Source organism: Kribbella sandramycini (genome assembly GCF_013131805.1).
In the GTDB taxonomy this organism is placed as follows: Bacteria; Actinomycetota; Actinomycetes; order Propionibacteriales; family Kribbellaceae; genus Kribbella; species Kribbella sandramycini.
Window position 1 is genome coordinate 676,990 of the sequence record NZ_JABJRC010000003.1, and the last position, 57,537, is coordinate 734,526.

The window sequence follows — 57,537 nt, forward strand, 5'->3', positions numbered from 1 at the left end:
TCTGTACGGCGCCACCCAGTGGCGGACGGTCGGCACCGACACGGTCCGGCAGAGCGGCCGCTTCACCCTCACCGCGCAGCCGGCGTACAGGGGCAACATCCCGTACCGGGTCTCGTTCCCGGCTTGCTACAACTACAAGGCCGGCGTCAGCAAGACCTTCACGATCAAGGGGACCTGATTCCGGTCTAGTGGAGCCGCCAGGAGGCTTCAAGCTGTGGGTATGACGAATCGACGCGTACTCGCCGCTCTCCTGGCGGCTCCGCTGGTGGTGACGACGCTCGGGGTGGCGCCGCAGGCGCAGGCCGAGCCGAAGATCGCGATCACCGATCTGAAGGTGAGCCGGTCGAGTCTGGCCGTCTCGTCGCTGAACACGGTGCCCGTGACGGTGACGCTGGACAGCACCTCGACGTCCGATGGGACGTACTTCGTGCAGTTCAAGCGGGTGGCCGGGTCGGGGCCGGAGGACGAGTTGTTCTCGATGCCGCTGCAGAAGGTCAAGCCGGGCACCTGGTCGGGGGTGCTGAACGTGCCGTCGACCGTGAACGGGACGATCAAGGCGACCGCGGTGGTGGCCGGTGAGTGGCAGCACGGCGTCGACCTGTGGGATCCGACGCCGGTGGACGGGCCGACGATCGCGGTGACCGGGGTGCACATCCCGAAGGTCGTGTCGACGGTGATTCCGAAGCTGCCGCCGTACAACACGCCGTACTCGATCAAGTGGCAGGTCCTCGACTCGCAGACCGGCAAGCCGTACGGCACCAAGCTGAAGGTGATGCCGCGTGAGGACAACCAGTGCGTCGAGGGCGACGTCACGCGCACCGTCCTGACCGACACGAACGGCGTCCTGACCAAGAAGTACCCGGCCGGCGACCAGGTGCTCTGCTTCCTCCTCCCGGGCAAGCCGGCGCCGATCCTGCGGTACGGCGTCCGCGTCGACCACCCGGCCGTCATCACGGCCACCCCGTCCCGGACGAGCGCCCCGGTCGGAACAGTTGTCCCGGTCAACGGTTCGATCGTCGGCTCGCCCGTGGGCTGCGGGGTGAACCTCCAGCGCTTGTACGGTGCCTCCCAGTGGCGCACGGTCGGGAGCAGCACGGTCCGCGCGAGCGGCCGCTTCACCCTGAATGCGCAGCCGGCCTACAAGGGCGTCATCCCGTACCGGGCCCAGTTCCTCGCCTGCAACCACTTCGTCGACGGCGTCAGCAAGACCTTCACGATCAAGGGAATCTGAGTGAAAACAGTCCGCGCAGTTCTCGCCCTGTCCCTGGCCGGTACGGCGTTCGGCGTCGCACCGGCCGCCCATGCCGCCGACCCGGCGCAGTCGGTCTCCGACGTCCGTCTGAGCCGGAGCAGCGTGTCCGTGTCGTCGCTGAACACGGTGCCGATCACCATCGAGGTCGACGGGAAGTTCCCCGGCTGGGGCGCGAACGAGACCTTGCACGTGGACCTCGAACGGGCCGGCGGCAAGGGCCGGCTCGACTACCTGTACTCGGCCGAGCTGACCCGGTACGAGGGAACGGTTGCTGACGGCAAGTACCGGGGCGTGCTGCACGTCCCGTCGACCGCCAACGGCACTTTCCAGGTCGACAGCGTCATCACCAGCGGCACGCTCATCACCGGCGAGGGTGAAGGCGTGAAGGTCGTGAACGGACGGAAGATCGACGTCACCGGGACGAACCAGCCGCGGATCACCGCGAAGGCGCTGAACGAGCCCAGCCCGGTCAGCAAGCCGTACACGATCCGCTGGTCGGTGATCAACGACCAGACCGGCAAGCCCTACGGCAGCAAGATCAAGGTCGGCCTGAACCAGGACACCGGCTGCGGCTGGAACGGCGGTGCGACGCTGCTGACCGACACCGCCGGCTACATCACCCGCACGTATCCCGCGGCGAACACCATCCCGCTCACCTGCCTGGTTGTCCCCGGCAACCCGATGCCGATCGCCAAGGGCTGGGCCGACGTCAAGCGGATCCCCGGTGTCTCGGCGACCCCGGCCCGGACCAGCGCCCCGGTCGGCACGAAGATCGCCGTCAAGGGTGCGGTCACCGGCGGGACCTACCAGTGCAAGGTGCACCTGCAGCGGCTGTACGGCGCCACCCAGTGGCGCTCGGTCGGCAACACGGCCCTCGACTACCAGAAGGGCAGCTACACGCTCACCGCGCAACCGGCGTACAAGGGCAACATTCCCTACCGCGTCCTGTTCCCGGCCTGTAACAGCCTGGTGACCGCCACCAGCAAGCAGTTCGTCATCCGCGGAACCTGAGCTTGACGGTTGGGGTGCGTGGGCTAGCCTGACTTAGGTAGGCCTAACTTCCGGTTGAGAGGACCTGTGGTCACGTGACCAGCCCCGCACCCCGCCGTAACCGTGTTTGCAAGCGGGCCGTGGTCCGTCGTACCGAACGGATCACTCCGCACATGATCAGGGTGGTGTTCGAAGCCGACGGCTTCGTCGACAACGGCACCACCGACCACTACGTGAAGCTGATGTTCACCAAGCCCGGCGTCCAGTACGCCGAGCCGCTCGACATGGGCGCGGTCCGGGACACGCACCCGCCCGAGGAGTGGCCGACGATGCGGACCTACACGGTGCGCAACTTCGACGAGGCGGCGAACGAGCTCACCATCGACTTCGTCCACCACGGTGACGAGGGCGTCGCCGGGCCGTGGGCCGCGGCGGCCCAGCCGGGTGACGAGCTCTGGTACTTCGGCCCCGGTGGCGCCTACGCGCCGGAGGCGAGCGCTGCGTGGCACCTGCTCGTCGGCGACGAGAGCGCCCTGCCGGCGATCGGCGCCGCGGTCGAGCAGTTGCCGCCGGGCGCCCGCGCGACCGTGCTGGTCGAGGTCGAGGACGAGACCGAGGAGCAGAAGCTCGTCGGCGCCGGCGAAGTCGAGCTGACCTGGTTCCACCGGGCCGGCAGCGCGCAGAGCCGCGGTGACGCGCTGGTCGCGGCCGTCGAGGCGCTGGAGTTCCCCGAGGGAGACGTCCAGGCGTTCGTACACGGCGAGGCCGGCTTCGTCTTCCGGATCCGCAAGCACCTGTTCACCGAGCGCGGTCTCCCCCGCGACCGTGTCTCGCTGTCCGGCTACTGGCGCCTCGGCAAGAACGAGGACGGCTGGCAGGCCGAGAAGGCCGAGACCGCGGCCAAAGAGGCCGCCGCGAAGAACTAACGCGTACGGCGCCGGTCCAGCAACTGCAGCAGGATCGGCGCCTCGTTGGTCGGCAGCACCCAGTCCTCGCCAGCGGCCTGCAGGATCAGCGCGGGCCCAGCCGTCCCGACCACGGTCAGCGCGATCGGGAACTTCAGCCTTTCCGCGCCGCTGAGATCGACCTCGAACGTCCCGGTCAGCGCGCTCAGCGGATACGTCCGGGACTGATCCGGCGTCCGCGGCATCGGGTGCCCCTGGATGGTCACGGAGTCCGCGCCGAGCAGCACCAGGCCCGCCGGCGCGCCGCGCAGCCGAAAAACCAGCTCGTACGCCGAATCGGCCAGCTCCTCCGAGTACGGGACGAGCAGCGTGTGGTTGGCCCGCCGGGCCAGCAGCAGACCGGCCAGCAACCCGAGGATCAGGAACGGCAGCGCCAGGATGGCCGGCCACCAGACGCCGATCACCAGCGGGTAGAGCGACCCGATCAACCCGGCCAGCCCGCCGAACAGCCCGCCGATCGCCGCCCACCAGCGCGGGTGGAACCGATGCCGCCCTCGCAGGACGACGCCCGCGGCCAGCATCCCGAGCGGGACGACCGCCCCGGCCCAGGCCGCCGTCGGTCCGTTCAGGCCGACCCAGGCGACGATCCCGAGCAGGAGCACCGGGAAGCCCAGATAGGTCACCGCGACGATCCGCTGCACGCGCCGGTCCCGGCGCTCCATCTCGCTCACGGGAAAACCCAAGCACATGACCGCCTCAGCACCTACTGTGCCGAGCGTGATCGTGATTCCCGCTGAGTTGATCGACGCCCACGAAGACGACGAACCCGAGTGGCTGGCCGCCCTGCCCGCACTCGTCGACGACTACACCGCCCGCTGGGAGCTGACCCGCACGGGCGCCGTCCTGAACGGCGCCGCCTCGCTGATCGTCCCCGTCGTCCGCACCGACGGCACGGCGGCGATGCTCAAACTCCAGCCGACCAACGACGAGAACTTCCACGAGGCCCTCGCCCTGCGGACCTGGCAGCCGGACGACGTCGTCGGCGTCCTCGAGGACGACCCCGACACCACCACGATCCTGCTGGAGCGGCTGCACCCGCGGATGCTCAGCGATCTCCCCGACCACGTCGAGGCGACCAAGATCCTGGCCGAGCTGCTGGGCCGGCTGTCCGCCGTCCCTGCGCCCGCCGAGCTGCGCCGGCTGTCGGATCTCGCGGCCGAGCTGGTCGAGGATGCTCCGGGCCTGATCCCGGACCTTGCAGACCCGGCCGAGCAGAAGCTGATCCAGCGGTTCGCCGACCAGGTCCGGGAGCTGATCCCGGAGGCCGGTGACCGGCTCCTGCACTGGGATCTGCACTACGACAACGTGATGGCCGCCGACCGGCAGCCGTGGATCGTCATCGACCCCAAACCGCTGGCCGGCGACCCGGCGTTCGAGCTGTTCCCGGCGCTGAACAACCGCTGGGCCGACCTGCGCGGCACCGGCGACCTGCACCAGGCGATCCGGGACCGCTTCGACCTGATGCTCGACGTGACCGGTATCCCGCGCGACCGGGCCCTGGCCTGGACGGCGGGCCGCATCCTGCAGAACGTCCTCTGGGATCTGGAGGACGAGGAGAGCGAGATCGACCCCGTCCAGCGCGAGATCGCCGCCGCCCTCCGCCTGGGGTGAGCAACCGCCGAACCGGGCATAACAGTCATGATTGACGAGACAGACACCTCACCCGACACTGGGGCCTGCTCGTTGGATACAGTCGCGGTTCCGATGATTCCGCCTGGCGGGGGATGCGAGGGTTAGTCCGTGACCGCTCAACTCGAGTATCCCGACGTCCAGGACAGTGACGCGCTGCTGTCGATCCAAGGGCTGTGGAAGGTGTTCGGCCCGAAGGCGCAGCGGGTGCCGCGGCGGCCGGAGCTGGCCGCGCTGGACCGGTCGGCGCTCCACGCCAAGACCGGGTGTACGGCGGCCGTCCGCGATCTGAGCTTCGACGTGGCGCCCGGTGAGGTGTTCGTCGTGATGGGCCTGTCCGGCTCCGGGAAGTCGACGCTCGTGCGCTGCCTGACCCGGCTGATCGAGCCGACCGCGGGCAGCCTGATCTTCGAGGGCGAAGATCTGGTGACCGCCGACGAGAAGCGGCTCCGGGCGCTCCGCCGGAGCAAGTTCTCGATGGTCTTCCAGCACTTCGGCCTGCTCCCGCACCGCAAGGTGATCGACAACGTCTCCTACGGCCTGGAGGTGCGCGGCGAGAGCAAGCCGGACCGTCGCCGCCGCGCCCAGGAGGTGATCGACCTGGTCGGCCTGCGCGGGAACGAGCAGCTCTACCCCGAGCAGCTGTCCGGCGGGATGCAGCAGCGGGTCGGCCTGGCCCGCGCGCTCGCCAACGACCCGGACGTCCTGCTCTTCGACGAGCCGTTCTCCGCGCTCGACCCGCTGATCCGCCGCGAGATGCAGAACGAGGTCGGCCGGCTGCACCGCGAGGTCGGCAAGACGATGGTCTTCATCACCCACGACCTGACCGAGGCGCTCAAACTCGGTGACCGGATCCTGCTGATGCGCGACGGCGCCGCCGTCCAGCTCGGCACCGGCGACGAGCTGGTCGGAGCGCCCGCGGACGACTACGTCCGGGACTTCGTCCGCGACGTGCCGCGCGCCGATGTCCTCACCCTGCGCTGGATCGCCCGCGACCCGCGGCCGGACGAGGTGCTCGACGGCCCCGAGCTCGGCCCGGACGTCCTGGTTCGCGAGGCGACGCGGCTCGTGCTCGAGTCCGATCGTCCGGTCAAGGTGGTCGAGGGCGGGCAGTTGCTTGGTGTGATCGGCGACGAGGAGATCCTCGCGGTCGTCGCTGATCCGGCCGACTCGCATTGGTCGGCGCGTCCGTCCGACCGTCCGGCAACCTGATGGCGGCGATCACCAGCGACGTGCAGGTGGAGGTACGTCGGCCGCGGCGCAGCGTGGTCATCGGCGTCCTGCTGGTGGCCTGGGTGGCTGCCTACTTCCTGCTCAGCGGTATCCACACGCTGCCGCTCGGCGGTCAGGAGACGACCGGCTTCCACCGCTGGCTGACCGAGCATCGGGACGCGGTCGGCGCGGGCAACCTCGTCTTCGACGCGATCCGGGCTGCTGTCGACAACATCGTCGTCCTGCTTCAGAACGTGCTCTCCCAGCCGTCGTACGGCCGTCCGGTCCCGGTGATCGGCTGGCTCGGGGTGGTCGCCGCGTCGGCGTACCTCGCCTGGGCCTTCGGCAACTGGAAGGTCGCGCTGCTGACCGCGGCAGGCCTCGGCTTCGTCGGGCTGCAGGGGCTGTGGCAGGAGAGCATGGACACGCTCGCCCTGACCATCGCGGCCGTGCTGCTCTCGCTGCTGGTCGCGATCCCGCTCGGGATCTGGGCCGGGCTGTCGAACCGCGCGTTCAAGGTCGCGACCCTGGTCCTCGACCTGATGCAGACGCTGCCGACGTTCGTCTACCTCGCGCCGCTGACGCTGTTCTTCGCGATCGGCCCGGCCGCGGCGACGATCGCGACGTTGATCTACGCCGCGCCGCCCGCCGTCCGGCTGACCGCGCACGCGATCCGCAACGTGCCGCCGGAGAGTGTCGAGGCGTCCCGCTCACTCGGCTCGACCCGCGGTCAGACGCTGACCAAGGTGCTGCTGCCGATGTCGCGCAGTACGGTCGTGGTCGGGATCAACCAGACGATCATGGCCGCGCTCTCGATGGTCACGGTCGCCGCGCTGATCGACGCGCCGGGCCTCGGCCAGACCGTGTTGAAGGCGCTGCAGACGCTGGACGTCGGCGTCGCGTTCAACGCCGGGCTGGCGATCGTGGTGATCGCGATCGTGCTCGACCGGGTCACCACCGCGGCCGGTGACCGGCCCTGGCGGACGGCGAGTGTCCGGCGGAAGATCCTGCTCGGCGCGGGCGGCGTCGGCGTCCTGGTCGCGATCTGGTTCTCGCGGACCTACGTGTGGGCGGCCGAGTTCCCGACCGACGTCAACCTCGGCGCGCGGATCGCCGTCCTGGCCGCCGACGTGACCACCTGGGTCCAGGACGTCTTCGGCGGTCTTACGTACGGCGTCCGCGACGCGGTCACGCTCGGCGTGCTGAACCCGCTCGAGGCGTTGCTGACCGGGTCGCCCTGGTGGCTGGTCGGTGCGGTCGTGGTCGCGATCGCCGCCGTCCTCGGCCGCTGGAAGGCCGCCGTACCGGCAGTCGTCTGCATCGGCCTCCTGGTCGGCACCGGCGTCTGGCAGGACAGCATGATCACGCTGGCCTCGACGCTGCTCGCCACCATCGTGGTCGTCGCCGTCGGGCTCACGCTCGGCGTCTGGGCCGGGCGCAACCGCCGGGTCGACCTCGTCATCCGCCCGATCCTGGACGCCGGCCAGACGATGCCGCCGTTCGTCTACCTGGTCCCGTTCCTCGCGCTGTTCGGCACCAGCCGGTTCACCGCGATCGCGGCCGCCGTCGTGTACGCCGTCCCGGTCACCGTCAAAATCGTTGCGGACGGCATCAAGGCGGTCCCGGTCGCGACCGTCGAGGCGGCCACCTCGGTCGGCTCCAGCAGCTGGCAGGTGATCAGCAAGGTGCAGCTCCCGGTTGCCCGCCGGGCGATCACGCTGGCCGTCAACCAGGGCCTGATCTACGTGCTCGCGATGGTCGTCGTCGGCGGCCTGGTCGGCGCCGGCGCGCTCGGGTACGACGTCGCCGCCGGCTTCGCGCAGAGCGAGCTGTACGGCAAGGGCCTGGCGGCCGGTGCGGCGATCGTGCTGCTCGGCGTCCTGCTCGACCGCATCACCCAAGCGGCAGCCCCGAAGCCGCACGGAAAAGGAGAGAAGCAGTGAAGAAACTCCGGTACGCCGGTGTCTTGACCGCCACGGTGTTGGTTCTGGCCGGTTGTGGCGGCGCGAAGGTCGGTGAGGAGCAGAAGCCGGCCGCCGGTGGGAAGGAGTGCGGCAGCTTCAACCTGACCGTCAGCCCCTGGGTGGGCTACGAGGCGAACGCCGCCGTGGTCGCCTACGTCGCCACCAAGGATCTCGGCTGCAAGGTGGTGAAGAAGAACCTCAAGGAGGAGATCGCCTGGCAGGGGTTCGGCACCGGCGAGGTCGATGTGAACCTGGAGAACTGGGGTCACGAGGACCTGAAGAAGAAGTACATCGAGACCGACAAGGTCGCGGTCGAGGCCGGCTCCACCGGGGTCAAAGGCGTGATCGGCTGGTACGTGCCGCCGTGGATGGCGGCCAAGTACCCCGACATCACCGACTCGAAGAACTTGAACAAGTACGCCGACCTGTTCAAGACCTCCGAATCCGGCGGCAAGGGTCAGCTGCTCGACGGCGACCCGTCGTACGTGACCAACGACGAGGCGCTGGTGAAGAACCTGAACCTCAACTACAAGGTCGTCCAGAGCGGTAGCGAGACGGCGCTGATCCAGGCCTTCCGGGATGCCGAGAAGGACAAGAAGCCGCTGCTCGCGTACTTCTACGAGCCGCAGTGGTTCTTCAACGAGGTGAAACTGGTCAAGGTCAACCTGCCTACCTACACGGCCGGTTGTGACGCGGACCCGGCGAAGATCGCCTGCGACTACCCGCCGTACGACCTGGACAAGATCATCTCCAAGAAGTTCGCCGACTCGGGTAGCCCGGCGGTCGACCTGGTGAAGAAATTCCAGTGGACCAACGAGGACCAGAACGCGGTCGCGCGGATGATCGCCGTCGACAAGATGACCCCGGACGCGGCGGCCGAGAAGTGGGTCACCGACAACCGCGCCAAGGTCGACGCCTGGCTCGCGAAGTAGTCCCTAGAAGATCCCGGGGCCCGGGGTCAGGACGCCCGCCGGGTCGTACTTGCGCTTGAGTGTGCGCAGGTGCGGCCAGCGGTCGCCGTAATGCTGCTGCCAGTCGGCCCGGGTGAACGGGACCGACTCGATCGGGTAGCGGGTCGCGCCGAGCGCCCGCGCCCGGTCGAACAGGCGGCGGTTCCGCTTCAGCATCTCGGCCGCGAACTCCGGCTTCGCATCCTTCGCACCCGCGGTCATCAGCGTGAACAGGTAGACCCAGTCGCTCCCGTCGGACGCCGGGAGTCGCAGCGAGGGCCGCGTCAGCTTGGCCCGGCGATGTGCGTAGAGGAGCACGAAGCCGCCGTCCCCGACGTCCTTCGGGGTCAGCTTGGTGACGACCTCGGTGACGAACTGCTCGACCGAGCTCTCGGGTAGCCAGAGCGTCAGCCAGGGCTTCATCAGGTTGTCCCAGTCCAAGGCGGCGCGGAGTTGCTCGACGGCGACGTCGATCCGGGTCACATGCGGCAGGAAGTCGGCTTGGCTGACCGTGGCCTCGGACGCCGGCTTGGTCAGCCCGCGAAGCAGCTGCGTGTCGACCGGCGGTTCGGCCACCGAGTGGAACGTGAACGCGTTCAAGTGGCTCACCTCGCCGCGCTCCCCCGGCCGCCACCAGTCGCCGTAGATCTCGCTGATCTCGGCGCGCTTGATCAGGGTCTTGAAGTCTTTGAAGAAGTCCTTCGAGCTGCGGTAAGCGAGCTCGTGCCCGCGAACCTTGGCCGGCGCCGGGCCGAGCCGGACGGTCGCCTGGGTGATGATCCCGAACTGGCCGACCCCGGCCAGGACGGCTTCGAACAGCTCCCGGTCCTTGGACTTGGAGCAGCGCTTCAGCTCACCGGAGCCGGTGACGACCTCGAGCTCGAGCACGCTGTCGACCTGCCCGCCGGACTGGATCGCCGGCGGGATCCCGCCGAGGGACAGCGTGCCGCCGAAGGTGAGGCCGAGGAAGCCGGTCAGGGCCGGCGGCGTCAGCCCCTTGGCGTGGGCGGCGTTGGTCAGCTGGAGCCAGTCGGCCCCGGCGTCCACGACCGCGCGGTCGGCGTCGATCCGGTGGATCTTGCGCAGGGCCCGCATCTCGATGATCAGGCCGCCGGACAGCCCCTGGCCGTCGGTGGTGTTGGCCAGCCCGCGCGCGGCCACCCGGACCCGATTCCGGACGCAGTACTTGACCATGGCCTGGATGTCCCGGACCGAGCCGGGGACGAGCACCGCCTGCGGCACCCTCTGCACGTACCGGCCCGCGTCCTTCGACACGCCCTCCCGGCTCGGGGTGTCCAGCAGCACCTGTCCGTCCAGCGGTGGCAACGGGTCGACATTGTCGCCCGCGGTGGTCGCCCAGGAGCGGCGGACCGGGTCGAATCCGGTCACCAGGATCCCGAGTCCGAGGGCTCCGAGCAGGGCACGGCGAGTACTCATCCACTCTCCTTCGACAGGTTGAAGTCAGGTTGAGCTTGTTCAAGGGGGCCGTGGGCAATTATCACGGGCTTGCGGAGCAACGCCGACGACACGCCGGATTTCCGGCGAAACACGGTAGCGTCGGGTTCATGATCATCGTGACAGCTGCACTGAAGGGCGGGGTCGGGAAGACAACCACGTCGGTGTACTTGGCCGCGCTGGCATCTTCCAACCGTCGCACAGCCACTCTCGTCGACGCGGATCCACAAGGCAGCGCCGCCGACTGGATCGATGCCTCGGACGACGCGAACCTGGCCCGGATCGAGATCGCCGAGGCGCCGACCGAGCGGCTGCTGACCAAGGCGCTGGACAAGGTGCCGCCCGAGGGGATCGGTATCGTCGACATGCCGCCGTCCCACGAGCGGCTGCTCAACAAAGCCCTCGAACGGGCCCGGATCGTGGTCATCCCGACCCGCGTCGGCGGCGTCGAGACCCCGCGCGTCAAGGCCGTCCTCGAGCTGGTCCCCGAGGACGTCCCGGCCGGGGTCGTGATCTGCTCCGCGCGGACGTACACCCGCGCCTACCAGGACCTGATGGAGCAGTACGCGAAGGAGGGCATCCCGGTCTGGGGGTCCATCCCGGAGCGCGTCTCCATCACCGCCGGCCCCGACGGCCCGCTCGCCGGTGACGGCCTGGAGGCCTACAAAAAGGTCTGGCGCAAGATCCTCGCCGCCGCCCGCACCTGACGCCCCCGCCCCCACCTGCCGCCGCCGTCCCCACCTGACGCCGCCGTCCGGACGATCCCGTTTGCCTAGCCCGCCCACCAACGGCCTGGGCTGGCCAGGCAAACGGTGGGTGGGCCAACTGCAGGCCGCTGGCCCACCCCCACGGGCGTGGGCCGACCCACCCACCCACCCGTTTGCTAGGCCGGCCCACCCGTTTGCTGGGCCGGCCCGGGAGTTGGTGGGTGGGCCAGTTGGAGGCGGTTGGCCTACCCACACTTTCCTGGGTCAGCCCAGCAAATGGCGGGTGTGGGGTCAACGTTGCAACGGGGGCTCGCCGCGGACGTATGTGCGGATGACGGTGGCCGCCGCGCCGCGGGCCCAGTCGTCGAAGGTGTGCGAGCGGAGCATCAGGCGGCAGTCGCCGGCGGCGCCGAAGGCATGCGCGGCGAAGGCCTGCCGCATCCGCTCCTCGTAGAGGTCGTACTCCGCCACGCCCTCGCCGGCGATCACGACCAGCTCGGGGCCGACCAGGTTGACCATCGCGGCCAGCGCGGAGCCGATCACCTCACCGGCCCGGTCGAAGGCCGCGCGGGCGTGCTCGTCACCGTCGTGCGCGAGCTCGATCGCGTCGGCCAGATCCAGATTCGGGCGGCCGGTGGTCTCCCGGGCCCGGGCCAGGATCGCGTCCGACGACGCCACGGTCTCGACGCAGCCCCGGCGTCCGCAGGTGCAGACCAGGTCACCAGGAGCCAGCGGCAGGTGGCCGAGCTCGCCGGAGACGCCGTACGCGCCGGAGACGACCTCGCCGTTGATGTAGAGCCCGCAGCCGATCCCGGAGCCGATGGTGACCACGGCGAACGAGTCGGCATCGACGCCGACGCCGAACCAGTGCTCGGCGACGGTCAGCGCGCGGACGTCGTTCGTGACCACGATCGGCACCTTGAGTCGCTTGCCGAGCAGTTCGGCCACGGCCACCTCGCGCCAGCCCATGAACGGCGAGTCCCGGACGACGCCGTGCCGCTCGTCGACATCACCCGACACCGCGACGCCGATGCCGACCAGCGGCCCGGCGGTCCTCAGGGTCGCGATCAGCTCCTTCGCCAGGCCGGCGAGCTGCTCGATCACCGCATCGGGAGCCGTGTCGTCGAGGGGCCGATGACAGACGTTGAGGATGCCGGCGGTGAAATCCGTCGTCACGCCGATCAGCGCGGTCGGCGTCACCTTGAGGCCGATCACCGACACGCTCTGCGGGACGACGGTCAGCGGGCTGACCGGACGCCCGATCCCGGTCTGATCGGCGCCGAGCGGCGCGGCCGCCTGATCGGTGACGAACCCGGCCTCGATCAGCGGCGCGACGGCCTTGGTGACGGCGGCCTGGGACAGGCCCGTCCGCCGGGCGATCTCCACTCGCGGGATCGGGCCTTGGGTCAGGATCCGGGTCAGCACCTCGACCCCAGCCGGCGTGGCAAGGGGAAGTTGGCGACTCGGACGCTGCGGCACGAGAACAACCTACCGGCGTCTAGCCCTTGAGGTCGGTTCTTTCCAACGTTGGCGAGGTCAGCGCCCAGCGAATGGTCCGGGTAAGCGCTTCACCGGCGCCACGGACCATAGTTTGTTCTGTCAAAGGCAGGTAGGGCAGGCGCAGCGGCCACCGGGTCCACCACGGCAGCAGCCCGACCGCGGCCGCCGTCAGGACGCCATACGCCGGGCGCGCGGCCCACGGGACCGGCGGGTGGACGAGGATGAAGCGCGCGGCCTGCCGGGCCTCGGTCGTGCCGCGCAGCTCGGGTTGGTAGTCGGACAGCGTCTGCTGCAGCTCGGCGACTGTGGTCGGCGGGTCGATGACTCCGAGCTTTCCGGCGACCAGGGCGGCTTCGGCGACGTACTGGTCGCTCTCGGCCGCGGTGAGCGGGTTGGCGCCGTACCGCTGGTGTGCGGTCAGGAAGCTGTCCACCTCGGCGACGTGCACCCACTTGAGGAGATGCGGGTCGCTGGCGCGGTACTTCACTCCGCTCGGGCTGGTCCCGCGGATGCGCTCGTGGACCGACCGGACCCGCTCGATGGCCTCCTCAGCGGCTGGGACCGCGCCGTACGTGGTGATGGCGAGGAAGTAGCTGGTCCGCTGCAGGCGGCCCCACGGGTCGCCGCGGTAGCCGGAGTGAGCGGAGACGGCGGCCATGGCCAGCGGATGCAGTGATTGCAGTAGCAGTGCGCGCAGACCGCCGGCGAACATCGACGCATCGCCGTGGACGCGTCGGATCGGGCTGTCCGGCGCGAACCAGCGCGGACCGGGTGTGTTGTGCACCCGGTCCCGTTCAGCGAATGGGTCCGGTCCGGCGATCTTCGTCAGGATCATCCGTGCCAGCTGGTCCCTCATACGACCAGTGTGCCCAGTTGGGCCTAATGCACATCCACGAAGATCGGATTGGTGTAGAGCCATGGGTCGCCGTCGTTCGGCACGTGCTGGATCGGCCCGGCCGGATCGATGTGCCGGCCCAGATAGCCCACTCCATGCCGACGGCCATCACTCCCGCGGACGCGGACGTAGTGCGACCGCTCAGCCCGGCCCAGCGGGATGGTCAGCTCGTACGTCCCGCTCTTCCGCTGTACGTCGACCTGCTCGACCACTCTGGTGTCGGGCGCCTTCCAGCTGTCCCGATTGGCCACCGCCCCGGTCACTGTGCCGCGAATGACGTCCACATGCGCCAGCCGCGGGAGGAATCCGTGGAAGTTCGGTCGGGTCGCACTGCTCACCTTGACCCGCAGCTCGAGCCGCTCGTGACGGCGCACCCGCAGCCGGCCGCCCAGCGTGACACCGCGCTGCCGGGAGCCCGCAGGGGCGAGCCGGACGTCGATACCGTCGACCAGTTGGCCATGGTCGACCCAGACCCGACCGGCGCGTAGCGCGGCCATCACGTCGAGATAGCCGTACTTGGTGACGCCGACGTGCGTCCGGCTGAACTGCCCGGGCCAGAAGTCGCTACCGGCCTGTGGGGTGTCGGTGTTGGTCGGCGAGGGCTTCCAGCCGAGGCTGTCGAAGTTCTGGCCGGGTGGGAAGACGCCGTCCGTCCAGGTGTCCCAGATGGTCCGGTGGTTATCGCTGTTGGTCGTGATCGAGAACAGCCGGCCCTCAGCCAGCATGCTGTCCCACAGACCGCCGACGGTCGCAGTGGCCCAGTCGAAACCGCCGTACGTGCGGTAGGCGTCAGCGGGGTAGCCGGCCCAGCTGCCCGTGCCAGGGTTGTTCACGTACTCACCGCGCTGGGCGTTCTTCACACCGCGGTAGGCGACCCAGTCCGGCGAGGCGTCGCCCTGGGAGCCCGGTGCGCCTTCCATGCCGATACAGACGCCGGTGTCGCGCCAGCCGCGCAGTTCGTGCGGTGCGTCGATGCCGAGCCGCAGCGGGTGGTTGGCGAGGACCAGGACGTCGTCGACGAAGCCGCTGCGCTTCTGCGCGGCCAGCCACTGCAGACCCTTGATCGCGTGCTGCTCGTTCTCCGGGGTGTCCGCGGAGCGGTTCGTCAGCTTGCCGTCGTACTCGCGCTCGAACTGCTGCAGCAGCGACACGTTGTTCGGGCCGGGCGCGACCAGGAGCGTGCCGTGCTCGGCAGCCGGGATGTACCACTCCAAGCCCTGGAAGATCAGCATCCGCGGGTTCTCGGCCCGGGCCTTCACGACCTCGGCGTTCTCGGCCGCGGCGCCCTTGTCGGCGTGCCCGAAGTTGCTGTGCTCGGTGAACGCCATCCAGTCCAGGCCGAACTGCGCGCCGCGCTGAGCCAGCTGACTGAAGTCGTACTTCGCGTCGTGGCTGTAGCGGCTGTGCACATGGTGATCGCCGACCAGGTAGACGAGCTCGGGATCACTCCCGCCGCTGGACGTCGTACTGGTCGCCGCGGCGGCCTCGGTCGCACCGGCCGCGCTGACCGCGAACCCCGCGCCGAGCAGACCCGCGCCGCGGATCAGGTTTCGCCGGGACACCCCCTGCGGATCGAGGGCCGTTTCGCCGACCTCAGGATCCGCCCACTCCGGTAGCTGCATGGGCGCCACCCTGCAGGTCCGGACAAACGCCCGTCAAGGCTGGAGGTGGCCCTCAGGTGAACGATCGGCGTACTCGTCCTCGAGGAGGGAGTACAACACCGAATCCCGCCAGGCGCCGTTGGTGAAGACGTGATCCCGCAGATGCCCCTCATAGCTGAAGCCGAGCCGCTTCACCACGGCGATCGAGGCCTCGTTCTCCGGGCCGATGGCGGCGGTCACCCGGTGCAGGCCGAGGGTTCCGAAGGAGAAATCGAGGAGCAGTTGGGTGGCCTCGGTGGCGTACCCGTGCTTCCAGTGCTCGGCGCCGATCGCGCAGGCGAGTTTGCCGTTGCGGTGGACGCCGGGCGCGATCCGGACCAACCCGATCACACGGTCGTCGTCCCGGCGGGCGACGGCGAGCATGTAGTCGGGGCGGTCCGCCCGGGCCGAGCGTTCGATGATGCCGTTCAGCGTCTCGATCGCCTTGGCCCGGTCGTAGCTGTCGAATGCCATCCAGACGGTGACCCGGTCGTCACCGCAGATCGCGAAGTAGTCGTCGAGATCGTCCGCGCGGAACTCGCGCAACACGATCCGCTCGCTGCTGATCGGCTCCATGGGGCGATTGTGGGCGGGAGCCGGGTCAGCGGGCGAGGGTCTGTACTGGTGTCCGGGTGAAGGTCTCGATCTCTTCCTGCAGCTCGCGGGCGTCGCCGGCGTGCCCGGAGGCGCGTAGCGCGTTGTGGACCCGGCGGGCCGAGTGCACAACGCCGTTGATCCGGCGCTCGGTCGGCAGGTCGAGGACCGGCGCGATCGCGTCGGCCGCGCCATCCAGCTCACCGGAGGCGATCCGGCTGATCGCCATCGCGGCCTGGCTGCCGGCGGCGTCGCCGAAGGCCCACTCCGGGTGGTTCTGGTCGTTGTAGGCGTCGACGGCCTGGCGCGAGTACCGCTCGGCCTGCTCGGCCTCACCCGGCAACCAGGCGAGCGCGTCGGCCGCGTAGTACAGCTGGCGGTTGCGGCCGAAGGTGCACAGGCCGCCCATCTCGTCGAGATCGTCGTGGCGAACCGTGTTCCAGGCCTCCTCGGCGCGCTCCAGCGCGGCGCGGGTCGCCTCCGGGTTGCCGAGCGCGGCCCAGGCCCGGGCCTCGCTGACCGGGAGCCAGACGCTGGTCGTGCTGTTCGCCTGCTCGGCGTACCCGGCGCCGAGCTGCGCGTAGCGGACCGAGTCGTGCGGGTTGCCGGCCCAGTAGGAGACCAGCGACTGCAGGCCCCGGACCCAGGCGCGCAGACCGTGGTGGTCGGCGTTGTCGGCGCAGAGGAACGCCGTCCGCGCCTGGGTGAGCGCGGCATGCGGGTTACCGAGGTCGTGCGAGGCCTTGGCGAGCAGCCCGCCGGTCACCCCGCCGAGGAAGTAGAGCTGCCGCAGGTGCTCCGGGCGCTGCCGGCTCTCCAGCAGGGCGAAGACCAGGTCCTGGGTCTCGACCAGCTGGCCGAGGATCTCCGGGAGCGGGCGCTGAGGGTACGCCTTCGCGACGTGGCGAACGTCGTCGTACACCTGTTCCATGGCCTCGCTTCCGAGACCGGACTGGGCCGCAAGGGCAAACGCCCTCGCTCGGCTGGCAGCCATGTCGAGAACCTCCATCTCAGTACCTGTCGTGATCCGTCCACTCGCGGCAGGGGCCGGCACCACCTGCTGGCCCCCCGTGAACTGCGGGGCCGGCTGCTCGGGGACGTACGGCGCGAGGAGCTCCTCGACCGGCTTTCCGAACATGCGTTGCAGGGTGCGCCGGGTCTGTGGAGTGGTGCCTGCCCGCTCGCCCGATGCGAGCCGCCGCAGGTGCCGCTCGGTGATGGTTCCACCCAGCTCGACGAACTCGGCGACGATCTCGGAGTAGGTCTGGTTCCGGCGCTGGATCAAATGCGCCAGGACCGTCTTAGGCGCCAACCTCGCCGCCATCGTTCCTCCCGTTCACGTCAGAACAGACGTTGTCTCGACTCATGCCCCACGACAAGGTGCTGTCCCCCAGATGTCCGCCAGAGGTCCTCGAGAGGTCCGGCAAAGGTCCTCTTCAGGTCCTAGAGCGGTCACGTTGGGCTCGTGCACCATTACTGCCATGACAACCAGTAAGTCCAACTGGTTGCAAGGGCTCAGAGTTACGGGGTGAGTGGCAGTGACCATCGCGGAAATGACGTCGAGACAGCACCGAAGGCGAGTTCGGGTCTGGTTCGGCGAGCACGTGATCGCTCAGTACGTCGCGGAGGCGCCCCTGGCGGCCCGCTACGAGCAGGCGATGCGGCGCCGTTTCGCCGGTCTGAAAGTCACCAACGACCTGCTCGGCCCGCTCGACAGCACCGACTGAAACACCCGTATTCCTCCGGGTCCTCCTCAGACCCGGTTCGCTGCACCCTGGGGGCTCCTCACGCTCAGGGTTCGGCTTTCTGAAAGGTCCGGGGCACTCCTCAGCACCGGACAAAACCACAGGTGTGGTCCGGGGCACTCCTCAGCCCCGGACCACACCGCCCAACAGACCCGGCTGGGCCTGGCGGTTGAGTCCCTGTATCGCCGCCGCCCAGCCGTTCCAACCACCACCTCCTGGCCGACACCTCGGGCCAGGGCCGGGGCCGAGTGTCCTGGGCGGTAGGACACCACCGGTGGTTCCTGACACCTCACCAGGAACCACCCCCTGAGGTGGTCGGCTCCGCAGGGTGACCGCCGCGCCTGGGCGGTCACCCAGCGGAGCCACTCTCATGTCCGGGCGACATAGACCGCGAACGGCGCCTCCGGCTGGACGCCGAGCACGCCGGCGATCCACCCCTCCGCCGTGATCTCACCGGCGGACGCCATTCCGAGCCGTTCCATCACCGCCCGGGAGGCCTGGTTGTGACGCTCGGTGAAAGCGATCACCGAGCGTGCGCCCAGCGTCTCGAACGCAAACTCCAGCCCTGCCCGACCGAGCTCGGTCGCCAGTCCGCGCCCCCGCGCCGACTCGACCAGCGCCCAACCGAGTTCCAGCCGGTCGACGCCCCACTCGGGTCCCGCCAGCGCCTCGACGGCCGTGGTCACGGTCGAGCCCGCCGGCAACCGCGAGAGCCCGCCCCGCCCGGCGAGCAGCCCGGTGGACCGCTCGTACGCGATCCACTTGCTCACGCCGTCACGTTCCCAGGCCACACCCATCTCGGCCGCGCGCTCCTCGGCGACCTCTGTTGACCAAACGCCGCCGTACCACTGCGCCACCCACGGATCGGCGAACAGGCGGACGAGGTCCGGTCCATGTCCGGTCAGGACCGGACCAGGTCCGGTGACCGGCTCCAGCCGGAGCCGTTCGGTCATCCGGGTCCGAACAGCGTGCGCCACGACGTCCCGCAGCCGCCGATCCCCGTCCGTCCGCCCCTCCATCAGCAGTTCGAGCTCACCCGGCCCCACCCACGCCGACCGATCATGTTTCCCGACCTCCAACCGCGGCCGCTCCAGATCGCCGTCCACAGTCACCAGGTAGTCGACCTCACGCCGAACCCGCCCCTCGTGCTCCCACTCCCAATCCGCAACCGTCGCCAAGATCTCCCCCACGGTCCACCCCGTCTCCTCCTCCACCTCCCGCCGCAACGCCTCCTCCGGCGTCTCCCCACTCTCGAGATGCCCACCCACCACATCCCACCACCCAGGAAACAACCGCCGCCCCAACGACCGCCGATGCACATAAACCCGCCCGTTCCGGTCTTGGATCAGGGCTCCGACACAGTCCACAGCACGCATGTGACGCAACTTAGCCCGGCCGGCTGGCAGAGTGCGCGCATGCGGAACAGACCATTTGTTGCCGGGCTTGCGGCGGCGCAGGGGCGGTGGGGGATGGCGGCGGCCGTCGCGTGCGTGGTCACGTTGTTGGTCGCGGCGGTCGGCGGGCGTTGGTTCGTCAAGGACGTGGTCGGCTGGGTCGGTGGGCAGGTTGGGCACGACGAGTTGACGTTGCGGTTGTTGGGGTGGGCCTGGGTCGGGGTGCCGATGCTGGTGATCTCGGCGCTGCTCTGGTTCGGTGAGCGCGTGCCGCTGCCCGTACGCAAGGTCGTCGGGGCGACGGCGCTGGCGATCGGGGCGTCGTCGGCGATGCTGAGGACCGGTCACCGGGGCCCCTCGGAGGAGCAGATCTTCGGGGAGGTGTGGGCCGACGCGCAGCCGCTCAGCTACGGGTGGGGCGCAGCGGCCGGCACCGTCTTGGCGATGTTCGGCGTCATGCTGGTCGTGTACCTGATAGCGGGCAAGGTCGCGGGCAGTCCGCTACCGCCGCGGCCCCGGGCTCTGATCGGCAAGGCGTTGTGGCCGGTGTGGATCGTGCTTGTCGGGCTGGGGATCTGGCTGGCGGTGGCTGGGCGGATGCCGAGTTAGGCGGGCGGCTTCAGGCGGTTCGGCATGAAGAGGACGGCGACGACCAGGAGGACGGCGGCGCCGGCCGCGCCGACGAAGACGTCGTGGACGGCCGGGGCGAGCACGGTGGCGGGGAGTTTCTCCAGGTCGGCGTGGGCGCCGCCGAGGCGGGCGGCGATCTCGCCGTTCGCGACCGCGCCGAAGGCGGCGACGCCGACGGCGCTGCCGACCGAGCGGGAGAACATGTTGGCGCCGGTGACGACGCCGCGGTGCTGCCAGTCGACCGAGGACTGCGCGGCGACGACGGCCGGGGCCGACGAGAAGCCGAGGCCGACGCCGATCACGAAACAGGCGGCCGCGAGGTGCCAGACGCTGCTGTGCAGGCCGACCGTCCAGAGCACGGCGGAGCCGAGGACGACGAAGGCCGCGCCGATCAGCATCGTCGCGCGGAACCCGAGCCGCAGGTAGATCCGCCCGGACAGGGACGCCGAGATCGGCCACCCGATCGTCATCGCGGCCAGCGCGAACCCGGCGACCAGCGCCGTCGTCCCGAGCACACCCTGGGCGAAGACCGGAACGTACGTCGACAGCCCCATCATCAGCAGCCCGATCAGGAATGCCGTCGCGTTCGCCGCGTTCAGCACCCGCCGGCTGAGCACCCACGGCGGCAAGATGGGCTCCGCGGCCCGGCGCTCAACGAAGGCGAACGCGATGATCAACAGCACCGCCACGGTCAGGATGCCGATACTCGTCGGCGAGTCCCAGGCCCACATCACGCCGCCCTCGAGCAGACCGAGCAGCAGCAGCGAGCCGCCGACCGCGAGCAGGACGGCGCCGGCGTAGTCGATCCGGTGCTTGGTCTGCTCGATCGCCTGCTCCTGGAACCGCCGCCGCAACACGATCGCCGCGGCCACCCCGAGCGGGACGTTCACGAAGAAGATCCAGCGCCAGGAGATGTAGTCGGAGAAGACGCCGCCCAGCGTCGGGCCGACGAACGACGAGATCCCCCAGACGCTGGCCAGGTAGCCCTGCACCTTGGCCCGCTCGGCGACCGTGTAGATATCGCCGATGATCGTCATCCCGATCGGCTGGATCGCCCCGGCGCCGAGCCCCTGGATCAGCCGGAACGCGATCAGCGACGGCATACTCCAGGCGAACCCGCAGAGCACCGAGCCGACCACGAACAGCGTGACGCCGAACAGGATCATCGGCTTCCGGCCGCGCAGATCGGCCAGCTTGCCGTAGATCGGCACCGAGACGGCCTGCGCCAACAGGTAGATCGAGAACAACCAGGGGAACTGGGTGAAGCCGCCGAGATCCTCGACCACCGACGGGACGGCGGTAGCCAGGATCGTCGCGTCCAGCGCGACCAGGCTGGTGCTCAGCATCACCGCGAGCAGGATCGGACCGCGCTCCGACCGGAGCCCGACGCCGGTGGGGTCGATCCGCTCAGTAGTCATGACAAAGGCCAACTTACGTCGTCGTTGAACAATTCCGGCAGGACCGATCCACGAGCCGGAACGGCCCGGACCGATACGCTCCGGGGCGTGAGGATCCCCGATGGGCTGCTGCGCGCCGTCGTGCTCGTGGTGACGGTCTCGCTGACCCTGGTGTTGTTGCCGATCGCCATCAACGTCGGGACCGGCGGGACGGCGCCCGTCTTCCTCGCGCCGTACGTCGGCTGGACGTGGCCCGTGATCGGGGTGCTCTGGCTGATCGCGATCGGCGCCGGGCTGAGCGAGGTGCGCAGCCATCGGCGTCCGGTCATCTCCAGCCGCTCGGCCGACCAGCCGCGGAACCGGCCGAACGCGCTCACCCGCGTCGACGCCTACCTGAACCAGCGGGTCGCCGCCTCGCTGGCCGCGCGGACGCGGGTGGCGCTCGCGCTGGACCGGCGTCCCGAAGAGGTCGTCCGCCCGTACGACCTGACCGTGCAGCCGATCGACAGCGCGCCACGCGAGCTGCCCGACGACGCCGACATCGCTGCGGTCTTCGACTCGCTGCAGGAGGCGATGCTGATCCTCGGCGCGCCCGGCGCCGGGAAGACCACGCTGCTGACCAGGCTGGCCCGCACACTGACCGCCAGGGCGCAGGGCGACGAGAGCCAGCCGATCCCGGTTCTGCTCGACCTGAGCGGTTGGGGCGGGACGGTGTCCCGCCATCCCGACGACCACCCGCGCGACAGCCCGATGCTGGCCGGCTTCGTGCACTGGCTGCTGGCCGAGCTGGACGCGCGCTACGGCATTCCGCCCGCGGTCGGCCGGATCTGGCTGCTGCGCGGTGATCTGGCGCTGCTGTTCGACGGGCTCGACGAGATCGACGCCAACCACCGGGAGAAGTTCGCCGGGGTGCTCCACGACCTGCGGGTCAACTATCGGGTCGTCCAGCTCGCAGTGACCTGCCGGACGCACGACTACGACCAGCTGGCCAACAAACTGACGCTGAACGGCGCCGTCCACATCAGGCCGCTCAGCAGGCAACAGGTGCTCGACTACTTCGCCGCAGTCGGTCCGGAGCTGGACGGTGCCCGCGCAGCGATCGAACAGGACGAGGAGCTCTGGGACCTCGTCACCTCACCGCTGATGCTTAACGTGCTGTTGCTCGCCTACCAGGACAGAGCGCCCGAGGACCTGGCCGGTACCGACGTCCGACGCGATCTGTTCGACACGTTCATCGTCGAGGTGCTGGCGCGGCGTCGTCCGAACAGTCGCCAGTACGACGCCCGCACGGTGGTGCGCGCATTGCGGACGCTCGCCAGTCGGACTGCGGGGCGACGGGGCTCGCAGGTCGTGGTGCCGCGCTGGCCGAACACCGATGGCCGGGATGGGCTGCTCCAGCCGGACGTCGTCTACCTACTACATGCGGTCTGCTTACCCGCGCTGCTCAGTGGACTAGTCGCTGGTGCGACCGTGGTGCTGGCGGCGACGTACGGCGTACTGACTGGGCTGGCCGTTGCGGTGCCGGCTGTGCTGGTGGCCTGTCGCTGGCCGTTTGCTGGTGGTGTGATGGCTCGCCTCGACTGGAGGCAGTTGCTGGCGCTCGTCCTCTGCGCGGTCGCTGGTACGGCGGCCAGCGTCGTGCTGTTCACGGCGGCGATGGGTCTGATCGAGATCCTCCCGAACGCGGTCGGTTTGGCGACCGGGGTGGAGATTGGTCTGCTGGTCGGGTGGTGCATCCGGGTGCTGACCCGGCTGCCGACGTTCTGGCAGGCCGTCGCGGGTACTGGGTCGCGCTGGCGGCTGGCACCATGGGCGGGGGCTGGGGGCGTGGCTGGTCTGCTGCTCGCCGTACTGCTCGGTGCCGACTTCGCAGCGACGACGCCGGTCGTCGTACCGGGATTGCTGCTCGGCTTCTTCGCCATGAGTGTCATGCGGCGGACGTCGCTGCGCGCTGGGCCGGTGTACCGCGTGCTGTACGACGTACTGCTCTGTTGGACCGGATACCTCCCGTGGCGGCGCGGTGCGTTTCTGCGGTACGCCGCCGATCGGTTCGTGCTCGCTCGGACCGCGCCCGGCGAGTACGCGTTCATCCACCTGTTGGTGCGGGACTACCTGGCCGAGAGCGACCCGGAGGATCTGGCCGCGAAGATCACCCGCCGACAGGTCCGCTGAGCAGCTCGCGGTCGAGGATGCGGCTCCACTGGCGGACGATGCCGCGCCGGCGCGCGCTGTCGTCGGAGAGCAGCCCAGCGAGGCCCAGACCGCGCGCCATGTCCAGGACGCCCTGGACTGTCTCGCGAACGCCCGGCGTCCGCTCCGAAACATCCAGTACATCGAGGAGCGCGCGGTGCGCCTGTCGACCGACATGCGCCTCCAGCCGGACGATCTGCTCGCGCAAACCGTCTTCCGTCGACGCAGCGACCCACAGATGCAGTGCGGCCCGGAAGAGCGGCCCGGTGTAGACCTCCGCGAGCATGCCGACGATCGCCTCCGTACGACCCGGTCCACTCGGCAGCCGCCCAGCCTGGGCACGGATCTCGGCCAGCCGCACCTCCGTCATGTACTCGACGGCGGCCGCGAACAGATCGGCCCGGGTCGGGAAGTGGTGCTGCGCAGCCCCCCGCGACACCCCGGCCCGCGCCGCGACCACAGCAACCGTGGTCGCGGCGTACCCGACCTCGGCCAGCGACTCGACCGCGGCTTCGAGCAGCCGCTGCCGAGTCGCCCGGCTCCGGTCCTGTTGCGGCTCCCGCAGCAGCGCATCACTCACGGGCGGCCTCGCGAGCTCGCAACTCACGCCGCAGGATCTTCCCGGACGCCGCCTTCGGCACCGCCTCGATGAACTCCACCTGCCGCACCTTCTTGTACGGCGCCACCCGCTCCGCCACGTAGTCCAGGACGTCGGACTCCGTCAGCCCCGACCCCGGCGTCGGCACCACGAACGCCTTCGGCACCTCGTTACCCTCCTCCTGCACCCCGATCACCGCCGCATCCGCGATCCGCGGGTCGGTCAGCAACACGGCCTCCAGCTCCGCCGGCGGCACCTGGTAGCCGTGGTACTTGATCAGCTCCTTGACCCGATCCACGACGTACAGGTACCCGCGCTCGTCGACCCGCCCGAGATCCCCGGTGTGCAACCAGCCCTCGGCATCGACGGTCGCGTCGGTCTCCGCCGGGCGGCCGAGATAACCCTTCATCACCTGCGGCCCGCGGATCCACACCTCGCCGACCTCGCCTGCCGACACATCGTTGCCATCGGCACCAACTATCCGCTGCTCGGTCGACGGGAACAACAACCCGACCGCTCCGGCCGGCGGGTTCGACTCGTCCTGCGGGACGGCGTGCGTCCCCGGCGACAGCTCCGTCATCCCGTAGCACTGCAACACCGACGTCAGCCCGAGCCGCTTCGCGCACGCCTCGGCCAGCTCCGCATCCAGCGGCGCCGCGGCCGACGTCAGATACTTCAGCGCCGACAGATCGACCCCGTCCACCGCCGGGTGTTTCGCCAGCGCCAGCACGATCGGCGGCGCGACGAACGCCCGCGTGATCTTCTGCTCGTCGAGCACGGTCAGGAACTGCTGCAACTCGAACTTCGGCAGTACGACGACCGTCGCACCGAACCGGAACGGCAGGTTCATCAGCACCGACTGCCCGTAGATGTGGAAGAACGGCAGGATCGCGATGATCCGCTCGCCGTCGCCCATCGCGAACGTCGCCTCCGCCTGCGCGAGATTGGTCGCGATGTTCCGGTGTGTCAGCATCACGCCCTTGGCCGCGCCCGTCGTCCCACTGGAGTACGGCAGGACGGCGACATCGGACGCCGGATCGATCGCCACCTCCGGCTCGGGCCCGGTCGACGCGACCAGCTCCATGACCGACCGATAGCCCTCGGCCTGATCACAGACGAAGATCTCGGTCACCTCGGTGCCCTCGATCGCCGCCGTCGCGACCGGCAGGAACAGCGAGATCGTCACCAGCAGCTTGGCCTTGGAGTCGAGTAGCTGCTTGTGCAGCTCGTCCGCGGTGTAGAGCGCATTCACCGTCGTCACGGTCGCGCCTGCGCGGGTGGCGCCGTAGAAGACGACCGGGTAGAGGATCGTGTTCGGGCTGTAGAGCGCGATCACGTCACCCTTGCCGATACCGAGCTCGGCCAGCCCGGCCGCGACCCGCCGCGTCATCCCGTCCAGTTGCGCGTAGCTGACCTCGCGCCCGCTGACGCCGTCCACGAGCGCGGGCCGGTCGCCGTACTCCTGGGCGCGCCCGAGCACGGCCTCGTGCAGCGGCAGATCGAGGATCTCGACGGGCGGAAACTGGCTGGTGATGATCATCGGGGCGGCCTTTCAGTAGGACTTGGGCAGACCAAGGCTGTGCTGGGCGACGAAGTTCAGGATCATCTCCCGGCTGACCGGGGCGATCCGGATCGCGCGGGCGGCCACCGAGAGCGCGGCGACGCCGTACTCCTTGGTCATCCCGTTCCCGCCGAGCGACTGGACGGCCTGGTCGGTGGCGCGGACGGCGACCTCGCCGGCGGCGTACTTGGCCATGTTCGCGGCCTCGCCCGCCCCGAGATCGTCACCGGCGTCGTACAGCGCGGCCGCCTTCTGCATCATCAACCGGGCCAGCTCGAGCTCGATCTTGACCTGGGCCAGCGGGTGCGCGATGCCTTGGTGGGCGCCGATCGGCGTCTTCCAGACCTGGCGTTCCTTGACGTAGGCGAGCGCCTTGCCGAGCGCATGCCGGGCGATGCCGAGCGCGAACGCCGACGCCATGATCCGCTCCGGGTTCAGCCCCGCGAAGAGCTGCATCAGCGCGGCGTCCTCGGCGCCGACCAGCGCCTCGCGCGGCAGCTGGACGTCGTCCAGGAACAGCGTGAACTGCTTGTCGGGGCTGATCAGATCCATCTCGATCTGCTGGAATTCGACCCCGGCCGCGTCGGTCGGGACGACGAACAGCGCGGGCTTGAGCTTGCCGGTCCGCGCGTCTTCGGTGCGACCGACGACCAGCACCGCCTGCGCGACATCCAGCCCGGAGATGTAGACCTTCCGCCCGGTCAGCGACCAGCCGTCGTCGGTACGCCGGGCGGTCGTGGTGATGTTGTGGGAGTTCGACCCGGCATCCGGCTCGGTGATCGCGAACGCCATCGTCGTCGACCCGTCCGCCAGCCCCGGCAGCCAGCGCTGCTTCTGGTCGTCCGTCCCGAAGCGGGTGATCACGGTGCCGACGATCGACGACGAGACGACCATCATCAACAGCGGGCACCCGGCCGCGCCGAGCTCCTCCAGGACGATCGACAGATCGCCCATCCCGCCGCCGCCCCCGCCGTACTCCTCCGGCAGGTTGACGCCGAGGTACCCGAGTTTGCCGGCCTCGAGCCACAGCTCGGTGGTGTTCCCACCGCTCCGCGCCTGCTCGTCGAACCACGCGTACCCGTACTTCTTCCCCAGCTCACCGACCGCGCGCCGCAGCGCCTGACGCTCTTCGGACTCGACGAAACTCATACATCCTCCCCAACGACCGCCAGTACGGCGCCGACCTCGACCTGTTGACCCGCCTCGACATGTAGCGCCCCGACCACCCCGTCGGCCGGCGCCGCGATCACGTGCTCCATCTTCATCGCCTCCACCCACAGCAGCGGCTGCCCTTGTTTCACGACCTCACCCACCGCGACTCCGACCCGGATCACCGTCCCCGGCATCGGCGCCACCAACGACCCCGCCGCCACCCGCGTCGCCGGATCGACGAACCGCGGCACCGGCGTCAAGCTGATCGGCCCGACACAGACGAGCCCGTCGTACGCCGCCACCTCGAAGACCCGCCGGACGCCGTCCACCTCCAACACCACGCGTGTCGGCGAACTCGCCAGCAGCCGGATGTCGCCGTCCACCACCAGCCCGTCCCGCGTCAGCCGGTACTCGACGTCGTACGTGGTCTCGCCCACGCGGTAGCTCTTTCGCTGCGGTTGCGACGCCAGATTCCGCCACCCGCTGGGCAACCCGGTTCGCCGTCCAGCCGCATCAGCCAGCGCCGCAGCCAACGCCGCCAACCGCACAGCACGCTCATCGGCCGGCTCGCCCACCCCATGGGTGTCGAAGAACGCCGTGTCGGTTTCACCTGCCAGGAACGCCGGATGCCGCAACACCCAAGCCAGCAACTCCCGGTTCGTCCTTACGCCGTGAATCGCCGCGCGGTCCAGCACCCCAGCCAACCGCCGGGCGACCGTCGAGCGGTCGGTGCCGTACGCAATCACCTTCGCCAACATCGCGTCGTAGTAAGGCGAAACGACCGACCCGTCCGCAACCCCCGAGTCCACCCGCACACTCGAATCGACTTCAAAGCGGTGCAACACACCTGTTTGCGGTTGCCAGTCGTGCTGCGGGTCCTCGGCGTACAACCGGACCTCGATCGCATGACCGACCGTGGGCGGCGGCTCAGGTGGCAGCCGATCCCCGGCGGCGACGGCGAACTGCAGCTCGACGAGATCCAGCCCGGTCGTCTCCTCGGTGACCGGATGCTCGACCTGCAGCCGCGTGTTCATCTCCAGGAAGTAGAACTCGCCCGACTCGTCGGCCAGGAACTCGACCGTCCCCGCGCCCACGTAGTTGATCGCCGCAGCCGCCTTACGAGCCGCGTCGAACAACAACGGCCGCATCGCCGGAATCCGTTCCACCAACGGCGAGGGAGCTTCTTCGACCACCTTCTGATGCCGCCGCTGGATCGAGCACTCCCGCTCGCCGACAGCCCAGATCGTCCCGTGCTGATCAGCCATGATCTGCACCTCGATGTGCCGGCCGGCCGCCAGATACCGCTCGCAGAACACCGTCCCGTCCCCGAACGCCGACAGCGCCTCGGCCGACGCAGCCTCGATCTCCCCGGCCAGATCCTCCAGCCGCGACACCACCCGCATCCCGCGCCCACCGCCACCCGCCGACGCCTTCACCAACACCGGCAGATCAGCAGCCGACACCTCCGCCGGCGTCAACTCGGCGAGCACCGGCACCCCGGCCGCCGCCATCAGCTTCTTCGACTCGATCTTCGACCCCATCGACGAGATCGCATCCACCGGCGGCCCGACCCACGTCAACCCCGCATCCAGCACCGCCTGCGCAAACGCCGCATTCTCCGACAAGAACCCATACCCCGGATGGACGGCGTCCGCCCCCGCCCGCAACGCAGCCTCGACAATCGGCTCAGCCCGCAGATATGTCTCACCAGGCGCGTTCCCGGGCAGATGCACCGCCGCATCAGCCTCATCCACGAACGGCGCCGCCGCATCGGCCGTCGAGTACACAGCGACCGTCGACAACCCGAGCGACCGAGCCGTCCGGAAAACCCGACGAGCGATCTCGCCGCGATTGGCTACCAACACCGAAGAGATCATGGGGCTCACATCCGAAAGACGCCGAAGGACGAGGTGCCTTCGACCGGGGCGGAGTGGATGGCGGACAGGCAGATGCCGAGGACGGTGCGGGTGTCGCGGGGGTCGATGACGCCGTCGTCGTAGAGGCGGCCGGAGAGGAAGGTCGGCAGCGACTCTGCCTCGATCTGACCCTCGACGTAGGCGCGCATCTTGGCGTCGCCGTCCTCGTCGTACGGCATGCCCTTCGCGGACGCGGCGGCGCGGGCGACGATCGAGAGGACACCGGCCAGCTGCTGCGGCCCCATGACGGCGGATTTCGCCGAGGGCCAGGCGAAGAGGAAGCGCGGGTCGAAGGCGCGTCCGCACATGCCGTAGTGGCCGGCGCCGTAGGAGGCGCCCATCAGGATCGACACGTGCGGGACCTTGGAGTTGGCCACCGCGTTGATCATCTGCGCGCCGTGCTTGATGATCCCGCCCTGCTCGTACTCCTGGCCGACCATGTAGCCGGTCGTGTTGTGCAGGAAGATCAGCGGGGTGTTCGAGCGGTTCGCGAGCTGGATGAACTGCGCCGCCTTCTGCGACTCCTCGCTGAACAACACCCCGCGCGCGTTGGCGAGGATCCCGACCGGATACCCGTGTACCGACGCCCATCCGGTCGCCAGCGACGAGCCGTACAGCGGTTTGAACTCGTCGAAGACCGAGCCGTCCACCACGCGCTCGATGACGTCCCGCGGGTCGAACGGAACCTTCAGATCACCCGGCACGATGTCCAGCAGCTCGTCGGCGTCGTACCGAGGTTCCGCGTACGCCGAAGCGGGCGCGGGCCCGGCCTTGCGCCAGTTCAGCCGGGAGACGATCTGCCGGCCGAGCCGGATCGCGTCCTGCTCGTCGACGGCGAAGTAGTCCGCGAGACCGGATTTCCGGGCGTGCATCGCCGCGCCGCCGAGCGACTCGTCGTCGGCGTCCTCGCCGGTGGCCATCTTGACCAGCGGCGGCCCGGCCAGGAATACCTTCGCGCCGCCGTCGACCATCACCACGTAGTCGCTCATCCCGGGGATGTAGGCGCCGCCCGCGGTCGAGTTGCCGAAGACCAGCGCGATCGTCGGGATCCCCTCGGCCGACAGCCGGGTCAGGTTGCGGAACATCGCCCCGCCGGGGATGAAGATCTCCTTCTGCGTCGGCAGATCCGCGCCGCCGGATTCGACCAGGCTGATCACCGGCAGCCGGTTCGCCCGGGCGATCTCGTCCGACCGGAGCGCCTTCCGCAGCGTCCACGGGTTGCTCGCGCCGCCCTTGACGGTCGGGTCGTTCGCCGTGATCAGGCACTCGACGCCCTCGACGACGCCGATCCCGGTCACCAGACTCGCGCCGACGGTGAAATCCGAACCCCAGCCGGCCAGCGGCGACAGCTCCAGGAACGCCGAATCCGGGTCGATCAGCAGCTCGATCCGCTCCCGCGCCAAGAGTTTGCCACGCTGGTGGTGGCGCGCGACGTACTTCTCCCCACCCCCGGCCAGCGCCTTGGCATATTCGGTGTCGAGAACGGCGAGCTTCTCCAGCATCGCCTCGCGGTTACTCATCATCCGGTGTACCCCAGTCGTTTCGCGGCCAGGCTGGTCAGGATCTCGGTGGTGCCGCCGCCGATCGCGAGGATCTTCTGGTCGCGGTACTGGCGCTCGACCTCGGCCTCGCGCATGTACCCGATCCCGCCGTGCAGCTGGAGCGCCTGATCGCACACCCACTGCCCGGCCTCGACGGCGGTGTTCTTCGCGAAGCAGACCTCGGCGAACACGTCCTCGCCGCGCTCGGCCCGCTCGGCGATCGCGTGCACGTAGACGCGCGCGACGTCGATCCGCCGCGCCATCTCGGTGAGCGTGTGCTGCACGGTCTGCCGGGAGATCAGCGGCCGCCCGAACGTCTCCCGGTTGCGGCACCACTCGACGGTCAGATCGAGCGCGCGCTGGGCGCCGGCGTACGCCTGGACGGCGAGTGTCAGCCGCTCGGAGACGAAGTTGACCGCGAGCTGGACGAACCCGGAGCCGGGCGCGCCGACCAGGTTGCCGACCGGGACGCGGACGTCGGTGAACGACAGCTCCGCCGTGTCGGAGCACAGCCAGCCCATCTTCTCCAGCTTGCGGGACACCTCGAAGCCGGGCATGCCCTTCTCGATCACGAGCAGGCTGATCCCGTGCGCCCCCGGCCCGTCGGTGCGGACGGCGGTCGTGACGAAGTCGGCGCGGACGCCGGAGGTGATGAACGTCTTGGCGCCGTTCACGACGAACTCGTCACCCTCGCGGCGGGCCGTCGTCCGCAGGCTCGCGACATCCGAGCCGCCGCCGGGTTCGGTGATCGCGAGCGCGCCGATCAGCTCGCCGTCCAGAGTCGGGCGAACCCAGCGGTCGATCTGCTCTTGATTGCCAGTGGCAACGATATGCGGGACGGCGATCCCACAGGTCAGGAGCGAGGCGACCAGTCCGCCGGAGCCGCCGGTGTAGTGCATCTGCTCGACGACTTCGAGCCCGTCGCGGAGTGAGCCGCCGCCACCGCCGACCGCCTCCGGGAAGGCGACGCCGAGCAGGCCGAGCTGCCCGGCCTGCTTGTGCAGCTCACGCGGCAGCAGGCCGTCGCGCTCCCACTGATCGAGGTTCGGGAGCACTTCGGCTGCCATGAACCGGCGGACGGACTCCGCGAACGCGCTCACAGCAGCATCTCCGGAATGTCGACATAGCGAGATCGCAGCCATTCGCCGACGGCCTTGGCCTGCGGATCGAAGCGGGCCTGGGCCGCGACCCCCTCACCGAGCAGACCTTCGACGACGAAGTTCACCGCCCAGAGATTGGGCAGCAGGTAGCGCGTCACGGTCAGTTCGCGGGTCTCCGGCAGCAGCTCCTGGAAGAGCTCGACCGTGAGCGTGTGCGCGAGCCAGCGCCAGGCCTTCTCGTCCCGGACCCAGACGCCGACGTTCGCATCGCCGCCCTTGTCGCCGGAGCGCGCGCCGGCGATCCGCCCGAGCGGGACCTCACGCGTCCGCGGCCGGCCGGTCGACGCGAGTGACGGCAGCGGGATCGGGAGCCCGGCGTCCTCGGCCGGAGTCAGGGCTTGGGTCTCGGCGGCAGGCTCGATGATCGACCGCGTCCCGTCGGGCCGGACGACGACATGCTCGACCTCGTGAATGTCGACGTACCCGGCCCGGAAGACGCCGTACGGCGAACCGTCGCCGGGCGGCGCGACCGCGTGGAAACCGGGATAGCTCGACAACGCCAGCTCGACCGCCGCGCTGGAGAACCCGCGGCCGACGACCTTCGGGTCAGGGTCCTTCACCGCGCAGCGGAGGAAGACGCTGGCCTCTTCCTCGGACTCCGCGTTCGGCTTCTCCGTCCAGGCGAGCGTCCAGCTCAGCTCGGCCGGGCGTTTGGTCAGCGCGCGTTCGAGCTGCGCCTTCACCAGCTCGGCCTTCTCCTCCAGCTGTAACCCGGTCAGCACGAACGTGACCTCGTTGCGGAAGCCGCCGATGCTGTTCAGCGACACCTTGTACGTCGGTGGCGGCGCCTCACCGCGGACGGCGTCGATCCGCACCCGGTCGGGCCCGTCGTCGGAGAGTTCGATCGTGTCGAGCCGCGTGGTCACATCCGGTCCGGCGTACCGGGCGCCGCTGATCTCGTACAGCAGCTGTGCCTTGACCGTGTCGATCGTGACCGCGCCGCCGGTGTTGTCGTGTTTGGTGATCACACTGCTGCCGTCGGCGTGAATCTCCGCGATCGGGAACCCCGGCCGGCCGAGATCGCGGATCTCCCCGAAGAACGCGTAGTTCCCACCCGTCGCCTGACACCCGCACTCGATCACGTGCCCGGCCGCGACCGCCCCGGCCAACTCGTCGTACTGCGTCCGCTTCCACCCGTGATGCGCCGCCGCCGGCCCCACGATCACCGATGCATCGGTCACCCGCCCGGTCACCACGACGTCAGCCCCGGCCTGCAGGGCCTCGGCAATTCCCCAGGCCCCCAGATAAGCGTTGGCCGTCAGTGGCTGGCCGAGCTCGAGCTCCGCAGCCCTGGGGAGTAGGTCGTCGCCTTCGACGTACGCGATCTTCGCCTGCAACCCGAGCCGCTCCGCGAGCTCTCCGATCGCGGTGGCCAGCCCCGCGGGATTCAGCCCGCCCGCGTTGCTGACGATCTTGACGCCGCGATCGAGCGCTTCGCCCAACCCGGTTTCCAGCTGCTTCAGGAACGTCCGCGCGTACCCGAGCGAGGCGTCCTTCAGTCGATCCCGGCCCAGAATCAGCATGGTGAGCTCAGCCAGGTAGTCGCCGGTCAGCACATCCAGCTGGCCGCCGGTGAGCATCTCGTGCACGGCGCTGAACCGATCGCCGTAGAACCCGGAGGCGTTCCCGATCCGGATCGGCGCGGTCATGCGAACTGCCCCGGCTGCCGGCCCTTACCTGGCAACCCCGCGAAGGCCTGGGCGATCCCCAGCCACTCGTCGGCGTCCGCACCTTCCGCGTGTACTTCCAAGTCGTCTCGGTGTCGGCGTTGGGTTGCCAGCAGGCAGAAATCCACCGCTGGGCCGGTCACCCGCTGCGGCGCGTCGTCCGGGCCCCATGTCCACAGGTCGCCGTCCGGGCCGGTGAGTTCGACGCGGACTTCGACATCCGGGGCGGTTCGGCCGTGGAGCAAATAGGCGAAGGCGCGGGTCCGGACGGCCAGGTGGGCCACGTGGCGGAGTCGGTTGCTGGGCGGACGTCGTACGCCCAGTGCGTCGGCGACGTCTTGGCCGTGGGCCCAGGTCTCCATCAGGCGTGCGGTGGCCATCGAGGTCGCGCTCATCGGCGGGCCGAACCAGGGGAGCTTGGAGCCGGTGGGCACCGCTTTCAGCGCCTCGGCGAGCTCGGTGCGGGTTTCGCGCCAGTAGACCAGCAACTGGTCCGGCGGGAGGGCGGCGCCTTCGGCGGCCGCGTCGTCGACGTAGCCGGTCGGGTTGCTGGATCCGCGCCGGACGAGCGCTGCGAACTCGTCGGGTTCGGCCGCGGCGAGCCGCGCTGCCTCATCGGTCCAGGCGAGGTGGCCGATCTGGTGGGCGATCGTCCAGCCCTCGGCGGGCGTCGGCGTACTCCATTCGTCGGCGGCCAGCCCGCCGACCAGCCGATCGAGCTCGGCGCTCTCGGCCCACAAATCCGCCAGCACTTCGTCCAGTTGCACGCGGCACTCCCAGGAGGGTGGAGATCGTGTCACCGAGACTGGCACGGTCGGCAAAAAGAATCAAGCGTGCTTGTTTTCTGCGCGGTGGTCTACACCGGTTCCGTTCGGCGCTGATCAAAAGGGTTTCGATGTGCGATGGTCCGGTGTTGCCTAGAGCGTATGCATGGTTCGCTGCCGGGGAAGGCCGCCGAGATCCGGGCGCTGTTGCTGAGTTTGATCGACACGCTGCCGGAAGGCGCCGCGCTGCCACCGGAACGCGAGCTGGCCGTGCGCTGGAACGTGGCGCGGATGACGTTGCGCCGGGCCGTCGACGAGCTGGTGATCGAGGAGCTGCTGATCCGCCGGCACGGGAGCGGGACGTACACGACCCGGCCCAAGGTCGCGCGCTGGCTGGGAATGATCGGCTTCTCCGAGGACATCCGCCGGCGCGGCATGCGGCCGGGGAGTCAGATGCTCGAGTTCCGCCACCAGAAGGCCGAACGCGCAGCCGCCCGCCGACTGCGGATCCCGGTCGGCGACCCGATCATCGCGTTCACCCGGCTCCGGCTGGCCGACGACCTGCCGATGGTCGTCGAGCGGACGACGCTGCCCGCGTCGTACGTCCCCGGTCTGGAGGCCGACGACCTGAACGGCTCGCTCTACGACCTGCTCACCCACCGCTACGGCATCGACGTCGTCAGCGGCACCTCACGCCTCGAACCCGTGATGCCCGATGCCAAAACCGCAGGCTGGCTGGACATTCCCACCAGCCAACCCTGCCTGGCCACCCACGGCATCTCCTTCGACAGCCGCGACCGCGTCTTCGAGTACACCTCAGCCCTCTACCGCGGCGACCGCTACGCCTTCACCACCGAACTACGCATGACCCAAACCCCCCGAGCCCGAGCCAACAGCTTCTAGCTCACTCGCCTTCCCGGCATTTGCTGGGTCAGCCCATGAAATGTGTGGGTCAGCCCAGCAAACGGGGTTAGCCGGTGCTCGAGTGCGGGGTCTCGGTTCTGCTCAGGAGTTGCGCATGGGCGTGGTCGGTGGCGGTGGCTATGGCGCCGACGAGGGAGGCGCGGTGGGCGAGGGTGGAGCGGAGGATGTTGATGGGGACGGGGAGGGTGGCCGCGAGGGCGGCGACGCGGGTGGCGAGGAGTTCGTTGTCGCCGATACCGCCGGTGAGGATGACGGTTTCGGGGTCGACGACGGCGCTCAGCGCGGTGACGATCTCGTGGATCCGCAGGCACTCGTCCTCGACCAGCGACAAGGCCCGGTCGTCACCGGCCCGGGCGCGGTCGAAGAGGTCCTGAACATCGCGCAACGCCGGGTCGAGTGCCCGCGCCTCGCGGAGAAGCGCTAGACCACCGGCCTCGTCGGGCTCGGCCGGCGTGCCCCGCCGGGCCCGCGCCGTCGGCAGGAACCCGACCTCGCCGGCCGCCCCGTGCGCACCACGCAGCAGGACGCCGTTGTGCATGATCCCGGCTCCGACCCCCGCCCCGATCGCGATCACCGCGAACGTCGACAACGACGCCCCGGCCCCGTGCCGGTGCTCGCCGATCGCCGCCAGGTTCACGTTGTTCTCCAGCAGCACCGGCCCGTCGATCGCCGCCGCCAGCTGCGAGTACAGGTCGTACGGCGTCTCCTGCCCCAAGTTCCACGCGTACCGCACGGTGCGCTCGTCCACCGCACCCGGCGTCGAAACCCCCACCGCCAGCAACGGCACCGCAGCGCGCTCGGCCGCGACCCGCGCCTCCGCCAACAGCTCGACCGCCTGCCGGACGACGCTCTCCGCGCCGCGCGCCTGTGTCGGCCGGGTCAACTCGGCCAGCGGCGTACCACTTACATCACAAACCGCGACCCGCAAATTGCTTCCGCCGATGTCGATCCCGGCCACGCAGCCCGCGGCGACCGGTACGTCGTACAGCGTCGCCGTCCGCCCCGGAAGACCGCTCCGCTGCCCCAGCGACTCGACCAGCCCGAGCGACTCCAGCCGCTCAACGGCGGCGAAAACCGTGGGTCGGGACAGCCCGCAGGCAACGGCCAGCTCGGAGCGCGTCTGCGGCCCGGCGTGCGTCAGCAGCCGGTCCAGCACCGCACGGGCGCTCGGCATCGGCGTCGGACCACGGTTCATAGCTCACCTTCGCAGAGTTCTTGACTCCCTCGTCGGGCCTGATAATACTGCCCGTATGTTAGGAAAGTTGCCTAACAAATAGAAGACCGGAGTGGGGCGATGGTGGCGATCGACAGGCGGACCGTGCTCAAGACGGCCGGCGGGGCCGGGCTGGCAGCGTTACTGGCCGCGTGCAGCGGCGGCAAAGGCGCGTCCTCGGGTGACCAGGGCAGCGGCAAGGGCGAGATCCGGGCGCTGTTCATGAAACAGGCGGCCTACACCGAGGCGGACGTCACCAAGATGACGGCCGCGTTCACCGCCGCGAACCCGGAGATCAAAGTGACCCCGGAGTTCGTCGCGTACGAGGCGCTGCACGACAAGATCGTCGCCGCGGGCCCGGCCGGGACGTACGACGTCGTCCTGATCGACGTGATCTGGCCGGCCGAGTTCGGCAGCAAGAAGATGATCACCGATGTCACCGGCCAATGGGCGCCGGAGTGGAAGACCGAGATGTTGGCCGGTGCGATCGAGACCGCGCAGTACGACCAGAAGCTGTACGGCGTCCCGTGGATCATGGACTCCAAGTACCTGTTCCTCAACGAGGCCCACCTGTCGCTCGCGCACGCGAACCCGCAGTGGCTCGACACCTGGGACGGCGTCCTGAAGACCGCCCGCCGGCTCAAGGAGGCCGGGGTGGTGAAGTACCCGCTGATCTGGTCCTGGCAGCAGGCCGAGGCGCTGGTCTGCGACTACGCGCAGCTGCTCGGCGCGATGGGCGGCAAGTTCCTCGACGAATCGGGTAAGGCTGCCTTCAACGCCGGCGGAGGGGTCCAGGCGTTGGAGTTCATGCGGCAGACGATCGTCGACGGACTGACCAACCCGGCGTCCACCCAGTCGCTGGAGGCCGACGTCCAGCGCGTCTTCCAGGCCGGCCAGGCCAGCCTGGTGCTGAACTGGACGTACATGTACGGCGCGGCCAACGACGCCAAGCAGAGCAAGGTCGCGGGGAAGGTCCAGGTCGCGCAGACGCCGAAGGGCAGCGTCGGGCGGCCGGGGGTGAACGGCGGGATGGCGCTCTGCGTCACCGCCGGCAGCAAGAACCAGGCGGCCGCGTTCAAGTACATCTCGCACCTGACCAGCCAGCCCGAGCAGGAGAAGTACGCGCTCAGCTCGCTGCCGGTCTGGACGACGTCGTACGACGAGCCCGCGGTCGTGCAGACCAACCCGAAGGTCGTGCCGCAGGCCAAGAAGCAGCTCGACGACCTGATCCTGCGGCCGCAGGCGAAGAACTACAACGCGATCTCCCAGGTTCTGCAGGCGGAGCTGCAGAACGCGCTCCTCGGACGCAAGCCGGCGCAGCAGGCGCTCGACGACGCGGCCGACAAGGCGAACAGCCTGCTCCAGTCGTGAGGCCGGAGCGGGTCCGTGGCGAGGGACGGTTCGCGCTGTTCCTCTTGTTGCCCGCGGCAATCGTCGTGTTCGGCGTGGTGCTCTACCCGGTCGTCCGGACGTTGCTGATGTCGTTCTACGACGTCGACAGCGCGATGCCCGGCAGCTATCCGTTCGCCGGGCTGGGCAACTACGCGAAGGCCTTCCAGGATCCGTCGTTCTACCCGGTGCTCGGGCACACGGCGTACTTCACGATCGTCTCGACCGTCGCCGAGCTGGTGCTCGGGATGGGCGTCGCGCTGCTGCTGAACGCGCCGCTGCGGTTCAAGTGGTTGTGGCGCAGTCTCGTCGTGCTGCCCTGGGCGTTGCCGACGATCGTGAACGGCGCGCTCTGGCGGTGGATCGACAACGGCCAGTACGGCGTCCTCAACCAGCTGCTCGGCACCGAGATCCAGTGGCTGGGCTCGCCGTTCCTCGCGCTGAACATGGTGATCGTCGCCGACGTCTGGAAGAACACGTCGATCGTCGCGTTCTTCCTGCTGGCCGGGTTGCAGACGATCCCGGCCGAGATCCGCGAGGCCGCGGTGATGGACGGCGCGTCGACCTGGCGAACGTTCTGGTCGGTCGTCGTCCCGTTGCTGAAGCCGAGTATCGCGGTGGTGCTGGTGCTGCGGACGATCGAGGCCTTCAAGGTCTTCGACATCGTCTACGTGATGACCGGCGGCGGTCCGGCGTCCGGGACGCAGACCGTTGCCTTCTACACCTATCTGCAGGCGTTCTCGAACCAGCTCTTCGGGTACGGCTCCGCACTCGCCTACCTGATCGTGATCGCGGTCGGCGCGCTGGCGATGTTCTACCTACGGCTGCTCCGGCAGAACCAGATGGCGGGGGTCTGATGCGTAAATTCCAGTACGCGATGTGCGGTCTGCTCGCGGTCGTGGTGCTCGCGCCGTTCGGCTGGCTGGTGATCTCGAGCCTGTCCCCGGCCGACGAGCTGACCAGCGGGTCGTTGTGGCCGTCGCACCCGACGCTGTCGCGCTACCAGGACATCTTCACCTCCGGCCCGGACGGCGTCGCCGGGACGTTCCGGGTCGCGATGCTGAACAGCCTGGTGGTCGCGTCGGTGACCACGGTGATCTCGCTCGTGGTCGGGTGCCTGGGCGGGTACGCGTTCGCCCGGCTGCGGTTCCGGTTTCGGCGTACGACGTTGTTCGCGTTCCTCGCGATCTACATGTTGCCGCCGATCGCGCTGGTCATCCCGCTCTACCTGGCGCTGGCGAACCTGCAGCTGCTCGACACCCAGCTCGGGCTGATCATCACCTACTGCTCGATCGTGACGCCGTTCTGCCTGTGGACGATGAGCAACTTCTACCTCGGGCTGCCGACCGAGCTGGAGGACGCCGCGCGGGTCGACGGCTGCTCGCGGCTGGGCGCGCTGATCCGGATCGTGCTGCCGCTGGCCCGGCCCGGGATCGTCGCGACGGCGATGTTCGGCTTCCTGCTGGCGTGGGACGAGTTCCTCTACTCGCTGATCTTCACCTCGACGCCGAACGCCAAGACGATCCCGGTCGCGATCGCCGAGTTCACCGGGAAGTTCTCGTCGGACTTCGGGCTGGTGGCGGCCGGCGGCGTCCTGGCCGCACTGCCGCCGGTGCTGCTCGCGCTGCTCTTCCAGCGGTACATCGTGACCGGTCTGACCGCGGGTGCGGTGAAAGGCTGATCGATCAGGATGATTACTGTGCGGGGCTGACTGGTCACTAATGTCGATGTATGGATCTGAGTAACCCGATCAGCACCGTCGTACCGTCGCTGGACGGCCCGGTTCTCCAGGTGTTGGCGCGTGCGGAGGACGGGCTGTCCGGGCGGCAGATCCACAAGCTGGCCGGGCAGGGCAGCGTGGCCGGTGTCCGGCTGGTGCTGCAGCGGCTGGCGGCGACCGGTCTGGTGCACGTCGACGACGCGGGGAACTCGTTGCTCTACACCCTCAATCGGCACCATCTCGCGGCGCCGGTGGTCGAGTTCCTTGCGGACCTGCGCGGCGCGTTGGCCGGGCGGCTGGCCGCTGAGCTGAACGGCTGGCTGATCCAGCCGGTGCACGCGAGCCTGTACGGCGCGGTCGCGCGGGCCGAGGGCGATCTCGAGTCCGACGTCGACATCCTGCTGATTCGGGCGGACGACGTCGCGGCGGGTGACCCGACCTGGGAGCAGCAGGCAGCAGCGCTGATGCAGACCGTCGTCGATCTGACCGGCAATCCGGCGCACGTCTTCGAGCTCAGCCAGGCCGAGCTCGCCGGGCACCTCACGACCTCGGAGGCGATCCTGAACGACTGGATGGACCCGAGTATTCAGCTGGCCGGTCTGCCGTTGAGTGCCTTGCAGTTGGAGCTAGTGGCCGAGTAGCGGGGCCATCAGCCGGGCGATCCGGCTGTCGCGGCCGGTCAGCCGCTCCTCGGCGTCCGCGAGGGTCATGGCGCGCAGGCCGGCGTTGATGCCGAGCCAGCGGAAGGGCTCCGGCTCCCAGCGGCGCGATCGGTGATCGACCCAGGGGAGGCGGGTCAGCTGGGTGTCCCGGTTGAGGATCAGGTCGGTGAGGGTGCGCCCGGCGAGGTTCGTCGTACTGACGCCGTCGCCGACGTAGCCGCCTGCCCAGGCGACGCCGTCGCGGAGGCCGACCGAGGCGCACCAATCCCGCGGTACGCCGAGCGCGCCGCCCCACGCATGGGTGAACTGCACGTCTTCGAGGTCGAACAGCTCTCTGAGTGTCGCCTGCAGTTTGCCGAACACCCGCGGCTCGTTGTCGTACTCCGGTCGCACGCGCGAGCCGAAGTGGTACGGCGCCCCGCGACCCCCGAACACCAGCCGACCGTCCGCCGTCCGCTGCCCGTAGATGATCAGATGCCGGTGATCGCTGAACGTCGGTCGATCCGCCAACCCGATCCGCTCCCACGTGGCCGCGCTCAACGGCTCCGTAGCCACCACCAGCGAGTAAACCGGCGCCACCGTACGCCGCTCGTTCACCAGCCCCGGCGTGAACCCCTCGGTCGCCCGCACGACGACGTCCGCCCGCACCACCCCGCGATCCGTCACCGCCCGCCCTCGCTCGATCCGCGTCACCCGGGTGCCCTGATAAATCGTGACGCCCAGCCGCTCCACCGCCGCAGCCAGCCCGCGCACCAACTTCCCCGGATGAATCACCGCGCAATGCGGCGTAAACGTTGCCCCCAGCACCTTCGTGGCATTCACCTTCCCCGCCACCTCGTCCGCCCCCAAGAACTCCACCCCCGTCCCCCACTCCCGGCTCTCCGCCACCTCCCCCCGAGCCCGCTCCACCTGAGCCTTGGACCGAGCCAAAACCACAGTCCCGCCCTTGTGGAAATCACACTCGATCCCCTCCGCCGCAGCCACGAGCCCCACCTCGTCAACCGCCCCCTCCATCCCCCGCAACATCCCCACCGCCCCCTCCCGCCCGGCGAGCGCCGCCAACTTCCGCCCCGAAGCCGGAAACAACGCCGAACACCACCCCCCATTCCGCCCGGACGCCCCAAACCCAGCCGTCTCCGCCTCAACCACCACAACCCTCAGCCCCGGATCCGCTTTCGCGAGGTAATACGCCGTCCACAACCCCGTGAACCCCGCCCCCACAATCACCACGTCCGCATCCCGATCCCCAGGCAGCGCGGTTCGCACCACCTGTTCTTCGGCGACCTCGGACCAGAGATTCAGCGGACGCCCCAGGAGTAGGTTTGTTTGACGAGTTTGAGGTAGACGAAGGTTTCGGTGGCTTTGACGCCTTCGATCTGGCGGATGCGGTCGGAGAGGACCTGGAGGAGGTGTTCGTCGCTCTCGCAGAGGACCTCGACGAGGAGGTCGAAGGAGCCGGCGGTGATGACGACGTACTCGACCTCGTCCATGGCGGCGAGCTGGTTGGCGATGGGCTCGAGGGAGCCTTCGGCCTTGATGCCGATCATGGCCTGGCGGTCGAAGCCGAGCTCCAGCGGGTCGGTGACGGCGACGACCTGCATGACGCCGGCGTCGGTCAGCCGCTGGACGCGCTGGCGGACGGCGGCCTCGGACAACCCGACCGCTTTGCCGATGGCGGCGTACGAGCGCCGGCCGTCGACCTGGAGCTGTTCGATGATCGCCTTCGAGGTCTCGTCCAGCAGACCCTGGTTCTTGTCGGGGTGCCCCGTTCGTACTGCCACCTGGTGATCCTGTCAGCCGGGCCGCTCCCAGGCAACCGGCCGAAGCGGAATTCGTTGTGAAAATCGAAGTTCGCTACGGAATCCCTTGTCTTGATCGATTCGGTTTGACAGTATCCTCCGCGTCAGCCCGTCTTAGGAGGTTGCATGGGACGTCAGCCGGTCCTCGGCCGCCGGGCGGTCCTGCGCGGCCTCGGCCTCACCGCGGTGGGTGTCGGCGCAGTCGCGTGCGGTATCCCGCCGGCCCGGCAGAGCGCGGACAAGTGCGTCAGCACCGACCTCTCCGGCGCCCAGAAAGCACTGAACTTCTCCAACTGGCCCAGTTATATGGACGAGGCCGAGGAGAAGGTCGACGGCAAGACCGTGCTGCCGACCCTGGAGGCGTTCCAGAAGCAGACCGGCATCCAGGTCACCTACACCGCCGACGTCAACGACAACTCGGAGTTCTACGCCAAGGTCCGCGACCAGCTCGGCACCTGCCGGCCCAGCGGCCGCGACATCTTCGTCCTCACCGACTGGATGGCGGCCCGGATGGTCGGCCTCGGCTGGATCCAGAAACTCGACCACTCGAACGTACCCAACGTCGACAAGTACCTGCTCGAACAGCTCAAATCCCCCAGCTGGGATCCGCGGCGCGATTACAGCGTCCCGTGGCAGAGCGGCCTGACCGGGATCGCCTACAACGCCAAGGTCACCGGCGAGGTCGGTAGCTGGGCCGACCTGCTCGGCAAATCCGAGCTCAAGGGCAAGGTCACCATGCTCTCCGAGATGCCCGACACGATGGCGATCATGCTCCGCCTGGTCGGCGCCGCGCCCGGTAAGTTCACCGACGCCGAGTGGAGCAAGGCCCTGGAGAAACTCGAGGACGCCGTCGGCTCCGGCCAGATCCGCCGGTTCACCGGCAACGACTACGTGCAGGACCTGAACGACGGCAACATCGCCGCCTGTATGGCGTGGTCCGGCGACGTGCTCGCGCTCCAGGCCGACAACGAGGACATCAAGTTCGTCGTCCCCGAAGAGGGTCTCAACCTCTGGTCCGACAACATGCTCGTGCCGAACAAGGCGACGCACCGCGCGAACGCCGAAGCGCTGATGAACTACTACTACGACCCGCAGGTCGCCGCCGAGCTGGCCGCCTGGGTCAACTACATCTGTCCGGTCGAGGGCGCCCGCGAGGCGATGGAGAAGATCGACCCCGAGCTGGTCGAGAACCCGCTGATCTTCCCCGACCAGGACATGCTCGCGAAGACGGCGTCGTTCATGCCGCTGGACACCGCCAAGGCCAAGCTCTACGAAACCGACTTCAACCTCGCGATCGGAGGCTGATACATGACCAGCGACCTCGTACTCACCGGCATCAGCAAACAATTCGCTGGTCATCGCGCCGTCGACAACCTCGACCTGACCGTCCCGGCCGGCACGTTCTTCGCGCTGCTCGGCCCGTCCGGCTGCGGGAAGACGACCACGCTCCGGATGATCGCGGGTCTGGAGGAGCCGACCACCGGCAGCATCCGCCTCGGCGACGACGAGATCAGCGGGCTGCGCCCGTACAAGCGCCCGGTGAACACCGTCTTCCAGAACTACGCGCTGTTCCCGCATCTCGACATCTTCGAGAACGTCGCCTTCGGGTTGAAACGCCGCAAGGTCAAGGACTACCAGCCGAAGGTCGAGGAGATGCTCGGCCTGGTCGAGCTGAAGGACTACGGCAAGCGGCGCCCGGCCCAGCTTTCCGGTGGTCAGCAGCAGCGCGTCGCGCTCGCCCGCGCGCTGATCAACCGCCCACAGGTGCTGCTCCTCGACGAGCCGCTCGGCGCGCTCGACCTGAAGCTGCGCCGCCAGATGCAGCTGGAGCTGAAGCGGATCCAGACCGAGGTCGGCATCACCTTCGTGCACGTCACGCACGACCAGGAAGAGGCCATGACGATGGCCGACACGATCGCCGTCATGAACCGCGGGCTGATCGAGCAGCTCGGCAGCCCGGCGGAGCTGTACGACCTGCCCGCCACCACCTTCGTCGCCAACTTCCTCGGCCAGTCCAACCTGATCCGCGCCAAGATCATCGGCCAGTCCGGCGAGGATCTTGTCGTCGACGTCCACGGCCGGAAGGTGATCGTGCCGCTGGCCCGATGCCGCGTCACCGAAGGCGAGGTCTGGCTGGGGATTCGCCCGGAGAAGGTCTTCCTGGCGCCCGCGGACAGCGAGGACGGCGATGGTTCGAACCAGCTCCGCGGCGCGGTCGTCACCGACGTGAGCTACGTCGGCGTCAGCACGCAGTACTTGGCACGGCTGCCCTGGGGCCAGGAGCTGACGGTGTTCGAGCAGAACACCGGAGCCCGCGAGGCGTTCAGCGCCGGCGACGCCGTCGATCTGCACTGGCGGCCCGCGCACAGCTTCCTCCTGGACGCCGCTCAGGACGCGCTCGCCGGTGTCGAGGACGTCGACTGATGAGCGCCGTCGGCCAGCTCGGCGCGGCGTCGCAGTCCGCCGCGCCGCCTCCGGTCGAGCGATCGGGACGCCGAATGACGGCGTACCTGCTGTTGTTACCCGGCGGGCTGTGGCTGCTGCTGTTCTTCGTCGTCCCGCTGGTTTCGTTGCTGGCAGCAAGCTTGTACGACCCGAACGGGTCGATCGAGAACGGTTTCTCGATGACCTGGCACTGGCAGAACTTCGGGACGACGATGGCCGACTACTGGCGGCCGTTCGGGCGATCCCTCTGGTACGCGTTGCTGACCACGGCGTTCTGCCTCCTGCTCGGGTATCCGCTGGCGTACGCGATCGCGATGCGGGCCGGCCGCTGGAAGAACCTGATGCTCGCGCTGGTGATCGCGCCGTTCTTCACCAGCTTCCTGATCCGCACGCTGTCCTGGAAAATGTTGCTCAGTGACAACGGTTTCGTCGTGGACGCCCTGCAGTGGCTACGGATTCTCGGCCCGGACGGGCGGTTGCTCGCGACCACGGCCGCCGTCGTCACCGGTCTGACCTACAACTTCTTACCGTTCATGGTGCTCCCGCTGTACGCGAGCTTGGAGAAGATCGACCGGCGGCTGATCGAGGCCGGTGGCGACCTGTTCGCCGGCCCGGTGACGACGTTCCGTACGGTGACGCTGCCGCTGTCGATGCCCGGCGTCGTCGCGGGTACGCTGCTCACCTTCATCCCCGCGGCCGGTGACTACATCAACGCGCAGCTGCTCGGCACACCGAAGCAGCGGATGATCGGCAACGACATCCAGCGGCTCTTCGCGGCTGGGGCGTATCCGACCGCGGCCGCGTTGTCGGTGACGCTGATGGCGGCGATCGTCGTCCTGGTGCTCATTTACGTCCGGCGCTCCGGGACGGAGGAGCTGGTATGACCCGGTTCGGGCGGTTCATCGCGCGGAACTTCGTGCTGGTGCTGGGCTTCGTCGTCCTGCTGTATCTTTTCGCGCCGATCGTCGTCGTGATGCTGATGTCGTTCAACGCGCCGAAGAGCCGGCTGTCGTACACGTTCGACGGGTTCACGGTGGACAACTGGCTGCACCCGTGTCGTCCGTTCGGGTTGTGCGACGCCGTGAGTACGTCGTTGCGGATCGGTCTGTTGGCCACGGTCGTGGCGACGGCGCTGGGCACGTTGATGGCGTTCGCGATGGTGCGGCACCGGTTCCGCGGGCGGTCGGCGACGAACCTGTTCATCTTCCTGCCGATGGCGTCCCCGGAGATCGTGCTCGGCTCGTCGCTGCTGGCGCTGTTCGTCTCCAGCGGGTTCGGCGGGCGGCTCGGGTTCTGGACGATCCTGATCGCGCACGTGATGTTCTGCCTGTCGTTCGTCGTGGTGACCGTGAAGGCGCGGCTCGCGGGGATGGACTCGCGGCTCGAACAGGCCGCGATGGATCTCTACGCCAACGAGTGGCAGACGTTCTGGCGGGTCACCTTCCCGCTCGTCTTCCCCGGCATCCTCGCCGCGGCGCTGCTCAGTTTCTCGTTGTCCTTCGACGATTTCATCATCACCAACCTGAACGCCGGCACCACGGTCACCTTCCCGATGTACGTCTGGGGATCGGCCCAGCGCGACATCCCACCCCAGATCAACGTCATTGGCACGGCGATGTTCCTGCTGGCGCTGATCTTCGTCCTGGCCGGCGAGCTCGGACGCCGACGCCGCGAACGCACCCGGAGCTGACGCCTGTGATCCGTTCCCTCGTGGACGCGCGACCGGAAGCCCTGTGGCTCGACGACCCGGCGGCGCCGGAGCCGTTGCCGCCGCTCACCGGGCCGATCGTCGCGGATCTCGCGATCGTCGGCGGCGGGTACACCGGATTGTGGACGGCGTTGCGTGCGAAGGAGCGGTACCCGCACCTCGACGTCGTGCTGCTCGAAGCGAACACCTGCGGATCGGCGGCGTCGGGGCGGAACGGCGGTTTCTGCGATGCGAGCCTCACGCACGGGTACGGGAATGGGCTGGCGCGGTGGCCCGAGGAGCTCCCGACGTTGGAGCGGCTCGGTCAGGAGAACCTCGACGCGATCGAGGCGACCGTTGCGCGACTCGGGATCGACTGCGATTTTCGGCGTACGGGCGAGTTGACGGTTGCGACCTCGCCGCATCATCTCGACGAGTTGGCCGAGGAGGCTGAGCGACGCGACGACGTCCAGCTGTTGGATCAGGACGCCGTCCGGGCCGAGGTCAACTCACCGACGTACCTCGGCGCGCTCTACGACCCGCACTCGACCGCGCTCGTCGAACCCGCGCGGCTGGCGTGGGGGTTGCGGCAGGCGTGCCTCGACCTCGGCGTTCGCATCCACGAGTACACCCGGGTGACCGGCATCCGCCGTGGTCACCTCACCACCACGTCGCCGGCTGGGCCGCACTCCTCACGTGGCCCAGCCGGCTCCGTCCGCGCGGCGCGGATCGCGCTCGCGACCAACGCGTTCCCCTCGCTGCTGCGGCGGCTGCGCCCCTTCACCGTGCCGGTCTACGACCTCGTGCTGGCGACCGAGCCGTTGTCAGCTCAGCAGTTGGCGAGTATCGGCTGGCAGCGCCGCCAAGGTATCGGCGACGCCTCGAATCTCTTCCACTACTACCGCCTCACCCGCGACAACCGCATCGTCTGGGGCGGCTACACCCCGCTCTACCACTACGGCAGCCGCATCCACCCTTCCTTCGAGCAACACACCCCCACCCACGAGTTGCTCGCCAGCCACTTCTTCACCACCTTCCCCCAACTCGAAGGCCTCAACTTCACCCACCGCTGGGGCGGCGTCATCGACACCAGCACCCGCTTCTGCGCCTTCTTCGGCACCGCCCACGCCGGCCGAACCGCCTACGCCCTCGGCTACACCGGCCTCGGCGTGGCCGCCACCCGCTTCGGCGCCGACGTAACCCTCGACCTCCTCTACGCCGGACAATCCCCCCGCACCACCCTCCGAATGACCAGCACCCACCCCCTCCCCTTCCCACCCGAGCCCATCCGCTCCCTAGGCATCCACCTCACCCGCTGGTCCATGTCCCAAGCCGACGCCAACGCCGGCCACCGCAACCTCTGGCTCCGCACCCTCGACCGCCTAGGCCTCGGCTTCGACTTCTAGCCCACCGTCCGCGCCACCGACTGTCCTCTGACCCCCGGCTGTTTCGTGGGTCAGCCCACGAAACGGCGGCTGTACCCACCGCAGGCGGTTGGCCCACCCACCGTTTGGTGGGTCAGCCCACGAAACGGCGGTGGGTGCTGCGGTGGGTGCTGCGGTTTGCTGGGTGGGCCCAGCAAACTGTGGGTGGGATGGGGCCGGGAGGCGGTAAGGGGGCGGGGCCGGCGGTGATGTGGGGCGGGCGGGATGTAGCGGCGGACCGCCAGCGCTGCACAACAGCACGACACGCCGGCGGCGGGGGCGCACCGTCGGCGTGTCGTGGAATTGTGCAGCGCTGGCGGTCCGGGCTAGACGCGATGGAAGGTGACCGTGAAGCCGGTGCAGGTGCGGCACTGACGGACGGTTTGGTTGCCTTGTTCGGCGTCCTGTTTCGACCAGGCGTAGGCCTTGGGACAGCGCGAGCTGAGGGCGTCGCTGTAGGGGGTTCGGGCGTCGCGGTTGAGGTTGAGGCAGTACGGCGTGGTGCCGTTGGTGCCGACGCGTTTGTTGGCGGCGGGACAGTAGGGCAGCAGGTTCTCGGGGCAGCCCATGGTTTCGCACTCGGGCGGTGGGGACGACGCGCCGTTCGCGCGAATGGTGATGGGGACGGCGAACGCGTTGACGTAACTGACGTTGTACCAAGGAGCCAGGCGGTCGTTCTGGTCGAAGTTGAACTCGGCCAGGCTGGTGGGCTGTTCGCCGGTACTGCAGCGGTTGGCCCACGGCCCGCAGTCGCCGACCGCGCACTTGAAGGTGGAGCCGGAGGCGCCGGTGCACCCCTGGCGGCCGAAGAACTTACCGCGCCAGTGGTTGGGCCAAGCGCCTTCGGGCACGGTGACGGTGGCCGACTGTCCGTTGGCAAGGGTCGGCAGATTGGTGAAGTTGACGGAGTTGTCGGCGTTGACGGTCGACCCGATCCACAGGGTCTGGCCGGTCTGGTTCACGAACGTCACGGTGTGCACGGTGGCGGCGGAGACCGGCGTGGCAAGGCCCAGCAAGAGGGCGAGGGACATCAAGGCAGCACAGAGTTTCGGCATATCTACTCCGCAAAGTCGGGGCGGACGCGGGAGACTGCGCTCCCCACGATCCGCGCCCGCTACAACGTTGTCAATGTTCCAGCAGGCTCTACCGCGAGAGTGGTGCCAGCTTGCTCGTGAGCCGATCCGTCGGCTCATAGCGTGGACGGCGTCAACGAAAGGAGCCCCAGATGTTTCGCCGTCTGGCGACAACAGCCATCGCCACCGCCTGCCTGGTGACCCCCTTGACCGCCGTCGCGGTCCGGAGCGATCCGATGCAGCAGCGGGTCGACGAGCTCGCCGAGGCCTTCCCCGGCGCGATCGCGACCGTTCGCGACACCCGCGGAAAATCGCGGACGTACGTCGCCGGCGTCGCGAACCTGACCACTCGAGCGCGCGTTGATCCCCGCAGCCGAGTCCGGATCGGCAGTAATACCAAGCCCTTCACGGCAACCGTCGTCCTGCAGCTGGTCGGCGAAGGCAAGCTCGCGCTGGAGGACCCGATCGAGAAGTACCTACCGGGCCTGGTCCGCGGTGACGGAATCGACGGACGCCGGATCACCGTGCGCCAGCTGTTGCAGCACACCAGCGGCATCCCGGAGTACCACGACCTCACCCCGGACTATCCGCCGACGCGGCACACCTACTGGGAGCCGCGCGACCTGGTCGACATCGCCCTGCAGAAGAAGGCCCTGTTCCCGCCCGGCGAGGGCTACACCTACAGCAACACCAACTACATCCTGGCCGGACTGCTCGTCCAGAAAGTCACCGGCCGCCCGCTCGGCGAGGAGATCACCCGCCGCGTCATCGAACCGGCCGGCCTCCGCGACACCTACTGGCCCGCACTCGGCGATCAGCAGATCCACGGCCCGCACCCCACCGGCTACTTCCAGGGCGCCGACATCACCGAGCTGGATCCCTCGATCGCGTGGGCCGCGGGCGGAATGGTCGGCACCCCGGCAGATATGAACCGCTTCCTGGTCGCCCTGCTCCAGGGCAAGCTGCTGAAACCCGCGCAGCTCGAACAGATGCTGAAGACGGTCGACTCCACCGGCCGTGATTCGGCGGGCAAGAGTGGCTACGGTCTCGGCATCGCCGCGGTGCCGCTGTCCTGCGGTGGTGTCGCCTGGGGGCACGGTGGTCAGATCTACGGCTACGAGACGCTGGACGCCGCGACGCCGGACGGCCGCGCAGCAGCGTTGGCCGTGACGTCCACCCACACCACATCAGCGGAAGCGCGACGCATCAGCCGGACCGTCGACACCGCGTTCTGCGGTGCCGACGGCGGGCAGTGACTACAGCTTGGACTCCGCCTCGACGAGGACCGAGCGGATGATCGACTCCATCTCGTCGAAATGCGCCTGGTCGCAGATCAGCGGCGGCGACAGCTGGATGACCGGGTCGCCGCGGTCGTCGGCGCGGCAGTAGAGGCCGGCGTCGAAGAGCGCCTTGGAGAGGAAGCCGCGGAGCAGCCGCTCGGACTCCTCGGCGTTGAAGGTCTCCTTGGTGGTCTTGTCCTTGACGAGTTCGATGCCGTAGAAGTACCCGGCGCCGCGGACGTCGCCGACCAAAGGCAGGTCGAGCAGCTTCTCCAGCGTGGCCCGGAAGTCCCCCTCGCGGTCCCGGACGTGCTGGTTGATGCCTTCGCGCTCGAAGATGTCGAGATTGGTCAGCGCGACCGCGGCGGACACGGGGTGGCCACCGAAGGTGTAGCCGTGGGCGAAGGTGGTGTCGCCCTTGCCGAACGGCTCGAAGAGCCGGTCGGTCGCGATCGCCGCGCCGAGCGGCGAGTAGCCGGAGGTGATGCCCTTGGCGCAGGTGATGATGTCGGGCTGGTAGCCGTAGCGCTCGGCGCCGAACATCGTGCCCAGCCGGCCGAACGCGCAGATCACCTCGTCGCTGACCAGCAGGACGTCGTACTCGTCGCAGATCTCCCGGACCCGCTCGAAGTACCCCGGCGGCGGCGGGAAGCAGCCGCCCGCGTTCTGCACGGGCTCGAGGAAGACGGCCGCGACCGTCGACGGGCCCTCGTTCTCGATCGCGACGGCGATCTGGTCGGCCGCCCAGCGACCGAAGGCCGCTTCGTCGTCACCGTGGATCGGCGCCCGGTAGTAGTTCGTGTTCGGCACCCGGAACGTCGACGGCACCAGCGGCTCGAACGGCGCCTTCAGATCCGGCAGGCCGGTGATCGAGAGCGCGCCCTGCGTGGTGCCGTGGTACGCGATCGCCCGGCTGATCACCTTGTGCTTACCCGGCTTGCCGGTCAGCTTGAAGTACTGCTTCGCGAGCTTCCACGCGGTCTCGACGGCCTCGCCGCCGCCGCTGGTGAAGAAGACCCGGTTCAGATCGCCCGGCGCGTAGTTCGCGACCCGCTCGGCGAGCTCGATCGACTTGGGATGCGCGTACGACCACAGCGGGAAGAACGCCAGCTCGGAGGCCTGCTTGGCGGCCGCCTCGGCGAGCTCCGTCCGTCCGTGGCCCAGCTGGCTGACGAACAGGCCAGCCAGTCCGTCCAGGTAGCGCTTGCCTTTGCTGTCGTAGATGTAGGCCCCGTCGCCGCGCACGATCACCGGCACGTCGGCCGTTTCGTAACTCGACATCCGGGTGAAGTGCATCCACAGGTGGTCGCGCGCCGACTGCTGCAGGTGGGCGAAGTCGGCGTCGCCGATCGTGTCGGACGACATGTCGGATCCCTCGTCTCAAGCGTTGTCGTTGCCCGTCATCCTGCCCGGAGAAATCCGCTCTGGCAAGTGATTTCGTGCCGCTTGAGCCGATAGGGTGTCGATGTCAGCATCACACGGGGACTTCTGATTCGGATTCCGCACCACTGGAGGTCATGGGTGGACACCCTGTTCGTGAATGGATCCGTCTTCGACGGGACGACGTACCGTCCCGGCGTGGCCGTCGCCGTCCGCGGCGGCCGGATCGCCGCCGTCGGGCCCGACCTGGCCGACCTGCGCGCCGCCGAGATCGTCGACCTGGACGGCGGCCTGCTGCTCCCCGGTTTCGTCGACGCGCACCTGCACCCGGTCCAGGGCGGCATCGAACGCGCCCACTGCGACCTCTCGCCCTGCGACGGCCTCCCCGCCTACCAGGAGCGGATCAAGCAGTACGCCGACGCCCACCCCGATGCGCCGTGGATCCTCGGCGGCGGCTGGCATCAGCCCGACTTCCCCGGCGGTACGCCGGCCGCGGCCGACCTCGACCTGATCACGGGCGACCGGCCCGCCTTCCTCGCGAACGCCGACCACCACGGCGCATGGGTCAACTCCAAGGCCCTGGAGCTGGCCGGTATCGACGCCGGCACGCCGGACCCGCCGGACGGCCGGATCGAGCGCGGCCCGGACGGCGTACCCACCGGAACCCTCCACGAGGGCGCGATGAACCTGGTCGGCCGCCTCACCCCGCCGACCACACCCCAAGAGCTCGTCGACGCCCTCCTCGACGCCCAGCAATACCTGCACTCACTGGGTATCACCGGCTGGCAGGATGCGATCCTCGGCACCTACGCGAACCTCGGCGACGCCACCCCGGCGTACGTCGAACTCGCCGAATCCGGCCGCCTGACCGCCCGGGTCAACGGCGCCCTCTGGTGGGAGCGCGACCGTGGCGCCGAGCAGATCCCCGACCTGATTGCCCGCCGCGAAGCCTTGCAGTACAGCCGATTCCGGGCCCGCTCGGTCAAGATCATGCAGGACGGCGTCGCCGAGAACCACACCGCCGCGATGATCGACCCGTACTTCGACGGCTGCGGCTGCCGCACCGGCAACAGCGGCATCTCGTTCGTCGATCCGGAAGCGCTGAGGGAACACGTCACCCAACTGGACGCGGCCGGCTTCCAGGTCCACGTGCACACGATCGGCGACCGCGCCGCCCGCGAAGCGTTGGACGCGTTCGAGAAAGCCCGAGCCAGTAACGGATCCAACGACAACCGGCACCACATCGCCCACCTGCAGGTGATCCACCCCGACGACATCCCGCGGTTCGCCAAACTCGGCGTCGCGGCCAACATGCAGGCGCTCTGGGCGGTCTACGAGCCGCAGATGAACGAGCTGACCATCCCGTTCCTCGGCCCCGAGCGGACCGGTTGGCAGTACCCGTTCAACTCGCTGGCCAAGACCGGCGCCCGGCTCGTCGCCGGCTCCGACTGGCCCGTCTCCAGCCCGAACCCGCTGGAGGCGATCCACGTCGCGGTCAACCGCCGGACCGACAAGGCGGACGACCCGTTCCTGCCCGAGCAGGCGATCGACCTGACCACCGCGCTCGCGGCGTACACCTCCGGCAGCGCCTGGGTGAACCACGCCGACGAGACCGGCCGGATCGCGGTCGGCGCCCTCGCCGACCTCGCGGTCCTGGACCGCGACCCGTTCACCGCCCCCACCGACGAGATCAACACCGCCCGAGTCCGGGCCACCTGCGTCGAAGGCGAGCTCGTCTTCGGCCCGACCAGTTAGGACGCTGATGACCCTCACCAACCTTGTCGACGGCAAGCCGGTCGCCGCGCTGAGCGGAGCGACGTACGACGTGATCGCCCCCGCGACCGGCGAGACGTACACCCAGGCGCCGTTGTCCGGGCCCGAGGACGTGGACCAGGCGATGAACGCCGCCGCCCGGGCGTTCGAGGGCTGGCGGGACACGACCCCGGCCGAGCGGCAGCGGATGCTGCTCAAGATCGCCGACGCGCTGGAGGAGCGCGCCGACGAGTTCACCGCGGCCGAGAGCCGGAACACCGGTAAGCCGCTGGCCCTGACGGCGAGCGAAGAGCTGCCGCCGTGTGTGGACCAATTGCGCTTCTTCGCCGGCGCCGCCCGGGTCCTCGAGGGCCGTTCGGCCGGCGAGTACATGCCCGGTCACACCTCGTGGGTCCGGCGTGAGCCGATCGGCGTCGTCGGCCAGGTCACGCCGTGGAACTACCCGCTGATGATGGCCATCTGGAAGATCGCGCCCGCGCTCGCGGCCGGCAACACGATCGTCCTGAAGCCGAGTGACACCACGCCCGCCTCGACCGTTCTGCTGGCGGAGCTGTGCAACGAGTTCCTGCCGCCGGGTGTCTTCAACGTGGTCTGCGGCGACCGCGACACCGGCCGGGCGCTGGTCGAGCACGACGTACCGCAGTTGGTCGCGATCACCGGCTCGGTCCGGGCCGGGCGTGAGGTCGCGTCGTCCGCGGCGCAGAAGCTGAAGCGCACCCACCTCGAGCTCGGCGGCAAGGCGCCGGTGGTCGTCTTCGACGACGCCGACCTGGAGGCTGCCGCGGAGGCGATCGCGGGAGCGGGCTACTTCAACGCCGGTCAGGACTGTACGGCGGCCACCCGGGTGCTCGCCGGGCCGCGGATCCACGACGACTTCGTCGCCGCGCTGACCGAGCAGGCCCGGCAGACCAGGACCGGTCAGCCCGAGGAGGATGTCGCGTACGGCGCGCTCAACAACGCCGACCAGCTCGGCCGGGTGCGCGGGTTCGTCGACCGGCTGCCCGACCACGCCGCCGTCCAGACCGGCGGGAACGCGATCGGCGACCGCGGCTACTTCTTCGAGCCCACGGTCGTCTCCGGCCTGCGGCAGGACGACGAAGCGATCCAGGACGAGATCTTCGGTCCGGTGATCACCGTCCAGCGGTTCGCCGACGAGGACGAGGCGCTGCGCTGGGCGAACGGCGTCGAGTACGGGCTCGCATCCTCGGTCTTCACCCGCGACCACGGCCGGGCGATGCGGATGTCGCGCAAACTCGACTTCGGCTGCGTGTGGATCAACACGCACATCCCGATTGTCGCCGAGATGCCGCATGGCGGCTTCAAGAACTCCGGTCACGGCAAGGACCTGTCCATGTACGGCCTGGAGGACTACACCCGGATCAAGCACGTGATGTCCAACATCGAGGGGTAGGCCGCCTCCGGGCCAGTGGTCTACTCGGGGTGCTTTACCGGTGGCCCCGGGGTCGGTCACCCTGATCCGGTGACCGGATTCGCGCCTGTCGCCGTGATCGGCCCGCCGATCCCGGCCGCCACGTTCACCGCCGCCCTCGATCGAGCCGGGCTGACTTCGGTCCGGTACGACGTCCCGCCGGACGACCTCGGCGGGTACGCGGCGGTGGTCGTGGTCGGCCGGTATCCGGAGCCGGCCCGGCTCGCGGTCGGTGGGCTCGCGGCGTACGTGCGCGCGGGCGGTTCGGCGTACGTCGAGTTCGCGCTCGACGAGACCGGGCTCCTGCCGCAGGGCGAGCTACGGCCGGCGCATTTCGAGCGGATCGTCACGACGGCCGCGTTGGGCGGCATCGAGCCGCTGCGGATCCTCGACGAGCACTCGTCGCAGGCGCAGCAGGTGGTCGCGCCCGAGGGCGCCGTCGAGTTGCTGACCTACGCCACGGTGGCCGGGACGCACGAGGCGGTCTTCGGGCTGCCGGATGCGACCTTTCCGGCGTTGCTGGAGATTCCGGTCGGCGCCGGGCGGCTGCTGTACGCGACGACCGCGCTGAGCCATCACGTGGCGGGCCGGTACAAGCCGGTCCGGCGCTGGGAGCGGTTGGTCCAGGTGATCGTCGCGCGGTTGCTCGGCGTACCGGCGCCCGACGACGTCGAGGTTTTCACCGAGCCGCGGGTCTGGGTGGCGACCGGGGAGCCGGTGAAACTCGTCGTCCGGTCGGCGGCCAAGCCTGAGGCCGAGTTGGAGCTTGTGGAGACGGCGCCGGGGCGGTACGAGTCCGAACCGCAGTATCTGGCGGACGGCGAGCATGTGTTCACGGTCGGGGATCAGCAGGCGACGGTCGCGGTCGGGCCGCGCGCGGAGCGGTATCGGCGGATGGTCGACCGCGCGATCGCCTGGTACGACACGGCCGGCATGTTCTACGACGCGCCCGACGGGTCGAAGGGCGTTGCCGAAGGGTTCTCGAACGAGATCGATGCCACCGGCAAACTTCCGTTCCGGCCGGTGCCGCGGGGTGACTGTTTCACCCAGACCGCGCACGCGTTCCGGATGTACGCCGATCTCGCGGATTTCCCGCGTGGACGGACGATCGCGGCGAACCTGATGCGCCTGGTCGTCGAGGAGCAGCAGCTCACCGATCACAACCAGCTCTACGGCTCGTTCGAGCCCCGGGGGCCGCGCGGCGATCTGACTGCGACCAACAATTTGTTTGCCGATGACAACGGCTGGATCGCCTTGTTCGCCTTGCTGTCCGGGTATCCGGAGTCGGGCCTGCGCGGCGTCGAGTCGCTGATCCGGACGGCGAGCGCGGAGCTCGGTCTGCAAGTCGATCCGTGGCGGACGCCGTCCACGCTGTTGGTCAAGGGGTGGGACGAGCTGTCCCGCTCGCCGATCGCGGATGGGCTCGACCTGACGTCGCACTGGCAGAGCTCGGCGCAATGCGCGTATCTGTACGCGTACGGGCTGACCGGTGAGCAGAGTTATCTCGACATCGCGACTCGCGGACTCGATCACATGGCCGGCCACCACCCGCGGGCGCGGTTGGAGACCAGCCGGACATGTGAGGCCGGGCGGTTCCTGCTGCCGTTGGTCGGGGCGTACCAGTACACGCGGAAGCCCTTGTATCTGGACATTCTGCGCGAGTTGGCCGCGTTCCTGAAGAGCCGTCAAGGGCCGGACGGCGGGTTCGCCGAATGGGACGGGAAGTGCCCGCCGAGTAATGAGGCGTACGGCGTCGACGAGGCGTCGATCTTCCAGGCGAACGGCGATCCGGTCACCGATCAGCTCTACGGGACGCCGTTCGCGGCGTGGGCGCTGCCGCTGGCGTACAAGGTGACCGGCGAGCCGGTCTTCCTGGAGTTGGCGCAGGGCGTGCTCGACTATCTGAGCCGGATCCAGATCGACGACCCGGCCGATGCGCAGCTCGACGGGACCTGGCAGCGCGCCTTCGATTTCGACGCCTGGGAGTACTTCGGGTCGAACGCCGACGTCGGCTGGGGGCCGTACTGCGTCGAGACCGGCTGGTCGGTCGCGCCGACGCTGATCGGCGCCATGCTCTACCTCACCGAGGCGGACTTCTTCCCGCCGGCGCCGGACCCCGGTGCCGGCCGCTCCGAGCTGGTCACGTCTATCCGGGCGGAATTCGACGCCATCCAGTTCGGTCGGCCGGCACCGGTCACCTTCACCCGCCGCCCCGACGGCCGAGTCCTTCGCACGCAGGACGGCGTACCGGCGGTTCTCGGCGATCTGGTTGCCGCGGGCGACCCGGTCTGGACGCGGAACGAGCCGACGGCGTCGTACGAGATCTACGTCCGCGGCGCCGACAACCACCTGCATCACACCTACCTCGACGATCGTGTCGGCCAAGGCCGGTGGAGTCGACTCGGCGACCTCGAACTCGCTGATGAGCCCGTCGTCGCCTTCAATCCCGGCGCCAACACGATCGAGGTCTATGTCCTCGGCGCCGACGGCCGCATCCACCACTGCTCCATGATCGACGTCCGCGGCGGCCACACCCCCTGGGAACCGGTAGGCACCCTGCATTTCACCGGTTCGCCCGCCGTCCTCTACGACGAAACCCTCCGTACCGTCCGCCTCGTCGCCAACGACACCGCCGGCCAAGACCGCCGTACCCATAAGGTCAACCGGTGGCACCTCCCCTGGCAGGACTACTCCCACTGGATCACCGCATGACACTCCACGTAGCCATCGACGGCGGCCAATCAGCCCTCCGCCTCCGAGTCCTCGAAACCAACCGCACCGGCACCGCCCCGGGCTACACTCACGGCCCTGGCGCCCTCGAAACCCTCCTAACCGCCATCCAAACCGCCGCCACCCAAGCCGGCCTGACCGGTCCGGTACAAGTAGTTGCTTTGGGGCTCACCGGGTTTCCAGCGGCTCCTGGGGTGGCGGCGGAGTTCGCCGCCAAGGTCGCCCAAGTTCTCGGCGCAGCCGAGGTTCGACTGGCGGAAGACATGGTGACTTCACACGCGGGGGCGCTTGCGGACGGTTACGGCGTGGTGGTCGCGGCGGGCACCGGGCTGGTCTGCCTGGCCGTGGATCGCGGCGGGGAGTGGCACAAGCTCGACGGCCACGGGTACTTGTTCGGCGACGCCGGCAGCGCGTTCGCGATCGGCAGAGCAGGCCTCCGGGCCGTGTTACGAGCACGCGACGGCCGCGGTCCGGTGACGAAACTGGCCGAAACGACCCTCGACCCGATCGCCTACTACGCCTCGCCGACCCTGGTCGACGACGTGGCGAGATTCGCGCCCGAAGTACTCCGCTGCGCCGCCGAAGGAGATTTGGTTGCCGGCGGCATCCTCACCACCGCCGCCACGCGGATCGCCGAGACGATCAACGCCGCCGTCGCGCGCTTCCAAGGCACCGAGGAGATCCCGATCGCCTGTGTGGGCGGGCTGTTCGCCGGCGCCGGTGAGCAACTCCGCGCGCCCGTCCGCGCCCGTCTCACGCCCCGCGCCCGCCTGGTCGAGGCGGCCGGCGGCAGCTTGGACGGCGCCGCCCGGCTGGCGACCGGCGACCCGGGCCCGTACGCCGGCCTGATCGTGACCCACCACAACTGAGCAGATCGAAACGGGGAACTCCATGTTCGTCATTGCCCCGGGCACCTTGGTGGTGTCCTGCCAAGCCGCGCCCGGCAACCCCTTCCACTCCGCGGAGCGGATGGCGCTGATGGCCCGCGCGGCCGAGGCGGGCGGCGCGGGCGCGATCCGGGCGAACGGCGCCGAGCACATCGCGGCGATCCGGGCGGCGACCACGCTGCCGATCATCGGGATCAACAAACTCGGCGACCCGGCCGGCGTCTTCATCACCCCGACCTTCGAGTCCGCGGTCG

Annotated in this window: 50 protein-coding genes (2 of these 50 cut by a window edge); 28 read left to right on the plus strand and 22 right to left on the minus strand. The window is 69.2% G+C overall.

The features are described 5' to 3' along the window. The 4 genes from HPO96_RS16735 to HPO96_RS39635 all read left to right on the plus strand — a co-directional run. On the plus strand, window positions 1-178 hold the 3' portion of the coding sequence (locus HPO96_RS16735) for a hypothetical protein (protein WP_171674365.1). 890 nt of this gene lie to the left of the window's left edge; 178 of the gene's 1,068 nt are visible here — the last part of the coding sequence; its start codon lies off the left edge, out of view; it ends in the stop codon at window positions 176-178. Window positions 179-220: 42 nt separating this feature from the next. Beyond that, a complete protein-coding gene (locus HPO96_RS16740) occupies window positions 221-1,231 on the plus strand; it encodes a hypothetical protein (protein WP_171674366.1) in 1,011 nt (336 codons plus the stop codon). Beyond that, window positions 1,232-2,263 carry a hypothetical protein gene (locus HPO96_RS16745; protein WP_171674367.1) on the plus strand — a complete coding sequence of 344 codons (1,032 nt, stop codon included), beginning with the start codon at window positions 1,232-1,234 and terminating at the stop codon, window positions 2,261-2,263. Between the two features lie 119 nt (window positions 2,264-2,382). Beyond that, a complete protein-coding gene (locus tag HPO96_RS39635) occupies window positions 2,383-3,168 on the plus strand; it encodes a siderophore-interacting protein (protein WP_337796666.1) in 786 nt (261 codons plus the stop codon). On the opposite strand, the gene HPO96_RS16755 is transcribed toward HPO96_RS39635, so the two are convergent. Beyond that, on the minus strand, window positions 3,165-3,878 hold the full coding sequence (locus tag HPO96_RS16755; RefSeq protein WP_171674369.1) for a hypothetical protein: 714 nt from the start codon (window positions 3,876-3,878) through the stop codon (window positions 3,165-3,167). The genes HPO96_RS39635 and HPO96_RS16755 overlap by 4 nt on opposite strands. Window positions 3,879-3,924: 46 nt before the next feature. Between HPO96_RS16755 and HPO96_RS16760 the strand changes: the two genes are divergently transcribed. The 4 genes from HPO96_RS16760 (at window position 3,925) to HPO96_RS16775 (ending at window position 8,944) form a co-directional block, all read left to right on the plus strand. Beyond that, window positions 3,925-4,818: an aminoglycoside phosphotransferase family protein gene (locus HPO96_RS16760; protein WP_337796667.1), complete on the plus strand. Its 894-nt coding sequence runs from the start codon at window positions 3,925-3,927 to the stop codon at window positions 4,816-4,818. A 129-nt stretch (window positions 4,819-4,947) separates the two neighbouring features. Then, on the plus strand, window positions 4,948-6,048 hold the full coding sequence (locus tag HPO96_RS16765; protein WP_171674371.1) for a betaine/proline/choline family ABC transporter ATP-binding protein: 1,101 nt from the start codon (window positions 4,948-4,950) through the stop codon (window positions 6,046-6,048). Continuing rightward, window positions 6,048-7,991: an ABC transporter permease gene (locus tag HPO96_RS16770; protein WP_171674372.1), complete on the plus strand. Its 1,944-nt coding sequence runs from the start codon at window positions 6,048-6,050 to the stop codon at window positions 7,989-7,991. Before HPO96_RS16765 ends, HPO96_RS16770 begins: the two co-directional genes overlap by 1 nt. Continuing rightward, complete coding sequence (locus HPO96_RS16775) at window positions 7,988-8,944, plus strand: ABC transporter substrate-binding protein (protein ID WP_171674373.1); 957 nt, start codon at window positions 7,988-7,990, stop codon at window positions 8,942-8,944. Before HPO96_RS16770 ends, HPO96_RS16775 begins: the two co-directional genes overlap by 4 nt. A 3-nt stretch (window positions 8,945-8,947) precedes the next feature. On the opposite strand, the gene HPO96_RS16780 is transcribed toward HPO96_RS16775, so the two are convergent. After that, the gene (locus tag HPO96_RS16780) at window positions 8,948-10,399 is read right to left on the minus strand and encodes an FAD-binding protein (protein WP_171674374.1); all 1,452 of its coding nucleotides are present in this window, start codon (window positions 10,397-10,399) and stop codon (window positions 8,948-8,950) included. A gap of 128 nt (window positions 10,400-10,527) precedes the next feature. Between HPO96_RS16780 and HPO96_RS16785 the strand changes: the two genes are divergently transcribed. Then, on the plus strand, window positions 10,528-11,124 hold the full coding sequence (locus HPO96_RS16785; RefSeq protein WP_171674375.1) for a ParA family protein: 597 nt from the start codon (window positions 10,528-10,530) through the stop codon (window positions 11,122-11,124). A gap of 291 nt (window positions 11,125-11,415) precedes the next feature. On the opposite strand, the gene HPO96_RS16790 is transcribed toward HPO96_RS16785, so the two are convergent. The 5 genes from HPO96_RS16790 to HPO96_RS16810 are packed head-to-tail and all read right to left on the minus strand — an operon-like array spanning window position 11,416 to window position 17,077. Next, window positions 11,416-12,603 carry an ROK family protein gene (locus HPO96_RS16790; protein WP_171674376.1) on the minus strand — a complete coding sequence of 396 codons (1,188 nt, stop codon included), beginning with the start codon at window positions 12,601-12,603 and terminating at the stop codon, window positions 11,416-11,418. 19 nt (window positions 12,604-12,622) lie between these two features. Then, entirely contained in the window at window positions 12,623-13,480 is an 858-nt protein-coding gene (locus HPO96_RS16795; protein WP_171674377.1) for an oxygenase MpaB family protein, read from the minus strand. A gap of 23 nt (window positions 13,481-13,503) precedes the next feature. Beyond that, the gene (locus tag HPO96_RS16800) at window positions 13,504-15,141 is read right to left on the minus strand and encodes a PHP domain-containing protein (protein ID WP_171674378.1); all 1,638 of its coding nucleotides are present in this window, start codon (window positions 15,139-15,141) and stop codon (window positions 13,504-13,506) included. A gap of 33 nt (window positions 15,142-15,174) precedes the next feature. Further along, a complete protein-coding gene (locus HPO96_RS16805; RefSeq protein WP_171674379.1) occupies window positions 15,175-15,735 on the minus strand; it encodes a GNAT family N-acetyltransferase in 561 nt (186 codons plus the stop codon). Window positions 15,736-15,760: 25 nt separating this feature from the next. Next, window positions 15,761-17,077, minus strand: a complete 1,317-nt coding sequence (locus HPO96_RS16810) for an NsdA family TPR-like regulatory protein (RefSeq protein ID WP_171674380.1) — start codon at window positions 17,075-17,077, stop codon at window positions 15,761-15,763. A gap of 229 nt (window positions 17,078-17,306) precedes the next feature. On the opposite strand from HPO96_RS16810, the gene HPO96_RS16815 reads away from it, so the two are divergent. Beyond that, entirely contained in the window at window positions 17,307-17,480 is a 174-nt protein-coding gene (locus HPO96_RS16815; RefSeq protein WP_165549662.1) for a hypothetical protein, read from the plus strand. 386 nt (window positions 17,481-17,866) lie between these two features. Here the strand turns inward: HPO96_RS16815 and HPO96_RS16820 are convergent, their stop codons facing one another. Next, window positions 17,867-18,874 (minus strand): GNAT family N-acetyltransferase, encoded by a 1,008-nt coding sequence (locus HPO96_RS16820; RefSeq protein ID WP_171674381.1) that lies wholly within the window; start codon window positions 18,872-18,874, stop codon window positions 17,867-17,869. Window positions 18,875-18,913: 39 nt separating this feature from the next. On the opposite strand from HPO96_RS16820, the gene HPO96_RS16825 reads away from it, so the two are divergent. After that, window positions 18,914-19,501, plus strand: a complete 588-nt coding sequence (locus tag HPO96_RS16825; protein ID WP_171674382.1) for a hypothetical protein — start codon at window positions 18,914-18,916, stop codon at window positions 19,499-19,501. On the opposite strand, the gene HPO96_RS16830 is transcribed toward HPO96_RS16825, so the two are convergent. Further along, entirely contained in the window at window positions 19,498-20,940 is a 1,443-nt protein-coding gene (locus HPO96_RS16830; RefSeq protein WP_171674383.1) for an MDR family MFS transporter, read from the minus strand. The genes HPO96_RS16825 and HPO96_RS16830 overlap by 4 nt on opposite strands. An 87-nt stretch (window positions 20,941-21,027) precedes the next feature. On the opposite strand from HPO96_RS16830, the gene HPO96_RS16835 reads away from it, so the two are divergent. Next, window positions 21,028-23,091: an NACHT domain-containing protein gene (locus HPO96_RS16835; RefSeq protein ID WP_337796668.1), complete on the plus strand. Its 2,064-nt coding sequence runs from the start codon at window positions 21,028-21,030 to the stop codon at window positions 23,089-23,091. On the opposite strand, the gene HPO96_RS16840 is transcribed toward HPO96_RS16835, so the two are convergent. From HPO96_RS16840 to HPO96_RS16875, 8 genes are read right to left on the minus strand one after another with little or no spacing between them, the layout of a single operon-like run. Continuing rightward, window positions 23,069-23,689 carry a TetR/AcrR family transcriptional regulator gene (locus tag HPO96_RS16840; RefSeq protein ID WP_337796669.1) on the minus strand — a complete coding sequence of 207 codons (621 nt, stop codon included), beginning with the start codon at window positions 23,687-23,689 and terminating at the stop codon, window positions 23,069-23,071. The two genes, HPO96_RS16835 and HPO96_RS16840, sit on opposite strands and share 23 nt — an antisense overlap. Beyond that, a complete protein-coding gene (locus tag HPO96_RS16845; RefSeq protein WP_171674384.1) occupies window positions 23,682-25,247 on the minus strand; it encodes a 4-coumarate--CoA ligase family protein in 1,566 nt (521 codons plus the stop codon). Before HPO96_RS16845 ends, HPO96_RS16840 begins: the two co-directional genes overlap by 8 nt. A 12-nt stretch (window positions 25,248-25,259) precedes the next feature. Further along, a complete protein-coding gene (locus HPO96_RS16850) occupies window positions 25,260-26,417 on the minus strand; it encodes an acyl-CoA dehydrogenase family protein (protein WP_171674385.1) in 1,158 nt (385 codons plus the stop codon). Continuing rightward, entirely contained in the window at window positions 26,414-28,297 is a 1,884-nt protein-coding gene (locus HPO96_RS16855; RefSeq protein ID WP_171674386.1) for an acetyl/propionyl/methylcrotonyl-CoA carboxylase subunit alpha, read from the minus strand. The genes HPO96_RS16850 and HPO96_RS16855 overlap by 4 nt, the downstream gene beginning before the upstream one ends. A 5-nt stretch (window positions 28,298-28,302) precedes the next feature. After that, the gene (locus HPO96_RS16860; RefSeq protein WP_171674650.1) at window positions 28,303-29,856 is read right to left on the minus strand and encodes an acyl-CoA carboxylase subunit beta; all 1,554 of its coding nucleotides are present in this window, start codon (window positions 29,854-29,856) and stop codon (window positions 28,303-28,305) included. Beyond that, complete coding sequence (locus HPO96_RS16865; RefSeq protein WP_337796670.1) at window positions 29,856-30,977, minus strand: acyl-CoA dehydrogenase family protein; 1,122 nt, start codon at window positions 30,975-30,977, stop codon at window positions 29,856-29,858. The genes HPO96_RS16860 and HPO96_RS16865 overlap by 1 nt, the downstream gene beginning before the upstream one ends. After that, the gene (locus HPO96_RS16870; RefSeq protein ID WP_171674388.1) at window positions 30,974-32,686 is read right to left on the minus strand and encodes an acyclic terpene utilization AtuA family protein; all 1,713 of its coding nucleotides are present in this window, start codon (window positions 32,684-32,686) and stop codon (window positions 30,974-30,976) included. Before HPO96_RS16870 ends, HPO96_RS16865 begins: the two co-directional genes overlap by 4 nt. Next, window positions 32,683-33,471 carry a TIGR03084 family metal-binding protein gene (locus tag HPO96_RS16875; RefSeq protein ID WP_171674389.1) on the minus strand — a complete coding sequence of 263 codons (789 nt, stop codon included), beginning with the start codon at window positions 33,469-33,471 and terminating at the stop codon, window positions 32,683-32,685. The genes HPO96_RS16870 and HPO96_RS16875 overlap by 4 nt, the downstream gene beginning before the upstream one ends. Before the next feature lie 159 nt (window positions 33,472-33,630). Here HPO96_RS16875 and HPO96_RS16880 point away from each other — a divergent pair, with 159 nt between their 5' ends. Continuing rightward, window positions 33,631-34,371 carry a GntR family transcriptional regulator gene (locus HPO96_RS16880; protein ID WP_171674390.1) on the plus strand — a complete coding sequence of 247 codons (741 nt, stop codon included), beginning with the start codon at window positions 33,631-33,633 and terminating at the stop codon, window positions 34,369-34,371. Between the two features lie 67 nt (window positions 34,372-34,438). Here the strand turns inward: HPO96_RS16880 and HPO96_RS16885 are convergent, their stop codons facing one another. Continuing rightward, complete coding sequence (locus HPO96_RS16885; RefSeq protein WP_171674391.1) at window positions 34,439-35,587, minus strand: ROK family transcriptional regulator; 1,149 nt, start codon at window positions 35,585-35,587, stop codon at window positions 34,439-34,441. Window positions 35,588-35,686: 99 nt separating this feature from the next. Here HPO96_RS16885 and HPO96_RS16890 point away from each other — a divergent pair, with 99 nt between their 5' ends. Genes HPO96_RS16890 through HPO96_RS16905 form a run of 4 tightly spaced genes read left to right on the plus strand, consistent with a single transcriptional unit; the run spans window position 35,687 to window position 39,355 of the window. Continuing rightward, entirely contained in the window at window positions 35,687-36,976 is a 1,290-nt protein-coding gene (locus HPO96_RS16890) for an extracellular solute-binding protein (protein ID WP_171674392.1), read from the plus strand. Continuing rightward, window positions 36,973-37,851 (plus strand): ABC transporter permease subunit, encoded by an 879-nt coding sequence (locus HPO96_RS16895; protein WP_171674393.1) that lies wholly within the window; start codon window positions 36,973-36,975, stop codon window positions 37,849-37,851. Before HPO96_RS16890 ends, HPO96_RS16895 begins: the two co-directional genes overlap by 4 nt. Continuing rightward, window positions 37,851-38,675 (plus strand): carbohydrate ABC transporter permease, encoded by an 825-nt coding sequence (locus tag HPO96_RS16900; RefSeq protein ID WP_171674394.1) that lies wholly within the window; start codon window positions 37,851-37,853, stop codon window positions 38,673-38,675. The genes HPO96_RS16895 and HPO96_RS16900 overlap by 1 nt, the downstream gene beginning before the upstream one ends. Window positions 38,676-38,725: 50 nt before the next feature. Continuing rightward, on the plus strand, window positions 38,726-39,355 hold the full coding sequence (locus tag HPO96_RS16905; RefSeq protein WP_171674395.1) for a hypothetical protein: 630 nt from the start codon (window positions 38,726-38,728) through the stop codon (window positions 39,353-39,355). Here HPO96_RS16905 and HPO96_RS16910 read toward each other — a convergent pair. Then, a complete protein-coding gene (locus HPO96_RS16910; RefSeq protein ID WP_171674396.1) occupies window positions 39,341-40,645 on the minus strand; it encodes an FAD-dependent oxidoreductase in 1,305 nt (434 codons plus the stop codon). The two genes, HPO96_RS16905 and HPO96_RS16910, sit on opposite strands and share 15 nt — an antisense overlap. 29 nt (window positions 40,646-40,674) lie before the next feature. Then, window positions 40,675-41,157: an Lrp/AsnC ligand binding domain-containing protein gene (locus HPO96_RS16915; RefSeq protein ID WP_171674397.1), complete on the minus strand. Its 483-nt coding sequence runs from the start codon at window positions 41,155-41,157 to the stop codon at window positions 40,675-40,677. Window positions 41,158-41,301: 144 nt separating this feature from the next. Between HPO96_RS16915 and HPO96_RS16920 the strand changes: the two genes are divergently transcribed. Genes HPO96_RS16920 through HPO96_RS16940 form a run of 5 tightly spaced genes read left to right on the plus strand, consistent with a single transcriptional unit; the run spans window position 41,302 to window position 46,713 of the window. Beyond that, window positions 41,302-42,480 carry an ABC transporter substrate-binding protein gene (locus HPO96_RS16920; protein WP_171674398.1) on the plus strand — a complete coding sequence of 393 codons (1,179 nt, stop codon included), beginning with the start codon at window positions 41,302-41,304 and terminating at the stop codon, window positions 42,478-42,480. Between the two features lie 3 nt (window positions 42,481-42,483). Beyond that, window positions 42,484-43,599 (plus strand): ABC transporter ATP-binding protein, encoded by a 1,116-nt coding sequence (locus HPO96_RS16925; protein ID WP_171674399.1) that lies wholly within the window; start codon window positions 42,484-42,486, stop codon window positions 43,597-43,599. Further along, window positions 43,599-44,504 (plus strand): ABC transporter permease, encoded by a 906-nt coding sequence (locus HPO96_RS16930; protein ID WP_171674400.1) that lies wholly within the window; start codon window positions 43,599-43,601, stop codon window positions 44,502-44,504. Before HPO96_RS16925 ends, HPO96_RS16930 begins: the two co-directional genes overlap by 1 nt. Beyond that, window positions 44,501-45,310, plus strand: coding sequence for an ABC transporter permease (locus tag HPO96_RS16935; RefSeq protein WP_171674401.1), 810 nt, complete (start codon window positions 44,501-44,503; stop codon window positions 45,308-45,310). The genes HPO96_RS16930 and HPO96_RS16935 overlap by 4 nt, the downstream gene beginning before the upstream one ends. A gap of 5 nt (window positions 45,311-45,315) precedes the next feature. Then, window positions 45,316-46,713 (plus strand): NAD(P)/FAD-dependent oxidoreductase, encoded by a 1,398-nt coding sequence (locus tag HPO96_RS16940; protein ID WP_337796671.1) that lies wholly within the window; start codon window positions 45,316-45,318, stop codon window positions 46,711-46,713. Window positions 46,714-47,057: 344 nt separating this feature from the next. On the opposite strand, the gene HPO96_RS16945 is transcribed toward HPO96_RS16940, so the two are convergent. Continuing rightward, entirely contained in the window at window positions 47,058-47,762 is a 705-nt protein-coding gene (locus HPO96_RS16945; protein WP_202885989.1) for a thaumatin family protein, read from the minus strand. A 194-nt stretch (window positions 47,763-47,956) separates the two neighbouring features. Here HPO96_RS16945 and HPO96_RS16950 point away from each other — a divergent pair, with 194 nt between their 5' ends. Beyond that, window positions 47,957-49,060, plus strand: coding sequence for a serine hydrolase domain-containing protein (locus HPO96_RS16950; RefSeq protein ID WP_171674403.1), 1,104 nt, complete (start codon window positions 47,957-47,959; stop codon window positions 49,058-49,060). Here the strand turns inward: HPO96_RS16950 and HPO96_RS16955 are convergent, their stop codons facing one another. Further along, window positions 49,061-50,449 carry an aspartate aminotransferase family protein gene (locus tag HPO96_RS16955; RefSeq protein ID WP_171674404.1) on the minus strand — a complete coding sequence of 463 codons (1,389 nt, stop codon included), beginning with the start codon at window positions 50,447-50,449 and terminating at the stop codon, window positions 49,061-49,063. A gap of 156 nt (window positions 50,450-50,605) precedes the next feature. Here HPO96_RS16955 and HPO96_RS16960 point away from each other — a divergent pair, with 156 nt between their 5' ends. The 5 genes from HPO96_RS16960 to HPO96_RS16980 all read left to right on the plus strand — a co-directional run. Further along, a complete protein-coding gene (locus tag HPO96_RS16960; RefSeq protein WP_171674405.1) occupies window positions 50,606-52,219 on the plus strand; it encodes an amidohydrolase family protein in 1,614 nt (537 codons plus the stop codon). A gap of 7 nt (window positions 52,220-52,226) precedes the next feature. Beyond that, complete coding sequence (locus HPO96_RS16965) at window positions 52,227-53,648, plus strand: gamma-aminobutyraldehyde dehydrogenase (RefSeq protein WP_171674406.1); 1,422 nt, start codon at window positions 52,227-52,229, stop codon at window positions 53,646-53,648. 69 nt (window positions 53,649-53,717) lie between these two features. Further along, entirely contained in the window at window positions 53,718-56,378 is a 2,661-nt protein-coding gene (locus HPO96_RS16970) for a hypothetical protein (protein ID WP_171674407.1), read from the plus strand. After that, window positions 56,375-57,265, plus strand: coding sequence for an N-acetylglucosamine kinase (locus HPO96_RS16975; RefSeq protein WP_171674408.1), 891 nt, complete (start codon window positions 56,375-56,377; stop codon window positions 57,263-57,265). Before HPO96_RS16970 ends, HPO96_RS16975 begins: the two co-directional genes overlap by 4 nt. A 22-nt stretch (window positions 57,266-57,287) precedes the next feature. After that, window positions 57,288-57,537, plus strand: partial view of an N-acetylmannosamine-6-phosphate 2-epimerase gene (locus HPO96_RS16980; RefSeq protein WP_171674409.1) — the beginning only. It continues 419 nt past the right edge of the window; only the first 250 of its 669 coding nucleotides appear in the window; it begins with the start codon at window positions 57,288-57,290; the stop codon falls past the right edge of the window.

Bases quoted from the DNA above. Each gene is read 5' to 3' on its own strand.
- HPO96_RS16810 (WP_171674380.1), bottom strand. From the start codon at position 17,077: ATGGCGGCGAGGTTGGCGCCTAAGACGGTCCTGGCGCATTTGATCCAG.
- HPO96_RS16830 (WP_171674383.1), bottom strand. From the start codon at position 20,940: ATGACTACTGAGCGGATCGACCCCACCGGCGTCGGGCTCCGGTCGGAG.
- HPO96_RS16770 (WP_171674372.1), top strand. From the start codon at position 6,048: ATGGCGGCGATCACCAGCGACGTGCAGGTGGAGGTACGTCGGCCGCGG.
- HPO96_RS16890 (WP_171674392.1), top strand. From the start codon at position 35,687: ATGGTGGCGATCGACAGGCGGACCGTGCTCAAGACGGCCGGCGGGGCC.
- HPO96_RS16815 (WP_165549662.1), top strand. From the start codon at position 17,307: ATGACGTCGAGACAGCACCGAAGGCGAGTTCGGGTCTGGTTCGGCGAG.
- HPO96_RS16785 (WP_171674375.1), top strand. From the start codon at position 10,528: ATGATCATCGTGACAGCTGCACTGAAGGGCGGGGTCGGGAAGACAACC.
- HPO96_RS16795 (WP_171674377.1), bottom strand. From the start codon at position 13,480: ATGAGGGACCAGCTGGCACGGATGATCCTGACGAAGATCGCCGGACCG.
- HPO96_RS16805 (WP_171674379.1), bottom strand. From the start codon at position 15,735: ATGGAGCCGATCAGCAGCGAGCGGATCGTGTTGCGCGAGTTCCGCGCG.
- HPO96_RS16870 (WP_171674388.1), bottom strand. From the start codon at position 32,686: ATGACCGCGCCGATCCGGATCGGGAACGCCTCCGGGTTCTACGGCGAT.
- HPO96_RS16885 (WP_171674391.1), bottom strand. From the start codon at position 35,587: ATGAACCGTGGTCCGACGCCGATGCCGAGCGCCCGTGCGGTGCTGGAC.
- HPO96_RS16935 (WP_171674401.1), top strand. From the start codon at position 44,501: ATGACCCGGTTCGGGCGGTTCATCGCGCGGAACTTCGTGCTGGTGCTG.
- HPO96_RS16950 (WP_171674403.1), top strand. From the start codon at position 47,957: ATGTTTCGCCGTCTGGCGACAACAGCCATCGCCACCGCCTGCCTGGTG.
- HPO96_RS16900 (WP_171674394.1), top strand. From the start codon at position 37,851: ATGCGTAAATTCCAGTACGCGATGTGCGGTCTGCTCGCGGTCGTGGTG.
- HPO96_RS16975 (WP_171674408.1), top strand. From the start codon at position 56,375: ATGACACTCCACGTAGCCATCGACGGCGGCCAATCAGCCCTCCGCCTC.
- HPO96_RS16965 (WP_171674406.1), top strand. From the start codon at position 52,227: ATGACCCTCACCAACCTTGTCGACGGCAAGCCGGTCGCCGCGCTGAGC.
- HPO96_RS16850 (WP_171674385.1), bottom strand. From the start codon at position 26,417: ATGAGTTTCGTCGAGTCCGAAGAGCGTCAGGCGCTGCGGCGCGCGGTC.
- HPO96_RS16955 (WP_171674404.1), bottom strand. From the start codon at position 50,449: ATGTCGTCCGACACGATCGGCGACGCCGACTTCGCCCACCTGCAGCAG.
- HPO96_RS16825 (WP_171674382.1), top strand. From the start codon at position 18,914: ATGCGGAACAGACCATTTGTTGCCGGGCTTGCGGCGGCGCAGGGGCGG.
- HPO96_RS16880 (WP_171674390.1), top strand. From the start codon at position 33,631: ATGCATGGTTCGCTGCCGGGGAAGGCCGCCGAGATCCGGGCGCTGTTG.
- HPO96_RS16855 (WP_171674386.1), bottom strand. From the start codon at position 28,297: ATGATCTCTTCGGTGTTGGTAGCCAATCGCGGCGAGATCGCTCGTCGG.
- HPO96_RS16945 (WP_202885989.1), bottom strand. From the start codon at position 47,762: ATGTCCCTCGCCCTCTTGCTGGGCCTTGCCACGCCGGTCTCCGCCGCC.
- HPO96_RS16905 (WP_171674395.1), top strand. From the start codon at position 38,726: ATGGATCTGAGTAACCCGATCAGCACCGTCGTACCGTCGCTGGACGGC.
- HPO96_RS16845 (WP_171674384.1), bottom strand. From the start codon at position 25,247: ATGATCATCACCAGCCAGTTTCCGCCCGTCGAGATCCTCGATCTGCCG.
- HPO96_RS16740 (WP_171674366.1), top strand. From the start codon at position 221: ATGACGAATCGACGCGTACTCGCCGCTCTCCTGGCGGCTCCGCTGGTG.
- HPO96_RS16860 (WP_171674650.1), bottom strand. From the start codon at position 29,856: ATGAGTAACCGCGAGGCGATGCTGGAGAAGCTCGCCGTTCTCGACACC.
- HPO96_RS16920 (WP_171674398.1), top strand. From the start codon at position 41,302: ATGGGACGTCAGCCGGTCCTCGGCCGCCGGGCGGTCCTGCGCGGCCTC.
- HPO96_RS16925 (WP_171674399.1), top strand. From the start codon at position 42,484: ATGACCAGCGACCTCGTACTCACCGGCATCAGCAAACAATTCGCTGGT.
- HPO96_RS16820 (WP_171674381.1), bottom strand. From the start codon at position 18,874: ATGCGTGCTGTGGACTGTGTCGGAGCCCTGATCCAAGACCGGAACGGG.
- HPO96_RS16930 (WP_171674400.1), top strand. From the start codon at position 43,599: ATGAGCGCCGTCGGCCAGCTCGGCGCGGCGTCGCAGTCCGCCGCGCCG.
- HPO96_RS16780 (WP_171674374.1), bottom strand. From the start codon at position 10,399: ATGAGTACTCGCCGTGCCCTGCTCGGAGCCCTCGGACTCGGGATCCTG.
- HPO96_RS16800 (WP_171674378.1), bottom strand. From the start codon at position 15,141: ATGCAGCTACCGGAGTGGGCGGATCCTGAGGTCGGCGAAACGGCCCTC.